Genomic DNA, 57,671 nt, shown 5'->3' with positions numbered 1-57,671 from the left:
GACTCGCGGACCGGGGACCTCTACGACGTCTCGGGCCACATGGTCTGGATCGGTGAGCGGACCCGCCAGCTGGACGGCGCACACATCGAGTTCGCGTCCAAGATCCGCAACCCGATCGGCGTGAAGCTCGGCCCGACCACCACGGTCGAGGACGCGCTCACCCTGATCGAGCGGCTCGACCCGGAGCGCGAGCCCGGCCGGCTCACCTTCATCACCCGGATGGGTGCGGGCAAGGTCCGCGATCACCTCCCGACCCTGGTGGAGAAGGTCACCGCGTCCGGTGCCCAGCCGGTCTGGATCTGCGACCCGATGCACGGCAACACCTTCGAGGCCTCCAGCGGGCACAAGACCCGCAAGTTCGACGACGTGCTCGACGAGGTCAAGGGCTTCTTCGAGGTGCACCGCGCCCTGGGCACCCACCCGGGCGGCATCCACGTGGAGTTGACCGGTGACGACGTCACCGAGTGCGTCGGCGGCGGCGACGAGGTGCTGGTCGACGACCTGCACCAGCGCTACGAGACGGCCTGCGACCCGCGGCTCAACCGCAGCCAGTCGCTGGACCTGGCGTTCCTGGTGGCGGAGATGTACAGCGGGCACTGAGCCTTGGACACTGCTTGATCGCAGTGCTTGATCGCCCCGCCCCGAGTCGAAGGGCGCGCCGGTGCCGAAAGCGACGAGCGACCAGCGACGAAGGAGCGCCGGAGCGAGGAGTGTCGGCACTGGGTCAGAGCGTCCGGAGGCGAGCGGGCGACAACACTGTGACGAAGGCCCCTCCGATCTCGGGATTCCCGAGGCCGGAGGGGCTTTGTCGTGTGGTCGTCATTCAGTAAGGTAAGGCTTAGCTACCGAACGAGCCCTGGGAGATTCCGCGATGTACGTGTGCATGTGCCATGCGGTCACCGAGGCTCAGGTCAAGGAACAGATAGACGGCGGCGCCGAGACCCCGCGCCAGATCGCCAAGGGCTGCAAGGCCGGTACCGACTGCGGTTCGTGCGTCCGTCGCATCCAGGCGCTGCTGGGTGAGCACGGGGCCCGCCCGTGCCCTACAGCCCGGCTCGCCGCCCGGCTCGGGCTGGCGGAGCCGCAGACGGGCCTGATTGAGCCCCTCGCGGCGTAGCGGAGTCCTCAGGACTCCGGCTGCTCGATCAGCTGGGCGAGGTAGAGCGGTTCGCCGAGCTTCTCCAGGAGTTCCAGCTGGGTGTCCAGGTAGTCGATGTGGTGTTCCTCGTCCGCCAGGATCGCCTCGAAGAGGTTGGCCGAGGTGACGTCGTTCTTGGCCCGCATCACCACGATCCCGCGCCGCAGCCGGTCGATGGCCTCCACCTCGACCTGGCGGTCGGCTTCGAACATCTCCTTGACGGTCTGGCCGATCCGGACGTGGAAGAGCCGCTGGTAGTTGGGCAGGCCGTCGAGGAAGAGGATCCGGTCGGTCAGGATTTCGGCGTGCTTCATCTCGTCGAAGGACTCGTGCCGGGTGTACTTGGCGAGCTTCGTCCAGCCGAAGTTCTCCTGCATCTTGGCGTGCAGGAAGTACTGGTTGATCGCCGTCAGCTCTGCGGTGAGCTGCTCGTTGAGGAATTCGATGACCTCGGGGTCGCCCTTCATGGCGGTGCCTTCCTGACTCATGCGTCACACGCGTAACCACGGCTGAGCGCATCGTGGCACTCCTGGGGGTGCGAATTCCAGTAAGTCAACACTTAGTGGAACATGTGTCGGAATATCCGATTTGCGAGATTTGATGCGTGGTGAAGGGGGGTGCGGCGGGGGCGCGGGCGGCGTGATGTCCGCCGTCTGTCACCATGGAGCCATGGGTCGGTCCGAACAAGAACAGCTTCAGCCGCCTGACCCGAGACTCCCCCCGGGCCAGCGCCCGCAGCGCGGCTGGCCGGTGCTGCACTACGGCCCCGTGCCCCGCTTCAAGCCGCTGACCTGGGATTTCCAGGTCTTCGGGGCGACCGCCTCGGCGGAGAAGCACAGCTGGAACTTCGACGAGTTCCACGCCCTGCCGACGATCGCCGTACGAGGCGACTTCCACTGCGTCACCCGGTTCTCGATGCTCGGCAACGAGTGGAGCGGCGTGTCGGCCGTGACCATCCTCGACCGCGTGCCGCCCGCCGCCGACGTCACCCATGTGATGGTCTGGGCCGAGTACGGCTACAGCTCCAACCTGAGCCTCGCCGACTTCGCCGCCGCCGGGTCGGTCTTCGCCACCCACCACAACGACGAGCCGCTCACCGTCGAGCACGGCTTCCCCGTCCGGCTGGTCGTCCCGCACCTGTACGCGTGGAAGGGCCCCAAGTGGGTCCGCGCGGTCGAGTACATGCGGGCCGACCGCCGGGGCTTCTGGGAGGAGCGCGGCTACCACAACCTCGCCGACCCGTGGTCCGAGCAGCGGTACTCCTACCAGGAGGAGCCCGGGGACGGGCCGCTCCGGTAGGACCTCGGTGCCTACTGCCTAGAACAGGCCGAAGTTGATGGTCACCGACGTGCCCTGCGGGCGCGGCTGACCGGCCGTCGGGTTCTGGCTCGTCACCTTGCCGATGGCGAAGAGATTGAGCCCGTTGCTCTGCACCTTGAAACCGGCATCGGTGAGCGCCTTGGTGGCGTCGTCCTTGCTCAGACCCACCACGTTCGGTACCGGGACCATGCCCTTGCTGACCACCAGGGCCACCGGTGCGTTCGGCGCGAGCTGCTGGCCCACGTCCGGCGTGACGCCGACCACCGAACCGGCGGGGACGGTGTCGCTGTACTCCTCCGTCGTCGTACCCGGCGTCAGCCGGGCGCCGGTGAGTGCCCGCTGCGCCTGGGCGAGCGGCTGCCCGACGACGTTCGGTACCGCGATCCGCTCCGGGCCCTTGGAGAGGGTGACCCGCACCGGGTCGCTCTTGCGCATCCGCTGCCCCACGCCGGGGTCGGTCGCCAGCACCTGCCCGCTCGGCACGCTCTCGCTGAACTGCTGGCTGAACACCCCCTGCAGCCCCGCGCCGTCCAAGGTGCTGACCGCCTGCGCCTGGGACTGCCCGAGCACACTCGGCACCGTCGTGTAGAGCGCGCCGGACAGGAAGTACGTCGCCCCGCCGACCACCACCAGCAGTGCGGCGAGCACCGACCCCCAGATCAGCGGCCGGCGCGAGCGGCGCGGCCCGCGCAGCCGTACGGGCGCGGGTTCGTCGACCGGCCGGGGACGGTCGAGCAGCAGCTCGGGGACCTGCATGACGCTGGTCCGCTCCATCTGCCGGGCCGGGCTCAGTGCGGAGGTCACCTCGCCGGTCGGGTACTGCGGGGTCGGCCGGGCGGAGGCGGGCGGCTCGGCGTCCAGCTGGGCCGGGGTGAGACCGCGCCGGGCCCGCTGGAGGGCCGCCAGCAGCTCGACCGCGTCGTACGGGCGGGCCTGCGGGTCGCGGGCGGTCGCGGCGGCCACTATCGCGTCCAGCTCCGGGCCGACGCCGGGGGCGGCCAGCGAGGGCGGCGGGACGTCCACGTGCAGGTGCTGGTAGAGCACCTGCATCGGGTTGTCCCCGGTGTGCGGCTTCGCGCCGGTGAGCATCTCGTACAGCAGGATGCCGGCCGCGTACACGTCCACCCGCTGGTCGGTCGGGCCGTCCTGGCGGATCTGCTCGGGCGCGAGGTACGAGACCGTGCCGAGCACGGTGCCCGCCGAGGTGGTGGTGGTCGCGGCGCCGTCCGCGCCCGAGAGCAGCCGGACCAGGCCGAAGTCCGCGACCTTGACCAGGCCGTTGTCGGTGATCAGCACGTTCTCCGGCTTGACGTCCCGGTGTACCAGCCCGGCGCGGTGGGCCGCGCCCAGCGCGGCCAGCACCGGCTCCATGATGTCCAGCGCGGCCCGGACGCTCAGCGCGCCCCGGTCCAGCAGGACGTCCCGCAGGGTGCGGCCGGGGACGTACTCCATCGCCAGGAACACGGTCCGGCCGTCGGCGCCCTGGTCGAAGACGTTGACCACGTTCGGGTGGGCGAGGCGGGCGACGGCCTTGGCCTCCCGGATGAACCGCTCGGTGAACTCGCGGTCGCCGGCCAGCGCGGGATGCATCACCTTCAGCGCGAGCACCCGGTCGAGCCGGGTGTCGGTGCCCCGGTAGACCGTCGCCATCCCGCCGGTCGCCACGCGCTGCTCCACCCGGTACCGGCCGTCCAGCAGGGTACCGATCAGCGGGTCGTGCAGCGTCATGTCCACCGGACGATTCTAGGGGTCACCCTCAGAGGCTTTCAGAACGCGGGCCGCTCCCGGTGGTCGAGGTCGGCGCGGCCGGCCATCGCGGAGGAGGCCTCGGCGTGGAAGCGGCGCGGGATGCGTCCGGCGCGGTAGGCGAGGCGGCCCGCCTCGGCGGCGTGCCGCATGGCCTCGGCCATCAGGACCGGGTCCTGCGCGCGGGTGACGGCGGAGGCCAGCATCACGGCGGAGCAGCCGAGTTCCATCGCGAGCGCCACGTCGGAGGCGGTGCCCGCGCCGGCGTCCAGGATCACCGGGACACCCGCGCTCTCCACGATCAGCTGGAAGTTGTGCGGGTTGCGGATGCCGAGCCCCGAGCCGATCGGCGAGCCGAGCGGCATGATCGCCGCGCAGCCGACGTCCTCCAGCTTCCGGGCCAGCACCGGGTCGTCGTTGGTGTACGGGAGGACGGTGAAACCGTCGTCCACCAGCGTCTCGGCGGCGTCCAGCAGTTCGATCGGGTCGGGCAGCAGGGTCCGCTCGTCCGCGATGACCTCCAGCTTCACCCAGTCGGTGCCGAGCGCCTCGCGGGCCAGCCGGGCCGTCAGCACGGCCTCGCCGGCGGTGAAACACCCGGCGGTGTTCGGCAGGACCCGGATGCCGTTGCGGGTCAGCACGTCCAGTACGGACCCCTGGGTGGCCGTGTTGACCCTGCGCATCGCGACGGTGGTCAGCTCGGTGCCGGACACCAGCAGCGCCTGCTCCAGGATCTCCAGGCTCGGCGCGCCGCCGGTGCCCATGATCAGGCGGGAGCCGAAGGTGGTACCGGCGATGGTCAGCAGGTCGTCGTCGGCCATGCCGCTCAGCCTCCCTGGACGGCGGTGAGGATCTCGATCCGGTCGCCCGCGCGCAGCCCGGTCGCGGACCACGCGCTGCGCGGTACCACGGCCTCGTTCAGTGCCGCCGCCACACCGGTCGGTGCGGCGCTGGTGGCGGTCACCACCTCGGCGAGCGTGGTCTCGGCGGCCACCTCGCGGGGCTCGCCGTTGACGGTGAGCGAGATGACGGCGGGTGAGATGGCAGCGGGTGAGACGGTGGTGAGTGAGATCTCGTTCATGCGGCGGCCTTCGTCGTGAAGCGGCTGGGGGTGAAGGGGGCGGCGAGCGCGGGTACCTCGCCGGTCGCCAGGTACTCGGCGAGCAGATCCGCCGTCACCGGCGTGAGCAGCACGCCGTTGCGGTAGTGGCCGGTCGCGGCGACCAGGCCGGGGAGCGCGGTCGGGCCGAGCAGCGGGGCGTTGTCCGGCGAACCCGGTCGTAGCCCGGCGCTGGTCTCGACCAGCGGGAGTTCGGTCAGGCCCGGCACCAACTCGTGGGCGTCGCGCAGCAGTTCGTACACCCCGCCGGCCGTCACGGTGGTGTCGTACCCCTGCTCCTCACTGGTGGCTCCGATCACCAACTCGCCGTTGGCGCGCGGCACCAGGTAGATGTGCTGCCCGCGCACCACCGCGCGGACGTTGCGGGAGAGGAACGGCCGGTACGGCTCCGGGATCCGCAGCCGCAGGATCTGGCCCTTGACCGGACGGATCGCGGGCAGTACGCCCTCGGGCAGGCCGGGCAGCCGGTGGCTGTGCGGTCCGGCGGCGAGCACGATCTTGTCGGCGGCCAGCTCGGAGCCGTCGGCCAGCCGGACGCCGCTCGCCCGCCCGCCGGTGACCAGCAGTTCGGCGACGGAGGCCCGGACCAGCCGCACCCCGGCGCGGGGGCAGCCCTCGACCAGCGCGGCGGCCAGCCGGCGGCCGTCCACCTGGTGATCGTCCGTCACGTGCAGCCCGCCGCGCACGCCGGGCGCGAGCATCGGCTCGAGCTTGCGGCACTCCCGGCCGGTCAGCCAGTGCGAGTCCAGCCCGAGCCGCTGGTGGAAGCCGTGCAGCTCGCGCAGCTCCTCCCGGTCGTCGGAGTCGAGCGCGACGGCGAGGGTGCCGGTCTGGCGGTAGCCGGTGTCCAGGCCGGTGAAGGCGGACAGTTCGGCGGTGAAGGCGGAGTACCGCTCGTTCGAGGCCATCCCGAGCCGCAGCAGCGGCTCCTCGCCGTACTGGAGCTCGGTCACCGGCGCCAGCATCCCGGCCGCGACCTGGACGGCGCCGCCGCCGTGGGCCGGGTCCACCACGGTGACGCTCAGGCCGCGCTGGGCGGTGCGCCAGGCGACGCCGAGGCCGATGATGCCGCCGCCGATCACCAGGACCTCGGATGCCGGGGCCGTTTCGGTGCGTGCCACAGTCTGGATTCTCCCTTCGCCGGAATGACCCGGATCAGGTTCGGACGGTCGCAGGCCGTGTCAGCCCGCCTCTCAGCCCGGTACGCCGGGCTCCCGTGATGCGGATGCCCCCACCATAACGCCGGGTGTCCGTTCCACCGAAGAGACGTACGAGGGGTGGACGGCGGTCGATAGGGTGGCGGGCGTGGCTGAGCTGACAGGTGCGGATCGGGTGGTAGTCGTCGGGGCCGGTATGGCGGGTGCGCAGTGCGCGCTCTCGCTGCGGCAAGGGGGGTGGCAGGGCCGGATCGCGCTGGTCGGTGAGGAGCCGCACCCGCCGTACGACCGGCCGCCGCTCTCCAAGGACGTGCTGCTCGGCAAGCGCGACTCGACCGCCCTCGACATCGACTGGGACGACTACGGCGTCGAGCTGCTCCCCGGCCGCCGCGCCACCGGCGTCGAGCCCGGCGTCCTGCACACCGACGCGGGCGAACTCCCGTACGGCAGGCTGGTGATCGCCACCGGAGCGGCGGCCGTGCCGCTGCCGGGAGCCCTGGGTACGCACGTCCTGCGTACGGTCGACGACGCGCTCGCGCTGCGCGCCCGGCTGGTGCCCGGTGCCCGGATCGCGCTGGTCGGGGCGGGCTGGATCGGCGCCGAGACGGCGACGGTGGCCCGGCAGCTGGGCTGCGAGGTGACGGTCATAGAGGCTGGGCCCGGCCCGCTGGCGGGCGCGCTGCCCGCCGACATCGGCCTGCTGATGGCCGACTGGTATGCGGAGGCCGGCGCCGAGCTGCGCTGCGGGGTCGCGGTGGCGGCCGTCGAGCCGGACTCGGTGCTGCTCGCCGACGGCACCCGGGTGCCCGCCGACGAGGTGGTCGTCGGCATCGGCGCCCGCCCCGCCACCGGCTGGCTGGCCGGCAGCGCCGTCGCGCTCGACGCGGGCGGCGCGATCCTGGTCGACGAGCAGCTGCGGACGAGTGCGGACGGCGTCTGGGCGGTCGGCGACTGCGTCTCCTACCCCTCGGCCCGCTCGGGCCTGCGGCTGACCGTCCAGCACTGGGACCACGCGCTGCAGTCCGGCCGGGCGGCGGCGGCCTCGCTGCTCGGCACGGGCGAGCCCTACGACCCGGTGCCGTACTTCTGGTCGGAGCAGTTCGGCCGCATGGTCCAGTACGCGGGACGGCACGCCGGGGCGGACGAGGTGATCCGGCGCGGCTCGGCCGCCGACCCGTCCTGGGGGGTGCTCTGGCTCCGCGCGGGACGGCTCGTCGGAATGCTGACGGTGGACCGCCCGCGCGACCTCAACCAGGGCCGCAAGCTGATCGACCGGGGCGCGGTTCTCGACCGCGCGCTCGCGGCCGATCCCGACGTCCAGCTCAAGGCGGCGGTGGCGTCCTAGGCCCGGCCCAGGCGGCTCGGCGAGCCGCGTAGGTGCGCCGAGGTGCCGGGAGGTGGCAGTCTGGTGCATGTGAGCGAGATCGATTTGAAGAAGATTGAAGCCCTTGTCCCGGCATGGATGTACCTGCCCGACATCTCCGAACAGTGGGGTGTCCCCGTCACCGAAGTCCGCGACATGGTCAAGTCCGGCAAGCTGATCGCCGTCCGGCGCGGCCCGAACAAGTCCCTCCAGGTCCCGGCCGCCTTCATCGACGGCCCCGGCCTGGTGAAGCACCTGTCCGGCACCCTGACGCTGCTGCGGGACTGCAAGTTCAGCGACCAGGAGATCCTGGAGTGGCTCTTCACCGAGCAGTCGTCGCTGCCCGGCAGCCCGATTCAGGCCCTGGTCGAGAACCGGGGCACCGAGGTGAAGCGCCGGGCCCAGGCGGAGCTGATCTGATGGCACCCGACGCCCGCGCGCAGCTGGCCGACGCCGTGCTCTACCTCTGCACGGACGCCCGGCGCGAGCAGGGTGACCTGCCGGAGTTCCTGGACGCCGTGCTCGCGGGCGGCGTGGACATCGTTCAGCTGCGGGACAAGGGGCTGGAGGCCAGGCAGGAGCTGGAGTACCTGGAGATCTTTGCTGACGCCGCCCGCCGGCACGGCAAACTCTTCTCGGTCAACGACCGCGCCGACGTCGCCCACGCGGCCCGGCCCCAGGTGCTGCACCTGGGCCAGGACGACCTGCCCGTCCCGGCCGCCCGCGCGATCCTCGGCGCGGACGTCGTCATCGGCCGCTCCTGTCACGCCGAGTCCGAGGTCGACACCGCGATCACCGAGCCCGGCGTGGACTACTTCTGCACCGGCCCGGTCTGGCCCACCCCGACCAAGCCCGGCCGCTACGCACCGGGCCTCGGGCTCGTCTCGTACGCGGCGAAGCAGGCCACCGACCGCCCCTGGTTCGCCATCGGCGGCATCGACCTGACCAACCTGGACGAGGTCCTCGCAGCCGGCGCCCGCCGGGTGGTCGTCGTCCGCGCCATCACCGCCGCGGACGATCCTGGCGCGGCGGCGGCGGAGCTGGCCCGTCGGCTCCGCGAAGTCTGACCCGACGTACACGAGTAACCACAGCAGGGGCGCGGGGAACTGCGCGATCAACCGTGCACCTTCGTTGTGCCCTGGTCGCGCACGCAGTTGATCAAGCAGGGCCCCGCGCCCCTGGGGGTGCCCCGTTGCGTTCGTGAACGTCTCAGTACTTCCGGACGGTCGCGGCCTCGGCCAGTGCCAGCAGGACCGTGCGGGCCGCGCCGTCCACCAGTGGTGCCGAGTCCAGCGCGGTCAGCGCCTCCCGCATCAGTTCGTCGATCCGGTGCTCGACCAGTTCGGCCGCGCCGCTGCGCTCGACCAGCGTGCGCAGGACGGGGATCTCGTCGGCCGTCAGGTCGGGTGCGCCGAGGCGTTCGTCCAGGTGGCGGGCGTCGGCCTTGGCGAGGCCCCGCATCGCGTGGGCGACCAGCAGGGTGCGCTTGCCCTCGCGGAGGTCGTCCCCGGCGGGCTTGCCCGTGACGGCCGGGTCTCCGAAGACGCCCAGCAGGTCGTCGCGGAGCTGGAACGCCTCGCCCAGCGGCAGTCCGAACGCCGAGTAGGCCGCCACCAGTTCGGGGTCGGCCCCGGCCAGCAGGGCACCGACCTGCAGTGGGCGTTCGATGGTGTACTTCGCCGACTTGTAGTGCAGCACCGTCCGGGCCCGCTCCAGCGCGCCCTCGTCGGCGGAGTCCCCGGCGACGGGCTCCAGGACGTCCAGGTACTGGCCGACCATCACCTCGGTCCGCATCAGGTCGAAGGCGGGCTTCGCGGCCAGCACCTGCGCGGAGGGCAGGCCGGAGCGGATGAACAGCTCGTCGCACCAGATCAGCAGCAGGTCGCCGAGCAGTACCGCCGCCGAGGCGCCGTACTGCTCGCGGTCACCGCGCCAGCCGCTGTCGCGGTGCAGCGCCTCGAACCGGCGGTGCACCGAGGGCAGGCCGCGCCGGGTGTCGCTGCGGTCCATCAGGTCGTCGTGGACGAGGGCGCTGGCCTGCAGCAGCTCCAGGGCCGCCGCCGCGTGGGCGATGCCCTCACTGCCGGCACTGCCGCCCGCTCCGCGCCAGCCCCAGTAGCAGAACGCCGGGCGCAGCCGCTTGCCACCGTCGAGCAGGAACTCGCGGAGCGCGTCGACGGTGGGTACCAGCTGCGGCGAGATCTTGGCGAGCAGTACGGACTGCCCGTCCATGAACTCCGCGAGGGCCGCGTTGACGCGCTCGCGGACGGCCTCCACGTCTATGGGGCCGGCCTGCCGGCCGGTGGGCGTGGGCACGATGGGACTCCGGATCGCTGGGGTGTGAAACCAGCGTAACGGGACGGTCGTCAGTGCCTGTACCAGGCACCAGTGCCAAGGGATTCGCCCGAACGAGCCGTACTGTCTCAGTAGGTGGACCTCGACTGCCTGGCTTTTCGCCGATCCGGCTAATCTGCCAGCATGGCACTCGGCATCCCCTCCACCAGAACCGACCACGCGCAGACTGTGCGCGACCTGCTGGCGGCCGGGAACCGCTCGTTCTCCTTCGAGTTCATGCCCCCGCGCACCGAGGCCGGCGAGACCAAACTCTGGGACGCGATCCGCCGGGTCGAGTCGCTCGACCCCAACTTCGTCTGCATGACGTACGGCGCGGGCGGCTCCTCGCGCGGCCGTACCGTCGACCTGGTCGGCCGGATCGCCACCGAGACCACGTTGACCCCCGTCGCGCACCTGACCGCCGTCGACCACTCGATCGCCGAGCTGCGCAACATCATCGGCCAGTACGCGGACCAGGGCGTGCGCAACGTCCTCGCCGTCCGGGGTGACCCGCCCGGCGACCCGAGCGGTGAGTGGGTCCGCCACCCGCAGGGCGTCACGTACGCGTACGAGCTGGTCGAACTCATCCGTGGCATCGGGGACTTCTGCGTCGGCGTGGCCGCCTTCCCGCAGATGCACCCGCGCTCGGAGAACTGGGACGACGACGTGCGGCACTTCGTCGCCAAGTGCCGGGCGGGTGCGGACTACGCGATCACCCAGATGTTCTTCGAGGTCGAGGACTACCTCCGGCTCCGCGACCGCGTCGCGGCGGCCGGCTGCGAGGTCCCGATCATCCCGGAGATCATGCCGGTCACCAATGCCAAGCAGCTGGAGCGCTTCCCGCAGCTCAGCGGCTCGCCGTTCCCGGTCGAGCTGGAGCGCCGGCTGCACGCCGTCGCCGACGACTCGCAGGCGCTGCGGGCGGTGGGCATCGAACACGCCACCGCGATGTCGGAGCGGCTGCTCGCCGAGGGCGCCCCCGGGCTGCACTTCATCACCCTCAACCACTCCACCGCGACGCTGGAGATCTACCAGAACCTGGGCCTGCACCAGCGCTGACCCGGGCCCGCACGGATGTGGGTACCCGGGGGCCGAGCCTGTACAGTCGCCGCACACGCGCGGGTACGTGACTGGAGGCTTCAGGATGGGCATCGGGTACCTGCTGCTGTACGCCGCACTGGCGGTGGTCGCGGTCTGGCTGACTGCCGAGCTGCTCCTCCAGCATCGGGCCCCGCTGCACTGGCGGGCCCTTGCGCTGGTGGGTTTCCTGTGCGTGGTCGCCGGGATGGGGATCGGCTCGGTGCCGGTGATCGGGGCGGGCGCCGCCGCGTTCGCCGCCGGACAGGTCTTCGTCACGCTCGCCGTCAAGAAGGGCCGGACCGGTAGCTGGTCCCTGCGCCGCCCGGACGGCAGCCTCCCCGGCCCGCTCGCCAAGGTGCCGCTGCTCGCGGCCGCCACGGGCGGTGCGGCGGTGGTCGTCGCGGCAGCGGTCGAGCCGGTCGGCGAGGTCGGCCCGGTCGAGCCCGAGGAAGCCCCGGTCGACTTCGACCAGATGCAGGAGCTGGCCCCCGAGGACGGTGTCTACACCGACGACCCGGCCCCCTCGTACTCGTCGTATTACCAGCCGCAGCCGCCGCCGGAGCAGCAGCAGTATTACCAGCCCGGCTACGAGCCCGTGGCCGCCCAGTACCAGTACCCGGACCCGTACGCCGATCAGCAGTGGCAGCAACAGCCACAGCAGCAGCCGGTGTACGGGTACGACCAGTCCTACGCCGCGCAGCCGCAGTACCAGGATCCTTACGCGCAGCAGCAGCAAGCACAGCAGCAGCCCCAGTACCAGGACCCCTACGGCCAGCCGCAGCAGCACCATGACCCGTACGGGCAGCCCGTCCCCCAGCAGCAGCCCGCCTACGGCTACCAGTCCTGGGGCTACCAGCAGCAGTGAGCCCGGGTGGCGGTCAGGACTCGTAGCCCTCGACCTGTGCGGCCGGGCGGACTCTGGCCTCGTCGGGGTTCTCGCCGTACTCGGTGCGGGCCCGGCGCTGGCGCAGCAGGTCCCAGCACTGGTCGAGCCGGACCTCCAGGGCCGCCAGGTCCTGCTGGGCCTGGCCGGACTCCGCCTGGCCCGAGGCGATCCGGTCCCGCAGGTGTTTCTCCGCCTCGACCATGCTGTTGATCTCCGACAGGATGTCGGAGTCGGTGCTCTGCCGGCTGCGTTGCTGGAACTCGGACATTCCGTCCTCCCACGCAGTGGATGAAACTACCGATCACCGCTCATCCTCGTTCCCGCGCGGGCCCGGCGCATGCGGGGGCTTGGAGCGACCGGCAGATGGTGGGCGGCGTCGCGACGCCATCTGCCGGCCGCTCTTTGACCGACCGGTCTACGCCGGGCCGATCACGGTGGCGGTGATGGAGGCCGACATGCCCGCGCGGGCGAGGCCGCCGCCTGGGTGGACGGTGGCGCCGATCAGGTGCAGGCCGGGGAGCGGGGACCGGCCGGCCGGGGCGAGGAAACGTCCGCCCGCCCCGGCGAGGGACGGCGGGGTGTGCGGGCCGAGGACGTCCGGGGTCAGCAGCTCGCGCCACTCGACCCGCTCCCGCAGGTCGAGGCCCGCGCCCGCGAGGTGCTCCAGGAGATGGTCGGCGTAGGTGTCGAAGTCGGGTGCGAGCTCCGCGAGTTCGTCGGCTTCCGGGACGGTGACGGTGAGGGTGACCGCCTCGTGGTCGGCGTCCGGGACGAGCGACGGGTCGTCGGGGCGGTGGACCTGGACGGTCGGGTGGCGGGGCAGGTCGGGGTGGTCGGTGAGGGCGTCCAGTTCGAGCGCGTTGTCACGGGCGTGCACCACCGTGCGGAACGGCGTACCGGCGGGCCGGGGGCCGCGCAGCGCCAGCAGGACGCTGAACCGGCCCCAGGCGGGTTCGCGAGTCGTGGTCGGCGGGGGCCCCGGGGCGATCCCGCGCTCGTACAGTTCCCGGTGGTCCATCGAGGAGAGCACCAGGTCGGCCGGCAGGCGTTCGCCGCCCGCGACGACCCCGCAGGCCCGCCCGTTCTCGGTCAGTACCTCGGTGACGGAGGTGTCGAAGCGGAACTCCACCCCGCGCTGCTCGCACCGCAGATGGATCGCGTCCGCCAGCGCCCGCAGGCCGCCCTGGACGTACCAGACGCCGAACGACTGCTCCATGTACGGCAGCACGGTGGCCCCGGCCGGGGCCTCGCGCGGGTCGAGGCCGAAGCGGAGCGCGTGCTCCTGGAGCAGGGCGGTGAGCCCCGGGTGCCCGCCGAGTTCGCGCTCGGCCACGTCGGCGAGGGTGCGGGTGGGGCGGGCCAGCCGGGCCAGCCCCCGGCGCGGCGGGGCCGGGTAGGGGTCGGTGTGCAGCGGCGTCGGGTCGTCCGGGAGGGGTTCCTCCAGCAGCGGGCGCCGGGTGGCCTCCCAGACCGCGCGGCCCCGGTTGGTGACCGCCCCCCAGCGCTCGCCCGACCCCGCGCCGAAGGCAGCGTCCAGCGCCTGCGCGACCCCGCCCCGGGAGGCGTTGGCCAGCACCAGGTCCGTCCCGTCCGGGAACAGGTGCCGGCTCTCCGGCTCGACCGGGCCGAGCCGGACCAGCTCCTCCAGCGGCTCCCGGCCGGACTTCAGCGCGAGATCGCGGTAGACGGCGGGCAGCGTGAGCAGGGTCGGCCCGGTGTCGAAGGCGAAGCCGTCCCGCTCGTACCGGCCGACCATCCCGCCGTACGTGCCGCTCGCCTCGCACACCGTCACCCGGTGCCCGAGGGTGGCCAGCCGGGCGGCGGCGGCCAGGCCGCTCATTCCCGCTCCGATGATCACGATCTGCGCCATGGGAGGAAATCTTAGGCGCTCGCCGGGCGGCGCCCGGCTCGCGGGCCCGGCCGGTCAGGGCGGTCGGTGTGCTCGTTCGGCCGGCGGTCGGTCAGGACGGTATTCCGGCGGTCGGTCAGGACGGCATCCCGACGGCCTGCGGCCCGCGCGCCGCCTTGCGGGCTTCCCTGCGGGTGCGGCGGTTCCGCAGGAAGCGGCGGATCCGGGTGACCGCGAACCAGACCAGCACGGCCCCGATCACCAGCAGCGTGGCGGAGACCGACGCGGCGGCCCAGGGATGGAAGATCGCCAACGTCACCAGGGCGGCGACGGAGAGGTCCTCGGCGAGGCTGAGCAGGATGTTCGAGGCCGGCTCGGGTGAGGTGTTGACCGCCATCCGCAGCGAGGCCTTGATGCAGTGGCTCAGCAGGGCCGTCGTCCCGCCCAGTGCTCCGGCCGCGAGCTGGCCGAGCGAGCCGGGGTGCTGACTGGCCAGCAGCGCGGCCACGGTCGCGCCCGCGATCGGGCGGATCACGGTGTGGATCGCGTCCCAGACGGTGTCCACGTACGGGATCTTGTCGGCGACCGCCTCGCACAGGAACAGGACGCCCGCCACGATCAGCACGTCGGTCCGCTCCAGGGCCGGGGGCACCGCGTCGGCTCCGCCGAACCGACCCATCAGGCCCAGCAACAGCACCACCGCGTAGGCGTTGATGCCGCTCGCCCAGCCGCTGGTGAAGATCAACGGGACGATGCCCACGTTCCTGCTCCCCTCCGAAACCCGCCGCCCGAACCCCGGACGGTCGGGCCACACCGTACCCGGCTCGCCGATCGGGAGTTTCAGACGCCCACGGGCAGCCGCCGGTTGCGCCCTGCCACCGGGCACGGATCGTCAACGGATTGTCAGTGGGGCGGTTCACCATGGAGGGGTACGGGTCGCCTGGCTCGTGCTGCCCGCTTCGGACCGGGGGATTTCATGACCATCAGTCACCCTGAGACCGTCACCCGCCGCCCAGCCGTGCCCCCAGCCGTGCCCGCCCCGAGCCGGGGCGCCGACGTCCACCCGGTGCTGCTCCGGGCCTCCGCCCCGCCCGCCGCGCTCGACCTGCTGCGGCACGCGCAGACCACGCTCGTCCAGGCCCGCCACTACGACGACCCGCTCCAGCGGTACGCCACCGCGCACCTGGCCGCGCTGCGGACCACGGCCGCCGTGCTGGCCGTCCGGGGCCGCCCGGAGAAGAACCCGCGCCGGCGCCACGCCATCCGCAGCGCCTGGGACCTGCTGCCGGAGGTGGCCCCCGAACTCTCCGAGTGGGCGATCTACTTCGCGGCCGGCGCCCGCGCCCGCGCCGCCGCCGAGGCCGGCATCCGCAGCGCGGCGAGCGCACGGGACGCGGACGACCTGATCCGCAACGCGGCCCTGTACCTGCGCATCGTCCAGCGCCTCCTTGCCCTCTACCCGGAACAGCCGTTACCCCTGGAGGGGGCGACTGACAGCGGTGCCTAGCTGCGGGTCCAGGCTCTAAGGTGGTGACGATCGTTCCAGCGCCCCCTGTGCCGAGGAGTTCCCGCCTTGTACCCGACGCGTCCCCGCAGTGCCCTGCGTACCGCCGTGGTCTGGGAGGTGGTGCGGACGGCCCTGGAGAAGCGGGCCGCCGAGCTGGACCAGCCGGTGCTGGACGTGCTGGACACGGGCGGCGGCACCGGTAACTTCGCCGTGCCGGTGGCCCGGCTGGGCCACCGGGTGACGGTGGTCGACCCGAGCCCCGACGCGCTGTTCGCGCTGGAGCGCCGGGCCGCCGAGGCCGGGGTCACCGACCTGGTCCGGGCCGTCCAGGGCGACACCCAGACCCTCCCCGACGTGGTGCGGCCCGCCACCGTCGACGCCGTGCTCTGCCACGGGGTGCTGGAGATGGTGGACGACCCGGCGGACGCGCTCGGCAGCCTCACCGGGACCCTGCGCAAGGGCGGCCTGGTCAGCCTGCTCGCCGCCAACCGCAACGGCGCCGTACTGGCCCGCGCACTGGCCGGCCACTTCAACGAGGCCCGCGCCGTCCTCGACGCCCCCGACGGGCGCTGGGGCGGTAACGACCCGATGCCCCGGCGGTTCACCGCCGAGGAGCTCGGCGGTCTGGCCCGGGCGGCCGGGCTGCGGGTCGAGTCGGTGCACGGGGTCCGGGTCTTCGCCGACCTCGTCCCGGGCGTCCTGGTGGACACCGAGCCCGGTGCGGTGGAGGCCCTGCTGAAGCTGGAACAGGCCGCCGCCGAGCAGCCCGCGTTCCACGCTGTCGCGACCCAGCTGCACCTGCTCGCCTCACTCACGTAGGACTCCGCCAGGACTCAGGTGGGCCTGAGCCCGGAGATTCCGCCCACCCGGGCACTTGTGCCGGTCCTGCGGCGTTGGGCACCGTACGGGAACACCGCGCGGGCGTGGCCGGAGCCACGTGCGCCCGACCACCCCCAACCGCGCCGGAGGACCGTATGATCTGGGTAAAGCCGGAAAGCATGACAGCCAGGCGCATGGGGCATATGGACCACACAAGGCCGGGCCAGGGGTGGCGGACCGGTCGCCCCGCGACCGACGAGTAGGAGGATTCCGTGCCGCTCTCGGAGCACGAGCAGCGACTGCTCGAGCAGATGGAGCGAGCGCTGTACGCCGAAGATCCCAAGTTCGCGTCAGCGCTTGAGGGAACCGGGCTGCGCACCTACACCCGTCGGAGGGTCTACCAGGCCGCCGCCGGGTTCGTGGTGGGCATTGCCCTCCTGATGGGGGGCATGGTCGCTCAGCAAATCTGGGTGAGTGTCGTCGGGTTCCTGGTGATGCTGGGCTGCGCGGTCCTCGCCGTAACCGGCTGGAGGCGCGGCCCGGTCGGGCATGGAGCGGGTCCCAAGCCGACCCCGCCTCCTCGCCGAAAGGCCGGTGTGATGGACCGGATGGAGCAACGCTGGCAGCGCCGTCGCGACGAGCAGGACGGCATCTAGCCGGGCAACCGGCGCGGAGACCACTGCTCGGACCGCCGCTGACTCCTGATTCCACTGCTGAGTTCACTACCAGGTTCGCCACCGGGTTCACTGCGAGAAAGTCGTCGGAGCACCAACGGGTGAGGGCGGACAGTCAACGACTGTCCGCCCTCACCCGTCAGCGTTTCCGGCAGCGGTTCAGGGCTGCTCGGGCTTGGACCGGCCGGCCGGCCGCCGCAGCTTCGCCCGCAGCGCGCCACCCGCCCGGGCGGCCCGGGTGCGGAGGTTCTCGCGGAAGGTCATCACCCGGTCGGTGAGCCGCCACCACACCCGGGCCGAGGAGGCCGGGAGCAGCACCGCGCGGGCCCGGCCGCGCAGGCCGGCGGCGGCGCGCAGGCCGGCGGTGGTGGTCCGGACGTCCGGGCCGAGCGGCGGGTGCGGGAGCGGCCCGCGCGCGTACAGCACCTGTTCGGTGGCCAGCGCGACCCGGCCGGCCGCCGCCGTGGCGGTGGCGTCCAGCCGGCCGTTCTCGGCGATCCGCCGGGCGGTGAGGCGCGGGGTGCCGGCCTCGTCCGGGGGGATGCCCAGGTCCCAGGCGCTGTCGATCAGCTCGTCCCAGGCGGCCAGCACCTGTGCGTCGGTGAGTTCGGAGGACCCACCGCCGGGCGGTGCGCCCGGCAGGTGCCGGCCGACGCCGAGCCTGCGGCGGCGCAACCGTACCCGCCAGAGCATCGGCGCGGCGAGCAGGGCGAGCAGCAGCAGGACGGTGCCGAACGAGGCCAGCGCCGCCCAGGACAGCCACCACGGGGTCCGGTGCGGCACGGTGACCGCCACCGGCGCGTCGGTGCCGCAGTCGCCGATCCGGTGCCCCGGGCCGACGCAGGCGCTACTGGCGCTGGGGCCGGCCGAGGCGCCCGTGCTGGGCTCGCTGGTGGGCCGGCTGGCGCCGGCGCTGGGTGTGGGGGCGATGTCCCCACGGGTGTAGGAGGGCTCGGAGCCGCGCAGGGGCGTCGGCTCGAAGCGCAGCCAGCCCGTGCCGGGGAAGAACAGTTCGGGCCACGCGTGGTAGTCCTCGCTGCGCTCGATGAACTGGCCGCCGCCCTTGTCCGCGCCGGGCGCGAAGCCGATCGCGACCCGGGCGGGGATGCCCAGGGTGCGGGCCATCGCGGCCATGGTGGCCGCGAAGTGCACGCAGAAGCCGGTCTTGTCCCGCAGGAACTTCACGATCGCGTCGTTGCCGGTACCGGCGTCCACCTTGAGGCTGTACGTGAACGAGCCGCCGGTGAACCAGTTCTGCAGCGCGACCGCCTGGTCGTACGGAGTGTCCTTGCCCGCTGTGACCTGCTTGGCGGTCTCCGCGACCACCTTGGGCAGGTCGCCGGGGAGCTTGGTGTACTTCTGCAGGATGTCGGGGGGCGGGGTGGTGGCGAGCCGGAGCTGATCCGCCGTCGGCTGCAGGTTCCGGCTGTCGACGTGGTAGCTCAGACCGTTGGTCTTCTGGCCGTTGTCGCCGATCAGCGCCCGGGACTCGGCCTCGAACCGCCAGTCGCCCGGTACCTGCACACGGTCGGCGGGGTAGGGCAGCGGGAGCCACTCGGAGCTGAGGTCGTCGGAGATCCGGACGTCGGTGTTGACCGTGGTGGAGGGGACGGTGGCGCTGAGCCCCTCGGGGGTGGGCAACTGCTTGGGGACGTTCTGCAGGTGCTGCTCGGAGGCCTTCCACTGGACGCCGTCGAAACTGTCGAGCGCGGCGATCCGCAGGTACATCTGACTTGGGTCGGCCGAGTCGGTGGTGTAGCTGAACAGATCGACGGCGTTCGGCCGGTTGAGGTTGGCCGTCAGCGCGACCACCGGGTTGAGCGAGGTGACGCTGCCGCCGCGCCCGCCGGTGCCGTCGCCGTTTCCGCCGCTGCTCAGCAGGCCGAGATCGCCCTGCGGGACGAAGACCGGCACGATCAGCGCGCAGACCAGGGCGACCAGGCCGATCCGGTGGCCGCTGTGCGAGAGGGCGTTCGGTGTGCCCTGGGTGCCCGCGCCGTGGAAGACCCGGCCCCAGCGGGAGAGCCGGTCCTGCCCCTCGGCGAAGAGCAGCAGCAGGAAGCCCGAGGCCGCGAGGAGGAACCAGAGCCACGCCTCGCTGCCGCCGGACAGGCCGGTGCCCACCGAGTACATCGCGAGCAGCGGCAGCCCGGCGGCCGCCGCCTGCCGGAAGGTCACCGCGAGCGCGTCGACCAGCACCGCGACCAGCGCGACCGAGGAGATCAGGATCAGCTGGATCCCGGGGTGCGCGGGCGCCGGGCTGGCGTACTGCTGGATGTCGCTGCCCCCGGCGGTCAGCAGGTTGTTGACCTCGTCGAGCGCCCGCGCGCCCGGGACCAGCCCGAACGGCATCGCGTCGCCGACCGAGGTCAGCAGCAGCGTGTAGCAGACCACCACCAGCTGGAGCGGCACCACCAGCAGGCGGGGCAGCGCGAGGCGGCGCAGCCCGGCGCCGGCGCCGGCAGCCACGAAGATCTGGACGATGGCCAGGAAGACCCAGTAGTTCGGGGTGACCAGCGGGGTCAGGCCGAGGGCGCCGAGCGCCGTCGCGAGCGCCGAGTAGAGCGTCAACTTCGCGCGGGTGGTCACTGGCCGGCCTCGTTCCGGTAGGGGGCGGCCTCGGCGGAGCGGTTGGCGAGGCGCCACAGCGCGGGCACCGAATCGCCGGCCTTGGCGGGCAGGACCGTCCAGCCCGACTCGCGGAGTTGCCGCACCTGCCGGACGGCCGGGTCGTCGGGGAGTACGTCGCGCAGCCCGGACCAGGTGGCGGTGTCCAGCAGGAAGGCCACCGCGCTGCCCGCCCGGCGGCGCAGCCGTCCGATCCGGGCCAGCTGCTCGTCGTCCAGTGAGCCGAGGACGGCGACCAGCAGCCCTTCGCCGCCGAGCCGCAGCACCTCCTCGGCGCGGCCGAGGCCGCCGCCGTCGGAGTACTCGACCACGGCGAGCGCGTCCAGCAGCAGGCCGGCGGCCTCGGCGACGGTGCCGACGCCGCCGCCGTCCGGGCTCGGCACGGCGAGCCCGGTGTCGGTGAGCAGCTGGGTCTGGTAGCCGCGTTCCATCAGGTGCACGCCGACGGAGGCGGCGCAGCTGACGGCCCACTCGAAGGAGGAGGCGGGGCCGCTGCCCCGGTGCCCGACCTCGCGGGTGTCCAGCAGGACGGTCGCGCGGGCCTTGAGCGGCTGCTCCTCCCGGCGGACCATCAGCTCGCCGTACCGGGCGGTGGACTTCCAGTGCACCCGTCGCAGGTCGTCGCCGTGGCGGTACTCGCGCGGGATCACGTCGTCGTCACCGGCCAGCGCCAGCGCGCGGGTGTGGCTGTCGCCGTGCCCGGCCCACTCGCCGGCCAGCCGTACGCCCGGCAGTTTCTGCACCTGCGGGACCACCGTCAGCACGTCCGAGGCGGTGAACGCCCTGGTCAGCTCGCACATCCCGAACGGGTCGGCGACCCGCAGCCGGAGCGGGCCGAGCGGGTAGCGGCCGCGCAGGTCGGAGCGGACCCGGTAGGAGACCTCGCGGAAGCCGCGCGGCTCGACCCGGTCCAGCACGAAGCGCGGGCGCGGCCCGAGCACGTACGGGACCTTGTCCTCCAGCAGCAGCAGGCCGGTGGGGACGCGGGAGACGTTGTCCAGCCGCAGGTGCACCCGGGCCTCCTGGCCGGCGGCCGCGCGGTGCGGGGTCAGCCGCCGCCCGCCGGCCACCCGGTACCGGGTGCGCAGCAGCAGGGCGGCGGCGGCCAGCGGGAGGGCGGTGAGCAGCACGCCGACCTGGAGCAGCGCGTCCTGCCCGAGGACGTACGCGCAGAGCGTCGCGGTGATCCCGGCGGCCAGGAAGGACCGGCCCCGGGTGGTCAGCCCGCGCAGGCCCGTGCGCAGCCCGGTCGGCGAGGCTGGCGGCTTGGTGGCCTGCGGCACCTCAGATCCGCCCCTGCGGACGGGGGATCGGCAGCCGGGCGACCAGGTCGAGGACGACCTGCTCGGCGCTGCGGCGGCTCAGCTGGGTCTCGGCCGTGGGCAGCAGCCGGTGCGCCAGCACGGGGACGGCGAGCGCCTGGATGTCGTCCGGCACCACGTACTCGCGGCCCGCCAGCGCGGCGGCGGCGCGGGCAGCGCGGATCAGGTGCAGGGTGGCGCGGGGCGAGGCGCCGAGGCGCAGCTCCGGGGAGGTGCGGGTGGCGCCGACCAGGTCGACGGCGTACCGGCGGACGGCGTCGGCGACGTGCACCGTGCGGACGACGTCGATCAGCTTGAGGATGTCGTGGGCGTGCGCGACCGGCTGGAGGTCGTCCAGCGGGTTGGCACCGCCGTGCAGGTCGAGCATCTGGAACTCGGCCTCGGGGCTGGGGTAGCCGATCGAGATCCGGGCCATGAAGCGGTCGCGCTGGGCCTCGGGGAGCGGGTAGGTGCCCTCCATCTCCACCGGGTTCTGGGTGGCGATCACCATGAACGGGGAGGGGAGCGGGTGGGTGGTGCCGTCGATGGTGACCTGGCGTTCCTCCATCGACTCCAGCAGCGCGGACTGGGTCTTCGGCGAGGCGCGGTTGATCTCGTCGCCGACCACGATCTGCGCGAAGATCGCGCCCGGACGGAACTCGAAGTCCCGGCGGTTCTGGTCGAAGACGCTGGTGCCCGTGACGTCCGAGGGCAGTAGGTCGGGGGTGAACTGGATCCGGCGCACCGTGCAGTCGACCGACCTGGCGAGCGCCTTGGCCAGCATGGTCTTGCCGACGCCCGGCACGTCCTCGAGCAGCAGGTGGCCCTCGGCGAGCATCACCGTGAGCGCGATTCTGACGGCCTCCGGCTTGCCCTCGATGACACTCTCGACCGAGTCGCGGACGCGCTCGACCACCGCGCTGAGCTCGTGCAGTCCGGCCGGGCGCGGCGCGCCCGCTCCGACTGCGGCGGTCTGTCCGTTGTAGGTCGTCACCCGATAGCTCCCATGGCCCGTTTCCTGCCGGACCTCGTCGCGAGCCCGGCCCCACCCCGATCACGCGGCCGTCCGCCGTACGGTTCCAGCCTTGGGGGGACGGAGATTCGTCAGCGGACGGTGTCGTGCGGCCAGGCGGTCCCAGGTGGTGCGGGGACCGGCCTGCAGCCGCATTCTTCCCTGTCGGGTGGCCAGAAGTCACCCGGACGGGTCCGCTGCTGTCGGCCCGGGCAACGTCCTGGGGCGTGCCGAACTGCGCTGAACCGGGAGTGACGGCGGCGCACGCTCCGCTTCGCGCCCTTGCCGCCTCGCTAGAGGACTTCGCGGAGCAGGCCGGTGTGGACGTCGAAGACGAAGCCCCGGACGTCGTCGGTGTGCAGCAGGAACGGGGAGGTGCGGACGCGCTGCATCGACTGCCGGACGTCGCCGTCCAGGTCCACGAAGGACTCGACGGCCCACTGCGGGCGCTGGCCGACCTCCAGCTCCAGTTCGCGGCGGAAGTCCTCGGTCAGGCCGAGCAGGCCGCAGCCGGTGTGGTGGATCAGGGCGATCGAGCTGGTGCCCAGGGCGCGCTGGCTGATGGTGAGCGAGCGGATGGTGTCGTCGGTGACCACACCGCCGGCGTTGCGGATCACGTGCGCGTCGCCCAGTTCGAGACCGAGTGCGGCGAACAGGTCGAGCCGGGCGTCCATGCAGGCGACCACGGTGACGTGCTGGACGGGGCGGGCGTCCATCCCGCCGTCGCGGAACTCGACCGCGTACGCGCGGTTCGCGTCGACGAACCGGTCGATGATGCTCGGCGGCTGGGAATCGGCAGCGGCGGTCGGCGTGGGCCGCTCGGGGGTCACTGTCATACCGATGACGCTAATAGGATTTCGGTCGCCGTGGTGAGGGTGGGGGTGCCTAATCTGCCGGTGTGATGGAGCACATAGCGGGGCGTGAGCGGCGCATTGGGCCTGTCGTCCCTTCTGTCCCGGTTTGCCCGGCGCGCGCGAGGGTGGACGCGCGTGTGCCCGACCAGGGGACGAGGACTGGGCCGACTGCTCCGGCCTGCGGAGATCGGTACCTCCGCCCGGGTGGTGCGCCGTCGCGGACGATTGACTGCGGACCTGGTCGCGATAGAGTTGCGGCGCAGTGGAGCACACCCGCCGCAGGTCGTCAACTGGGCCTTCCCGGTTGACCGGTGCGGCCGGTACGCCGCCTGCGGCCTCCTCCCGCTCCGTGCCTCCTGGCGCACCTTCCCCGGTGCCGGGCGGCCACTCCTTCCCCAGGCGAGCGGGCGGGGACCACGGGCGGCGTACGGCTTCGCTCCGCGGGTGGTCCAAAATGGACCTGAGACCCATCAGCCACCTCAGGGGCGCGAGGCTCGGTTTAACAAACCGCGTGCGCGAGGCGGGAGGCTGCGGACCGTTGCCTTCCGAATTTCGCGCACGCGGTTCGTCAAGCCGAGCCCCGCGCCCCTGGAGAGTGCAACTGGACCTGGTGGGGCAACCATCCGCACCAATGAAGGGCGCCCAGCGCAATGAGCACCGCACCCAAGCACGTCCCGGTGATGCTCCAGCGGTGCGTCGACGCGCTCGCGCCGGCGATCTCCGCGCCCGGCGCGGTGGTGGTGGACGCCACGCTCGGGCTCGGCGGCCACAGTGAGGCACTGCTCACCCAGTTCCCCGAGGTCCGGCTGATCGCCGTCGACCGCGACCCGGTCGCGCTCAGGCTCTCCGGTGAGCGGCTGGCCCGCTTCGGCGAGCGGGCCACCCTGGTGCACGCCGTCTACGACGAGATCCCCGAGGTGCTGGCCGACCTCGGCATCCCGAAGGTCCAGGGCATCCTGTTCGACCTCGGCGTCTCCTCGATGCAGCTGGACGAGGCCGAGCGGGGCTTCGCGTACGCCCAGGACGCGCCGCTCGACATGCGGATGGACCAGACCCGGGGTCTGAGCGCCGCCGAGGTGCTGAACACCTACACGCACGGCCAGCTGGCCCGGATTCTCAAGGTCTACGGCGAGGAGCGGTTCGCCGGGAAGATCGCCTCGGTGATCCTGCGCGAGCGGGAGAAGGAACCGTTCACCAACAGCGCGCGTCTCGTGGAGTTGGTACGCAACGCCATCCCGGCCGCCACCCGCCGCACCGGCGGCAACCCGGCCAAGCGGACCTTCCAGGCGCTGCGGATCGAGGTCAACGGCGAGCTGGAGGTGCTGGACCGGGCGATCCCGGCGGCGCTGGACTCGATCGCGATCGGCGGCCGGGTCGTGGTGATGTCCTACCAGTCGCTGGAGGACCGGCTGGTCAAGCAGTACTTCGCGGCCGGTGCCACCAACACCGCCCCGCCCGGCCTGCCGATCATCCCGGAGGAGCACCAGCCCTGGCTGAAGCTGCTCACCCGGGGGGCCGAGCTGGCCACCGAGGCGGAGATCGAGGAGAACCGGCGCGCCGCGCCCGTGCGGCTGCGCGTGGCGGAGAGGATCAGGGACCGAAGCACCTCCCGGGGCTGATCAGGTCGGCGGGGGACGAACGGGCGAGGGAGAGCGCAGTGCCGGTGGCGGGAGGGGTCCGACGGAGCAAGGTGCTCCCCGGGCAGGGTGGTAGGGTCAGGATCAGTGTGCGACCGGCGGCCCGGTACCGCCGGGGTCGGGCGCCGTTCGTGGTGCTGGTGGTGGCGCTGCTCTCGGGCGGGCTGCTCGGCCTGCTGATGCTCAACACCGCGCTGAACGAGGGCACCTTCGAACTCTCCCGGCTGCAGAAGCAGACCACCGAGCTGACCGACCAGCAGCAGACCCTCCAGCAGCAGATCAGCCAGGGTTCGGCCCCCGACGCGCTGGAGCGGCGGGCCCGCGACCTGGGCATGGTGCCCGGTGGTGACCCGGCCTTCCTCCAGGACGACGGCAAGGTGCTGGGCAAGCCGGGCCAGGCGCAGGACGACTCGCCGGTGAAGCGGTCCGGCACCGACCTCTGGCAGCAGGCGAAGCCCAGCGGCGGGACACCTGCCGCAGCGGGCGCCCAGCCCTCGGCAGCCCCGTCGGGCGGGGACGGCACCGTGCAGATCGACCCGGCGCCGCCGGTCAGCCCGTCAGCCCCGGCCGGAGGTACGCCGCGATGAGCACCCCACGTCAGCCGCCACGTCAGCCGCCACGCAGACCGGCGGCCGGAGCGGCGCGCAAACCGGGCGAGCGCCCGCGTACGCCGCAGCAGCGCGGCGCGGAACCTCGCCGCGGGCCTGCGCGGGGGCCCCGCCCCCCGGCGCCCCGGGCTGCTCCCCGGCCGCAGCCCCGCGCGATCAGACTGGCCGATCCGCGCCGCCGCCTGCGGGTGGTCACCGGCGCGCTCGCCCTGGTCCTGTCGCTGTTCGGCGCGCGCCTGGTCCAGCTCCAGCTGATCGACTCCGACTCGCTGGCCGCCGAGGCGGGCGCCAACAAGTACGTGGAGCAGAAGCTCCCGGCCGAACGCGGCTCGATAACGTCCTCCGACGGTGTCGTACTGGCGACCACGGTGGACGCCTACGACATCACCGCCGACCCCACGGCCTACACCCCCGACAAGACGCACCTCCCGGACGCGCCCGAACAGGCCGCCGCGCTGCTCGCCCCGATCCTGGGGCGGACCAAGGAGCAGCTGGCCGCCGCGCTGCACACCCCGAGGACCAGGTGGGCGATGCTGGCGCCCAGGCAGACCCCGGAGGCCAAGAAGCAGATCAACGACCTGCGGACGGCGCTCAGCAAGCAGGTCGACAGCCAGACCTGCCGCACCGAGAAGGCCCTGCTCGGCAAGCCCGCCGACCGGGGCGGTCGGCAGTACCTGGACACCGCGTGCGTCAACCCGCTGTTGGCGATCACGGCCGAGGGCAGCACCCGCCGGGTCTACCCGGCCGACGGGCTGGCCGCCAACCTGGTCGGTTTCGTCAACGCGGACGGCGCCGGCAGCGGCGGCCTGGAGCTGCAGTACGACCACGAGCTGGCGGGCACGGCCGGCAAGGCCACCTACGCCTCGGCGGGCGGCCGGACGGTGGACGCCGGCGGCGGCAGCCAGCTGGCCCCCGTCCCCGGCTCCGACCTGCGGCTGACCATCAACCGGGACATCCAGTGGGCCGCCCAGCGGGCCATCACCGACCAGGTGGCCAACGCCGGGGCGGAGAAGGGCTACGTGATAGTCCAGGACGTGAAGACCGGCCAGGTGCTGGCGATGGCCACCTCGCCGGGCTTCAACCCGAACGACCTGTCGAGCGCGAAGTCCTCCCAGCTCGGCAACGCCGCCGTCCAGGACGCGTACGAGCCGGGTTCCACCGCGAAGCTGATGACGATGGCCGCCGTGCTGGACACCGGCAAGGCCGCCTGGGACACCCACGTCACCGTCCCGAACACGCTGCAGCGCTCGGACCGGGTGTTCCACGACGACGTCGACCACGGGACCTGGTACCTGACGCTGGCCGGGGTGCTCGCCAAGTCCTCCAACATCGGCACCATCGAGGCTGCCGAGCACCTGGGCAACACCCAGCCGGAGGCCAACCAGGTGCTCGGCGACTACCTGCACAGGTTCGGCATCGGCCAGCTCAGCGGGATCGGCTTCCCCGGCGAGACCAGGGGCATCCTGGCCAAGCCGGAGGACTGGAAGGGCTCGCAGCAGTTCACCATCCCGTTCGGCCAGGGCCTGTCGGTCAACGCGCTGCAGGCGACCTCGGTGTTCTCCACCATCGCCAACGGCGGCGTCCGGGTGGCGCCCAGCCTGCTGGCGGGCATCACCGGGCCGGACGGTCGGTACGTGCCCCAACCGGCCGGCGCCCAGACCCGGGTGGTCAAGCCGGAGACCGCGAAGATCCTCGGCGAGATGCTGGAGTCCGTCGTCACCGACGAGCAGGGCACCGGCGGAACGGCCCAGATCCCGGGCTACCGGGTGGCCGGGAAGACCGGCACTGCCAACCGGGTGGACCCGAAGACCGGCAAGTACTCGGGCTACACCGCCTCGTTCATCGGCTTCGCCCCGGCCGAGGCGCCCCGGGTGACGGTCTCCTGCGTGATCCAGGACCCGGTCAACGGCCACTTCGGCGGCCAGCTCTGCGGTCCGGTGTTCAAGCAGGTGATGGAGTTCGCACTGAAGACCCTCCAGGTCGCGCCCAGCGGCAGCGAGGCGCCGAATCTGCCCGTGGACTGGAAGCCCTGATGAGCGACGCCGCCCGCCCTGTGAACCCTGTCACCTTGGCCCGGTTTGGCCCTGGGACCCCTTCGGCCGATAGCCTGCCCGCCGTGCCGAAACCCGATCAAATCTCCGCGACTCCGCCCCGACCGAGCAGCCCGGCTGTGACGCCGCTGGCCGAGGTGGCCCGACTGCTGGGCCTCGAGCCCGTCCCCCCTCGCGAGCCAAAGGGCGCGCCGGTGTCGAAAGCGACGAGCGACGAGCGACGTAGGAGCGTTGGAGCGAGGAGTGCCGACACCGGGTCAAAGCGCCCGGCGGCGAGCGAGGACAGCACGAGCGGGCAGGTCACCGGCATCACCCATGACTCCCGGGCCGTGCGCCCCGGCGACGTGTACGTGGCGTTCGGTGGTGCCAACGTCCACGGCGCGCGCTTCGCCGCGCAGGCCGTCGCGCAGGGTGCCGTCGCGGTGCTCACCGACCCGGTGGGGGCCGAGACCGCCGCCGACTGCGGTGCGCCGCTGCTGGTGGTGGAGAGCCCGCGTGCCGAGATGGGCCGGCTGGCCGCCGTCCTCTACGGCCGTCCCAGCGAGCAGCTGCTCACCATCGGGCTGACCGGCACCAACGGCAAGACCACCACCGCGTACCTGGTCGAGGGCGGCCTGCGCGCCGCCGGCCTGCTGCCCGGGGTGATCGGCACCGTCGAGATGCGGGTCGGCGAGGAGCGGATCAAGAGCGAGCGGACCACCCCCGAGGCCACCGACCTGCACGCCGTCCTCGCGGTGATGCGCGAGCGCGGCGCGGACGCGGTGGTGATGGAGGTCTCCAGCCACGCGCTGGTCTTCGGCCGGGTCGACGGGGTCGAGTACGACGTCGCGCTGTTCAACAACCTCACGCCGGAGCACCTCGACTTCCACCCGGACATGGAGGACTACTACCTGGCGAAGGCCAAGCTCTTCCAGCCCGACCGGGCGAAGCGCGGGGTCGCCAACCTGGACGACGCGTACGGCCGCAGGCTGGCCGCCGAGGCGCCGATCGCCATCACCACCTTCTCCGCCAAGGGCGACCCGGCGGCCGACTGGCGGGCCACCGACGTCCAGCTCGGCCCGACCGGCTCGACCTTCCGCGTCAACGGCCCGGCCGGCCTCGCCGCCTACGCCTCGGTGCCGCTGCCGGGCCCGTTCAACGTCTCCAACGCGCTCGGCGCGATCACCGCCCTGGTCAGCGCCGGGGTGCCGCTGGAGGCTGCCGTCGCCGGGGTCGCCTCGGTGCCGGGCGTGCCCGGGCGGCTGGAGCGGGTGGACGCCGGGCAGTCGTACGTGGCCGTGGTCGACTACGCGCACAAGCCGGACGCGCTGAAGGCCGTCCTGGAGTCGCTCCGCGAGGTCACCAAGGGCCGGCTGCACGTGGTGGTCGGCTGCGGCGGCGACCGGGACCCGTTCAAGCGCGGCCCGATGGGTGCCATCGCCGCCCGGCTCGCCGACACCGCCCTGCTGACCAGCGACAACCCGCGCTCCGAGGACGCCCTGGCGATCCTCGCCACCATGCTGACGGGCGCCGCCGAGGTGCCCGAGGCAGAGCGCGGCGAGGTCCTGGCCGTCCCGGACCGCGCCGAGGCGATCGCCCTCGCCGTCGCCCGCGCGCACGCCGGGGACACCGTGCTGGTCGCGGGCAAGGGCCACGAGCTGGGCCAGTACGTACGAGACGAGATCCGCCCCTTCGACGACCGCGAGGTGCTGCGCGAGGCCATCGCGCACGCCTCGGTCCCGCGAGGAACCCGAGGAGTACAGCACCCGTGATCGCACTGACCCTTGCCGAAATCGCCGCAGCCGTCGGCGGCACCCTGGACAGCGCCGACCCCGCCGCCGTCGTCACCGGCCCGGTGGACCGGGACTCCCGGCTGATGGGCCCCGGCGGGCTGTTCGCCGCCGTGGTCGGTGAGCACGTGGACGGGCACGACTTCGCCGGCCGCGCGGTCGCGGCCGGGGCCGTCGCCGTGCTGGCCAGCCGCCCGGTGGGCGTGCCCGCCGTCCTGGTGGACGACGTGGTCGTCGCGCTCGGCAGGCTGGCCCGCGCGGTCGTCGACCGGGCGCCGGACACCGCCGTGGTCGCGCTGACCGGCTCGGCCGGCAAGACCAGCACCAAGGACCTGATCGCCCAGCTGCTCAAGCGGCGTGGCGAGACGGTCTACACGCTGGGCAACAACAACAACGAGATCGGCCTGCCGCTGACCGCGCTGCGGGCCGATGAGGCCACCCAGCACCTGGTGGTGGAGATGGGCGCCCGCTACAAGGGCGACATCGCCTACCTGACCACGATCGCCCCGCCCACCGTCGGCCTGGTGCTCAACATCGGCACCGCGCACGTCGGCGAGTTCGGCTCCAAGGCCGCCATCGCCGAGGCCAAGGGCGAGCTGGTCGAGGCCCTGACCAGCGACGGAGTCGCGGTGCTGAACGCCGACGACCCGCTGGTGCGGGCGATGGCCGAGCGCACCAAGGCCAAGGTGGTGCTCTTCGGCGAGCACCCGGGAGCCGACGTCCGGGCCACCGGCGTTCGCCTGGACGACGCCGGACGGCCATCGTTCACGCTCGTCACCCCGGCCGGTTCCGCACCGGTACAGCTGCGCCTGTACGGTGAGCACCACGTCTCGAACGCTCTCGCCGCCGCTGCGGTGGCGGTGGCGCTCGGTATGTCCGTCGACGACACCGCCACCGCCCTGGGCGAGGCGGGTGCGCTGTCCCGCTGGCGCATGGAGGTCGTCGACCGGGCCGACGGTCTCACCGTCGTCAACGACGCCTACAACGCGAACCCCGAGTCCATGAGGGCCGCGCTGCGAGCGCTCGTGTCGATGGGCGGCCGGGGCCCGGGGCGCCGCCGTACCTGGGCGGTGCTCGGCGAGATGCGGGAGCTCGGCGAGGACAGCCTCACCGAGCACGACGCCATCGGGCGGCTCGCGGTCCGACTGGACGTCACCAAGCTGGTGGCGGTCGGCGGGCGGGACGCGGCCTGTATGGAACTGGGCGCGAGGAACGAAGGTTCGTGGGGTGAGGAGTCGGTGCTGGTGTCCGACGCGGACGCGGCGATCGAGCTGCTGCGGGGTCAGCTGCTGCCAGGGGACGTGGTCCTGGTGAAGGCATCCCGTTCGGTGGGCCTTGAGCGGGTCGCCGAAGCACTGCTGGCTGATGGCAGCCCGCTGACCGATGGAGCTGCCAAATGATGAAGCAGATCCTCTACGCGGGCATGATCGGCCTGGTGCTGTCCCTGCTCGGCACCCCGGCGCTGATCCGGCTGCTGGCCAAGCACGGCTACGGCCAGATGATCCGCGACGACGGCCCCAAGGCGCACCACAGCAAGCGCGGTACGCCGACCATGGGTGGTATCGCCTTCATCCTGGCCACGCTGGTCGCCTACTTCGCGACCAAGGCCATAGTGGGCCAGGAGCCCACCGCCTCCGGGCTGCTGGTGCTCTTCCTGACGGTGGGTCTGGGCCTGGTCGGCTTCCTGGACGACTACATCAAGGTCGTCAAGCAGCGTTCGCTCGGCCTGCGGGCCAAGGCGAAGCTGTTCGGGCAGTCGTTCGTGGGTCTGGCCTTCGCCATTCTGGCGCTGCAGTTCCACGACGCGGCGGGCCGGACCCCGGCCTCCACGCACCTGTCCTTCGTACGGGACTTCGGCTGGTCGATCGGCCCGGTGCTGTTCGTCATCTGGGCCTATTTCATGATCGCCGCGATGTCGAACGGCGTGAACCTGACGGACGGTCTGGACGGCCTGGCCACCGGCGCCTCCGTGATGGTCTTCGGCGCCTACACCTTCATCGGCGTCTGGCAGTACGGCCAGACCTGCACCCAGATGCTCAAGGCCACCGCCACCTGCTACGACGTCCGCGACCCGCTGGACCTCGCCGTGGTGGCCGCCGCCCTGATGGGCTCCTGCTTCGGCTTCCTCTGGTGGAACACCTCACCGGCCAAGATCTTCATGGGTGACACCGGCTCGCTCGCCCTCGGCGGCGCGCTGGCGGGTCTGGCGATCTGCTCGCGCACCGAGCTGCTGCTCGCCCTGCTCGGCGGCCTCTTCGTGATCATCACCCTCTCGGTGATCATCCAGGTCGGCTCGTTCCGGATGACCGGCAAGCGCGTCTTCAAGATGGCACCACTACAGCACCACTTCGAGCTCAAGGGCTGGAGCGAAGTGCTGATCGTGGTCCGGTTCTGGATCATCCAGGGCCTCTGCGTGGCCGTCGGCCTCGGCCTCTTCTACGCGGGCTGGGTGACCGGATGACCTCGCTCGACTGGGACGGTCTGCCGGTCGTCGTCGCGGGCCTCGGGCTCTCCGGCGTCAGCGCCGCGCGGGTCCTGCGCGAGCTGGGCGCCGTCGTCACCGTCGTGGACGGCGGGGACTCTCCCGCGCTGCGGGAGAAGGCCGCCGAGCTGGGCGTCACCGCGCGGCTCGGCGACGCCGAGACGCTGCCCGACGGCACCCGCCTGATCGTCACCTCGCCCGGCTGGCCGCCGAGCAGCCCGCTGTTCGCGGCGGCTCTTGCGGCGGATGTCCCGGTCTGGGGCGATGTCGAGCTGGCCTGGCACCTGCGCAGGCCGCTGACCGCCACCGGTGAGCCCGCCCCTTGGCTGGCCGTCACCGGCACCAACGGCAAGACCACCACCGTGCAGATGCTCGCCTCGATCCTCACGGCGGCGGGTCGGCGCACGGCCGCCGTCGGCAACGTGGGCGTGTCGGTACTGGACGCGGTGCTGGCGGCGGAGCCGTACGACGTGCTCGCCGTCGAGCTCTCCAGCTACCAGCTGCACTGGGCGCCCTCGCTGCGCCCGCACTCGGCCGCCGTGCTCAACCTGGCGGCCGACCACCTGGACTGGCACGGCTCGATGGAGGCGTACGCCGCCGACAAGGGCCGGATCTACCAGGGCAACCAGGTCGCCTGCGTCTACAACCTGGCCGACCCCGCCACCGAGGCGCTGGTCCGCGAGGCCGACGTCGAGGAGGGCTGCCGGGCCATCGGCTTCGGCCTGGAGGCACCCGGCCTCTCCCAGTTCGGCGTGGTCGACGGGCTGCTGGTGGACCGGGCGTTCGTGCCGGACCGGCACAAGAACGCCGCCGAGCTCGGGTCCGTCGAGGACGTCAAGCCCCCCGCGCCGCACAACATCGCCAACGCCCTCGCCGCCGCCGCCCTGGCCCGCGCGTACGGGGTGGACGCGAAGGCCGTCCGCGAGGGCCTGCGGGCCTTCCGCCCGGACGCGCACCGGATCGCCGAGGTCGGGGTGGTCGACGGGGTCACGTACATCGACGACTCCAAGGCCACCAACCCGCACGCGGCGGCCGCCTCGCTGGCGGCCTACCCGTCGACCGTCTGGATCGCCGGGGGACTCGCCAAGGGCGCGACCTTCGACGAGCTGGCGCGGGGCGCGGCGAGCCATCTGCGGGCGGCGGTGCTGATCGGCGCGGACCGCGAGCTGATCCGGGAGGCGCTGGCGCGACACGCGCCGGATGTCCCGGTGATCGAGGCGGCCGCGGGCCAGACTGGCGCGGTGGCGATGGCCGAGGCGGTCCGTGCGGCCGCGGGGCTCGCCCAGGCGGGCGACACCGTCCTGCTGGCGCCGGCCTGTGCCTCGATGGACATGTTCACCAACTACGGCGAGCGCGGGGACCTCTTCGCGGCGGCCGTACGGGAACTGGGGCGCTGAGTTTTTCAAGGGGCGCGGGGACCAGCTGACGTAGTGCCCTTCCGCTGCGCGCACGCTGTTCATTGAGCAGAGCCTCGCGCCCCTGGCGCGAGGTGACCGATCTCCGAGGGGAAATTCGTGGCGGGTGACGGCTCCTCCAGTGGGCTCAAGTTCATCTCGGCGACCACCACCACGTTCAAGTCGGCGGGCCCGATGGCCCGCCTCGCCGCGCTGCGGGCCCGGATCGGGTACCTGTTGGAGCGTCCGCTGACGCCGTACTACCTGATCCTCGGCTCGACCATGCTGCTGGTGGTGCTCGGCCTGGTGATGGTCTTCTCGGCCTCCCAGATCCTGGTGATGCAGCGTCACCTGTCGATCGCGTTCTTCTTCCGCAAGCAGCTGGTCGCCGCGCTGCTGGGTGGCGCGATGATGCTGGTGATCTCCCGGATGCCGACCCGGATCCTGCGGGCGCTGGTGTATCCGCTGCTCTGCGTGGTGATCGGGGCGCTCGTGCTGGTCGCCATCCCGGGCATCGGGCAGCAGGTCAACGGCAACCGGAACTGGATCAACCTGGGCTTCTTCCAGATCCAGCCGTCCGAGTTCGCCAAGCTCGGGCTGGTGCTCTGGGGCGCGGACCTGTTGGCCCGTAAGCAGAAGACCCACATGCTGGACCAGTGGAAGCACCTGCTGGTGCCGCTGGTCCCCGGGACGCTGCTGATGCTGATGTTGATCATGCTCGGTGGTGACATGGGCACCACGATGATCCTGATCGCGATGCTGTTCGGCCTGCTCTGGATGGTGGGCGCGCCGCTGCGGCTGTTCGGTGCGACCCTCGGCATCGCCGTGGTGGCCTGCACCGCGCTGATCATCACCGTGCCGCACCGGCTGGACCGGCTGGCCTGCATCGGCGTCACCAAGCCCGATCCGAACCTCAACTGCTTCCAGGCGCTGCACGGCCTGTACGCCTTCGCGGCGGGTGGGCCGTTCGGCTCGGGGCTCGGCGCGGGGACGGAGAAGTGGGGTCAGTTGCCGGAGGCGCACACCGACTTCATCTTCGCCGCCACGGGTGAGGAGCTCGGGCTGGTGGGGACGCTGTCGGTTCTCGGACTCTTCGCGGCACTAGGCTACGCGGGTATCCGAGTGGCCATCGGCACGAAGGACCCCTTCGTCAGGTATGCCGCGGGAGCCGCCACCACGTGGATCATGGCGCAGGCCATGATCAACCTGGGATCGGCGCTGGGACTGCTGCCCATCGCGGGCGTTCCGCTCCCGCTGTTCTCCTACGGTGGGTCCGCCATGCTGTCGGCCCTCTGCGCCATCGGGGTGCTGCTCTGCTTCGCACGCAGCACCCCGGGAGCGAAGAAGGCGCTGGCCGCTCGGAGCAAGAACTCCCGGTTCAGGACTCGCCTGTCCCGGGTGCTGCCACGACGACGAACCACAGCGCGCCCTGCTCCCCGGCCGGCGCGCAGGGAGCGGTGAATTTCGGTGCATGTCGTACTCGCCGGCGGCGGGACCGCCGGTCACATCGAGCCGGCCCTCGCCCTCGCGGACGCCCTCCGCAGGCACGACCCGTCCATCGGGATCACCGCCCTCGGCACCGAACGCGGTCTGGAGACCCGGCTGGTGCCCGAGCGTGGCTACCAGCTGGAGCTGATCCCGGCCGTACCGCTGCCGCGCAGGCCCACCCCCGAGCTGATCACCGTCCCGGGCCGCCTGCGCGGCACCGTCCGGGCCGCCCAGGAGATCATCGAGCGGGTCAAGGCGGACTGCGTGGTCGGCTTCGGCGGCTACGTGGCGATGCCCGCCTACCTGGCCGCCAAGCGGGCCGGGGTGCCGATCGTGGTGCACGAGGCCAACGCGCGCCCCGGGCTGGCCAACAAGATCGGCGCCCGCTACTCCGACTTCGTCGCCGTCTCCACCCCGGACAGCAAGCTGCGCGACTCCCGCTACATCGGCATCCCGCTGCGGCGCACCATCGCCACGCTGGACCGTAACGCGGTGCGCCCGGAGGCCCGGAACTACTTCGGCCTGGACCAGCGGCTGCCCACACTGCTGGTCTCCGGCGGCTCGCAGGGCGCCCGGCGCCTGAACGAGACCATCCAGGCGATCGCGCCCCGGCTGCAGCAGTACGGGGTGCAGATCCTGCACGCCGTCGGCCCGAAGAACGAGCTGCCGCACATCGACGACATCCCCGGGATGCCGCCGTACCGCGCGGTGCCGTACGTGGACCGGATGGATCTCGCGTACGCCGCCGCTGACCTGATGCTCTGCCGGGCCGGTGCGATGACCGTCGCCGAGCTGGCCGCCGTCGGCCTGCCGGCCGCGTTCGTACCGCTGCCGATCGGCAACGGCGAGCAGCGGCTGAACGCCCAGCCGATGGTCAAGGCCGGTGGTGGTCTGCTGGTGGACGACGCCGAGCTGACCCCGGACTGGGTGCTCTCGAACGTCCTCCCGGTGCTGACGAACCCGCAGAAGCTGTGGGAGATGAGCCGCGCGGCCTCCGAGTTCGGCCGCCGGGACGCCGACGATCTGCTGGTCGGGATGGTCTACGAGGCGATCGACGCCGCTAGGGGCGGCCGTCGTCGTGGCTGACGCCTCGGTTCTTGACGACCCCCTGGAGGACGAGGAGTACGGGCCGCAGGCCGCCCGGCTCCGGCTCTCCCGGCGTGGGGTCGTGGTGCTGAGTGCGGCGGGGGCGCTGCTGGTGGGCCTGGTCTGCTGGCTGGTCTTCTTCTCCTCGGTCCTGGACGTGCGCAGTGTCGCCGTCCAGGGCCTGGAGGGCGACCAGCTGACGGCGGACCAGGTCCGCGCGGCGCTCGGCGGCCTGCGCAGCGGGCCGCTGGCCCGGGTCGACCTGACCGAGGCACAGCACCGGGTCTCGGCCATCCCCCGGGTGGCCCGGGCGGAGGTGTGGCGCGGCTGGCCGCACACCCTTCGGGTGAAGCTGGTCGAGCGCAAGGCGGTGGCCGTGGTGAAGACCGACGACGGCAGATTCAATCAGGTTGACGCCGGTGGGGTGAGTTTCGCCACCGAGGCGAGCGCCCCCACCGGGGTCCCGGTGGTCGAACTGGCGCTCAGTCAGCAGGCGAACGACTCCATTGGGGTGATCACCAGGCCCGAGTTGGTCCGGGCCGCGATCACCGTGGCCGCAGGGCTCCCGCAGGACGTCTCGAAGCGGGCAGGAGCGGTTCGGGTGTACTCGTACGACGACATCCGACTGCAGCTCAGCGGGGGTGCGACGGTGTACTGGGGGAGCGCGGAGGAGACGGATCGCAAGGCCAAGGTGCTGACCGCGCTGCTGGGGCAGAAGGGCGCGAATTATGACGTGAGTGCGCCGGACGCGCCTGCGGTGTCGGGATGATCCGGTAAGTTCTAGGTCCGAGGGCGGTATTGACGGAGCCCCGGCTCCTGGCCGACCCTCGGTGGTCACCCCGGTTTCACCGGGCGGTTGATGATCACATAGGCTCAAAAGAAAAAAGGGAAGCTCGGCGTGTTCGTTGAACACCGGCCCGTCGCGACCTAGTGTCCTGTGTCACCAGGCAGTTCCTGGCAGCAGCCTTGCCGGAACGATGATCTGACGTAGGCACACCAGTGACTCTAAACGTCAAGTTTAGGGTTCGGGTCGGTGGTCGGAATTTCGGACATACAGTCACGAATCCGTGCTCCCAACCCATCGACATCCGTCGGTTTCCACGCCCGTGGGGGATCGACCCGGAAATTCGAGGCGAGAGGCCTTCGACGTGGCAGCACCGCAGAACTACCTCGCAGTCATCAAGGTCGTCGGTATCGGCGGCGGTGGTGTCAACGCCATCAACCGGATGATCGAGGTCGGTCTCAAGGGCGTCGAGTTCATCGCGATCAACACCGATGCGCAGGCCCTCCTGATGAGCGACGCCGACGTCAAGCTCGACGTGGGCCGTGAACTCACCCGGGGCCTCGGCGCCGGCGCCAACCCCGAGGTCGGCCGCAAGGCCGCCGAGGACCACCGCGACGAGATCGAGGAGGTCCTCAAGGGGGCCGACATGGTCTTCGTCACCGCCGGCGAGGGCGGCGGCACCGGCACCGGTGGCGCGCCCGTCGTGGCCAACATCGCCCGCTCGCTCGGCGCGCTCACCATCGGCGTGGTCACCCGCCCCTTCACCTTCGAGGGCCGCCGCCGCGCCAACCAGGCCGAGGACGGCATCGCCGGCCTGCGCGAAGAGGTCGACACCCTCATCGTGATCCCCAACGACCGGCTGCTGTCCATCTCGGACCGCCAGGTCAGCGTGCTGGACGCGTTCCGCTCCGCCGACCAGGTGCTGCTGTCGGGCGTCCAGGGCATCACCGATCTGATCACCACCCCGGGTCTGATCAACCTCGACTTCGCCGACGTCAAGTCGGTCATGTCGGACGCCGGTTCGGCGCTGATGGGCATCGGCTCGGCCAGGGGCGAGGACCGCGCCAAGGCGGCCGCCGTGATGGCGATCTCCTCGCCGCTGCTCGAAGCCTCGATCGACGGCGCGCGCGGCGTGCTGCTCTCCATCTCCGGCGGCTCCGACCTCGGTCTCTTCGAGATCAACGAGTCGGCCCAGCTGGTCGCCGAGGCGGCGCACCCCGAGGCCAACATCATCTTCGGTGCGGTCATCGACGACGCGCTCGGCGACGAGGTCCGCGTCACCGTGATCGCGGCGGGCTTCGACGGCGGTCAGCCGCCGGCCATCGTCCGCGACCCGGTGGTCAAGGCGACCACCCCGGCCACCCCGCCCGCCGCCCCCGAGCGTCCGGCCACCCGGCCCTCGTACGGGATCGGTTCGGTGACGTCCCGTTCGGAGGAGTCCCGCTCCGAGGCGCCGGTCACCACGGCCGCTCCGGTGCCCCCGCAGGTGCAGCCGGCCCGGCAGCCCTACGTGGAGAGCCCGGCCGAGGAACTCGACGTGCCCGACTTCCTGAAGTGACCTCCAGAACTGACAGACACGGTGCTCACTTCGCCTTCACCGACCGGTGGGGCGGGGTGAGCACTGTGCCGTACGGGGAGCTGAACCTCGGCGGCGCGGTCGGGGACGACCCGGCGGCCGTACGGCGGAACCGCGTCATCGCCGCCGAGTCGCTCGGGCTGGACCCGGCCGACGTGGTCTGGATGAACCAGGTGCACGGGGCCGACGTCGCCGTGGTGACGGAGCGCCAGCCGGCGGGGGAGGCCCCGACGGTGGACGCCGTGGTCACCGACCGGCCGCTCGCGCTCGCGGTGCTCACCGCCGACTGCACGCCCGTCCTGCTCGCCGACCCGGTGGCCGGTGTCATCGCCGCAGCTCACGCGGGTCGTCCCGGCCTGGCGGCCGGGGTCGTCCCGGCGGCCGTCCGGGCGATGACCGCGCAGGGCGCCTCGGTGGAGCGGATCGTCGCCGCCATCGGGCCCGCCGTCTGCGGGCGCTGCTACGAAGTCCCGGCGGCGCTGCGCGCGGAAGTCGCCGCCCTGGTGCCCGCCGCGTACGCCGAGACCTCCTGGGGCACGCCCGCGCTGGACATCCCGGCCGGGGTCGCGGCCCAGCTGGCCGAGGCCGGGGTCACCGAGGTGGTGCCGTCCGCCGTCTGCACCCTCGAGTCGGCCGATCACTACTCCTATCGCCGCGAGCATCGCACGGGCCGGCTCGCGAGCTACGTCTGGTTGGACAGCTGACACTCATGACGAACGACATCTACGGGCCGTTCCCGGGGAGGCCGGACTTCTCGGCCGGGCTGACACCGCAGCAGCTGGACCGGTACGAACAACTCGGCACCAACCTCGACGTCGTGGAACGCCGGATCGCGGACGCCTGCGCGGCCGCCGGCCGCTCGCGCGATGAGGTCACCCTGGTCGTGGTCACCAAGACCTACCCGGCCGAGGACACCGCGCTCCTGGCCGGTCTCGGCGTCACCCAGGTGGCGGAGAACCGCGACCAGGACGCGGCGCCCAAGGCGGAGCTGTGCGTCAAGTTGCCGCTCACCTGGCACTTCGTCGGTCAGTTGCAGACGAACAAGGTCCGCTCGGTGGTCCGCTACGCGGATCTGGTGCACTCGGTGGACCGTCCGAGGCTGGTCGGGTCGCTCTCCGCCGCCGTACTCAAGTCGGAGCGCTCCCCGCTGGGTTGCCTGGTCCAGGTCGCGCTGGACAAGGAGGCGGGCGAGGGTGAGGGGCGTGCCGGGGTGGCGCCTTCGGAGGTGCTCGCGCTGGCGGACCGGATCGCCGACACGCCCGGGCTCTACCTGGCCGGTGTGATGACCGTCGCCCCGCTCGCCGGACCACTGGCCGGGGACCCGGCCAGGAGCTTCGATCGGCTGGCGGAAATCGCAACAGCCGTACGGGCGGCCCATCCTGCTGCCACCATGGTTTCCGCAGGAATGAGCGGTGACCTGGAGCAGGCCGTGGCAGCCGGAGCGACACATGTACGCGTCGGTACTGCGGTGCTCGGAGTGCGGTCACCGCTCGGGTAACGTCACCGGGTAGTAGATCAGACTGCAGGACAAAACAGGACAGAACCTAGCAGCTATCCACAGCGCTAGCGAACCGTGGATCGCATCTCCGCAGCCTCCTCCCCACCGACCTGACGGGTCGTCGCCCTGACGGGGTGTGGGGAGGCTGCGCAGAGTCAATGGCAGATGGGCCGCAGGCGAAGGCCGCCGGTGACGGAGCCGATCCACCACAGAGCGGAGGAGACAGGAGTATGGCCGGCGCAATGCGCAAGATGGCGGTCTACCTCGGCCTCGTGGAGGACGAGACGTACGACGGCCAGGGGTACGACCCCGACGACGACTACGACACGGACCCCGAGCCGATTCGTACCGGGCGGACGGAGGACCTCCAGCGGCCCGCCCCCGCACCGGCCCCGGTCGCCCATATCGCTCCGCAGCCCGTCCCGGCTGCCGTGCCGATCCGGCAGGAGGCGCCGCGGATGGCGCCAGTGTCATCCATCACACCCGACCGCCGCCACAACCTGGAGAAGAGCGCCCCGGTGATCATGCCCAAGGTCGTGAACGAACGAGAGCCGTACCGCATCACCACGCTGCACCCTCGCACCTACAACGAGGCCCGTACCATCGGGGAGCAGTTCCGCGGCGGTACCCCCGTGATCATGAATCTCACCGAGATGGACGACACGGACGCGAAGCGACTCGTAGACTTCGCCGCTGGACTCGTCTTCGGTCTTCACGGCAGTATCGAGCGAGTGACGCAGAAGGTGTTCCTCCTGTCGCCTGCTAACGTCGATGTAACGGCGGAGGACAAGGCTCGGATCGCCGAGGGTGGGTTCTTCAACCAGAGCTGACCCGGCCACGACTTTATGTGTGGATCAAGAAACAGTGAGTGACTGCCAGGAAGTGGCTGACGGTTCGTCGGCCAGGGAGAGGGAAACGGGATGGGGATCGTGCGGGCAGTGCTCTACTGGGCACTCAACGTCTTCCTGCTCATCCTGCTCTTCCGGCTGGTCATGGACTGGGTCTTCCAGTTCGCCCGTTCGTGGCGTCCCGGGAAGGCCATGGTCATGGTCCTGGAGGCCACGTACACTGTCACGGATCCGCCACTCAAGCTTCTTCGGCGATTCATCCCGCCGTTGCGTCTCGGGGGCGTGGCGCTCGACCTGTCCTTCTTCGTACTGATGATCATTGTGTTTGTCCTGAGATCGCTCGTGCTGACTCTGCCGTCTTGAGCGCTGCGACAGGATGCCGGTGTGCCGACGATCACGTTGAGGTGAAGAGATGCCATTGTCCCCCGAGGACGTTCGGAACAAGCAGTTCACGACCGTCCGCCTGCGTGAAGGCTACGACGAGGATGAGGTCGATGCCTTCCTCGACGAGGTCGAGGCCGAGCTGACCCGGCTGCTCCGCGAGAACGAGGACCTGCGCGCCAAGCTGGCCGCGGCGACTCGGGCCGCGGCGCAGAACCAGGCCAACATGCGCAAGGAGCAGCAGCCGCAGGACGCCCGCCCGGGTGCCCCTGTCCCGGCTGCCATATCCGGCCCGCCGGTCCCGGGCCAGCAGGGCCCCGGACAGCAGATGGGCCAGCAGCAGATGGGCGGCCAGCAGCACGGCGGCCCGCAGCAGATGGGCCAGCAGCAGATGGGCAACCAGCCGCTGGGTCTGCCCTCCGGCGCCCCGCAGCTCCCGTCCGGGCAGGGTGGCCCGATGGGCCAGCAGCTCGGCGGCCCGCAGCAGATGGGTCAGCAGCAGCTCGGCGGCCAGCAGCTCGGTGGGCCCCAGCAGATGGGCCAGGGCCAGCAGATGGGCACCATGGGCGGCCAGCAGCAGCTGGTGCAGCCGATGGGTGGTCAGATGCTGCAGCCGATGGGCGGCCAGATGGGCCAGCAGCAGATGGGCCAGCAGCAGCAGATGGGCACCATGGGCGGCCAGCAGCAGCTGGTCCAGCCGATGGGCGGCCCGATGGGCCAGCAGCTCGGCGGCCCGCTCGGCGCTCCGATGCAGCAGCAGCAGAACCCCGGCGGCGACAGCGCGGCCCGGGTGCTGGCGCTCGCTCAGCAGACCGCCGACCAGGCGATCTCCGAGGCCCGTTCCGAGGCCAACAAGATCGTCGGCGAGGCCCGCAGCCGCGCCGAGGGCCTGGAGCGGGACGCCCGTGCCAAGGCCGACGCCCTGGAGCGGGACGCGCAGGAGAAGCACCGCGTGGCGATGGGCTCCCTGGAGTCCGCCCGCGCGACGCTGGAGCGCAAGGTCGAGGACCTGCGCGCCTTCGAGCGCGAGTACCGCACCCGCCTGAAGTCCTACCTGGAGACCCAGCTGCGCCAGCTGGAGTCGCAGGCGGACGACTCGCTCGCTCCGCCGCGCCTCCCCGCCACCGCGTCGCTGCCGCCGGCCGCGTCGTCGATGGCACCGGCCGGGTCGTCCGCGATGAGCGGCCAGCCCTCCTTCGCCACCCAGCAGTCGTTCGGTGGCAACGGGCAGTCGTTCGGCGGCCAGAGCGCGTTCGGCGGCGGCAACGGTCAGCCCAGCTTCGGTGGTCAGCAGAACGGCGCCAACGGCGCCGCGCAGATGGCTCCCGCCGGGATGACCCAGCCGATGGCCGCGGTCCGCCCGCAGCCGCCGCAGCCGATGCAGCAGGCGCCCGCGCCGATGCGGGGCTTCCTCATCGACGAGGACGGCGACAACTAAGCAGCACCCACGAGGGCGCCCCTACCGCAGCACCACGCGGTGGGGGCGCCCTCGTTTTTCTGCTCAACGGGCACGTGGCGCAACTGTCGCTCCGAGCCCGGGTGACGGAGGGCGCCTTCCGGTTTCGCGCAGTTCCCCGCGCCCCTGAAGAACGAAAAGCAAAAACGGCCGCCACCCCGGTGAGGGGGCGGCGGCCGTCGGGGGTCGGTCAGGCCTTGCGGAGTTGGAAGGTGAGGCCGAGGGAGTCGTCGGCGAAGCTCTCCGACTCCCAGTCCGCCGCGCCGGCGGCGAAGTCGATGGCGAGGACCTCGTCGGCGACGAGTTGGCCGTGTTCGGCGATGGCCTCGGCGGTCTCCTCGTTGGCGGCGCGCCAGCGGAGGACGATGCGGTCGGCGACGTCGAGGCCGGAGTTCTTGCGGGCCTCCTGGATCTGGCGGATGGCGTCGCGGGCGACGCCGAGCCGCTTGAGCTCCGGGGTGATGAAGAGGTCGAGCGCGACGGTCGCGCCCTGCTCGTTGGCCACTGCCCAGCCCTCGCGCGGGGTCTCGGTGATCACGACCTCGTCGGGGGAGAGGGCGATCATCTCGCCGTTCAGCTCCACGGAGGCGCTGCCGTTCGCCCGCAGGTCGGCGGCGAGCGTGGCGGCGTCGGCGGCGGCGACCGCCTTCGCGACGTCCTGGACGCCCTTGCCGAAGCGCTTGCCGAGCGCCCGGAAGTTGGCCTTGGCCGTGGTGTCGACCAGCGAACCGCCGACCTCGGCCAGCGACTCCAGGGTGGTGACGTTGAGCTCCTCGGTGATCTGCGCCCGCAGGTCGGCGGGCAGCTCGTCCCAGCCCTGGGCGGCGATCAGCGCGCGGGAGAGCGGCTGACGGGTCTTCACGCCCGACTCGGCGCGGGTGGCCCGGCCGAGCTCGACCAGGCGGCGGACCAGCGACATGTGCCGGGACAGCTCGGTGTCGATCAGCGTCTCGTCCGCGACCGGCCAGGTCGCCAGGTGCACCGAGGCCGGAGCCTCCGGCAGCACCGGGACGACCAGGTCCTGCCAGACCCGCTCGGTGATGAACGGCGTCAGCGGGGCCATCAGCCGGGTGACGGTCTCCAGCGCCTCGTGCAGCGTGGCGAGCGCGGCCGCGTCGCCCTGCCAGAAGCGGCGGCGGCCGCGACGGACGTACCAGTTGGAGAGGTCGTCGACGAAGCCGGAGAGCAGCTTCCCGGCCCGCTGGGTGTCGTACGCCTCCAGGGCGGAGTCCACCTCGCGGACCAGCGTGTTCAGCTCGGAGAGCACCCAGCGGTCCAGCTGCGGACGGTCGGCGGGCGCCGGGTCGGAGGCGGACGGGGACCAGCCGGCCGTACGGGCGTAGAGCGCCTGGAAGGCGACGGTGTTCCAGTACGTGAGCAGGGTCTTGCGGACGACCTCCTGGATCGTCCCGTGCCCGACCCGGCGGGCCGACCAGGGCGAGCCGCCGGCCGCCATGAACCAGCGGACGGCGTCCGCGCCGTGCTGGTCCATCAGCGGGATGGGCTGCAGGATGTTGCCCAGGTGCTTGGACATCTTCCGGCCGTCCTCGGCCAGGATGTGGCCGAGGCAGACCACGTTCTCGTACGCGTTCTTGTCGAAGACCAGCGTGCCGACGGCCATCAGCGTGTAGAACCAGCCGCGCGTCTGGTCGATCGCCTCGGAGATGAACTGCGCCGGGTAGCGGCTCTCGAACAGCTCCTTGTTCTGGTACGGGTAGCCGTACTGCGCGAACGGCATCGAGCCCGAGTCGTACCAGGCGTCGATCACCTCGGGCACCCGGGTCGAGAGGCCGCCGCACTCGCGGCAGTCGAAGGTCACGTCGTCGATGAACGGGCGGTGCGGGTCGAGTCCGCTCTGGTCGGTGCCGGTGAGCTCGGTCAGCTCGGCCAGCGAGCCGACGCAGGTGAGGTGGTTCTCCTCACAGCGCCAGATCGGCAGCGGGGTGCCCCAGTAGCGGTTGCGGGAGAGCGCCCAGTCGATGTTGTTGTTCAGCCAGTCGCCGAAGCGGCCGTGCTTGACGTTCTCGGGGAACCAGTTGGTGGCTTCGTTCTCCCGGATCAGCGCGTCCTTGACGGCGGTGGTCCGGATGTACCAGGACGGCTGCGCGTAGTAGAGCAGCGCGGTGTGGCAGCGCCAGCAGTGCGGGTAGCTGTGCTCGTACGGGACGTGCTTGAAGAGCAGGCCGCGCGCCTGGAGGTCGGCGACCAGCGCCTCGTCGGCCTTCTTGAAGAAGACGCCGCCGACCAGCGGGACGTCGACCGCGAAGGTGCCGTCCGCCTCGACCGGGTTGACCACCGGCAGGCCGTACTTGCGGCAGGTCGCGAGGTCGTCCGCGCCGAAGGCGGGGGACTGGTGGACGATGCCGGTGCCGTCCTCCGTCGTGACGTAGTCGGCGTTCAGGACGTAGTGCGCGTTCTCGATCTCCACCAGGTCGAACGGACGCCGGTACGCCCAGCGCTCCATCTCGGCGCCGGTGAAGGACTGGCCGGTGGCCTCCCAGCCCTCGCCCAGCGACTTGGCGAGCAGCGGCTCGGCGACGACCAGCTTCTCGGCGCCGTCGGTGGCGACCACGTAGGTGACGTCCGGGTGGACGGCGGCGGCGGTGTTGGAGACCAGGGTCCACGGGGTGGTCGTCCAGACCAGCAGCGCGGCCTCGCCCGCGAGCGGGCCGGAGGTGAGCGGGAAGCGGACGAAGACCGAGGGGTCGACCACGGTCTCGTAGCCCTGGGCCAGCTCGTGGTCGGAGAGGCCGGTGCCGCAGCGCGGGCACCAGGGGGCGACGCGGTGGTCCTGGACCAGCAGGCCCTTGTCGAAGATCTGCTTGAGCGACCACCAGACCGACTGGACGTAGGACGGGTCCATCGTCCGGTACGCCTCGTCGAGGTCGACCCAGTACCCCATGCGGGTGGTCAGCTCGGTGAAGGCGTCGGTGTGCCGGGTGACGCTCTCGCGGCACTTGGCGTTGAACTCGGCGATGCCGTACTTCTCGATGTCCTGCTTGCCGGAGAAGCCGAGCTCCTTCTCGACGGCCAGCTCGACCGGGAGGCCGTGGCAGTCCCAGCCGGCCTTGCGGGCGACGTGGTACCCCTTCATCGTCCGGTAGCGCGGGAAGACGTCCTTGAAGACGCGCGCCTCGATGTGGTGGGCGCCGGGCATGCCGTTCGCGGTCGGCGGGCCCTCGTAGAAGACCCACTCCGGGCGGCCCTCGGACTGCTCCAGGCTGGCCTGGAAGACCTTGTTGTCCTGCCAGAAGGCCAGGATCTGGTGCTCGACGGCGGGCAGGTCCACCTGTGCGGGGACGGGGCGATAAAGGGGCGCACGGAGTGCGTCGTCAGAAGGGTGGCGGTGGGTGGCGGGTTGGGGGCTCATCGCGGTTGTCTACCTCCGGCGGATGCGTGGACTGGCTTCCGACGGAGGGACGAGACGGCATGCCGCCCCGCGGTACCACCCTCCTTGGCCGCGTACTGCACTGCTGCGGCCCTCTTGTTTTGGGCTTGCTGCCGGCTCTACGGGCCCGTGGGCCTTTCTTCCGGCGGCTCCGGGGTGATCTTCCCGCCGCGCACACCCCCGGGCTCACACCGCCCCCGGGTCGCTCATGGCTGCGTACGTCGGTACTCGTCCCATCTGCGCCTTGCATGCCCAGTGTATCCGGCCCGACAAGCCGGTTTACCGGCAACGCGCCCGCTGGTCGCGGGGCGGTTAGCCGATGACGTTCTGGGCACAACTTGGTCAGCACTCGGGCTGAGGTCGGTGACGGGCGGCTGCCCGGGTGGGATCGGCAAGAGGTATCGGTATGTCCCGTTGTGACCGGATTCGATGGGGATTATCGTTCCGGCACTGGAGGCCGCCGGGAACCGGCGGTTCGATTCGTTCGTGAATGAGGTCGAAAGCCATGACTGAGAAGGCATCCGGCGCGGGTACAGCCACCCAGCCGGCACGCAAGGTCGTGGCGGGCGACTCTGGGGAGGGGACCGTGAGCACTACACGGCGTAAGACCGGCACCACCGGGCGGGTCGCGGCGACCAGCCGCACCCACACACCAGCGGCGACCGGTGCGAGGGGCGGCGGCGCCGAGTCGGTGGACCCGGCCGAGCTGCCCGTACGCGCCGGCGAGGACCCCTGGACGGCCGCCGAGGTGGCCGAGCTGCACACCGAGCTGAACAGCGAGCTGGAGCGGCTGCGGGCCGAGATCGACGCCTCCGAGGCGGCGATCACCGGTCTCATGCGGGACTCCAACGACGGCGCGGGCGACGACCAGGTCGACGCCGGCACCAAGAACATCAACCGGGAGAGCGAGGTCGCCCTCGCCAACAACGCCCGGGACAGCCTCGCCCAGACCGAACGCGCGCTCGCCCGCCTGGAGGGGGTCGGCTTCGGCCTCTGCGAGTCCTGCGGCCAGGCCGTCGGGAAGGCGCGGCTGCAGGCGTTCCCCCGGGCGACGCTCTGCGTCCAGTGCAAGGCGAAGCAGGAACGCAGGTAAGCAGGCGCTCAGCCATGGACAGGGGCACGGGGAACCGCGCGACGCGGAAGGCTGCGGACCGTTGCCTTCCGGTTTCGCGCAGTTCCTCGCGCCCCTTGGTGGTGGCTGAGCGATTGCCCAGGAGTGAAGGGCCGACCGCGTGGCGTACGCTCGACCCCGTAACGTCGGCCCCCTTTGTCACGGCAGCGGAGCGGATCATCAGTACCCCAGGTTCCCCCCAGACCCAGGACGACTCCGTCCCGACCGCGCCCGTGGAGGACGCCGTGGACGAGCCCTCGGGCACCCCCTCAGAAGCCGCCGGGAGCGGCCCGGCCGTGCTGCGGCGCCGCCGGATCGGCGTGCTGCTGGTGATCGCCGCGCTGGCCTACCTGATCGACCTGGGCAGCAAGCTGCTGGTGGTGGCCAGACTGGAGGGGCACCAGCCGATCGGCGTGGCCGGTGACATCGTCACCCTCCAGGTGATCCGTAACGCCGGTGCCGCCTTCGGGATGGGCCAGGCGATGACGGTGGTCTTCACGATGATCGCGGCGGCCGTGATCATCGTGATCTGGCGGATCGCCCGCAAGCTCTACAGCCTGCCCTGGGCGATCGCGCTCGGCCTGCTGCTGGGTGGTGCCTTCGGCAACCTCACCGACCGGCTGTTCCGGGCGCCCGGGGTCTTCCGGGGGCATGTGGTGGACTTCATCTCCGTCCAGCACTTCGCGGTCTTCAACCTCGCCGACTCGGCGATCGTCTGCGGCGGAATCCTGGTGGTCCTGCTCTCCTTCCGGGGCAGCAACCCCGACGGTTCCACCCACCAGGTGACCAAGGACGAGCAGGAACAGTGAGCCCGGCGGGCCCGAGAAGTAAGCCGGACCCGCGCGGTCCGGCATACTCGTACGGGTGAGTACCGCAGCGCAGACCCGCAGCCTCCCCGTTCCCGACGGCCTGGAGGGCGAGCGACTCGATGCCGCCCTCGCCCGGATGTTCGGCTTCTCCCGGACGAAGGCCGCCGAGTTGGCCGCCGAGGGCAAGGTGACCATCGACGGCACGACGGCAGGCAAGTCGGACCGGGTGATGGCCGGATCCTGGCTCGAGGTCGAGATCCCGGCCCCCGCCGCGCCCGTCCGGATCGTGGCCGAGCACGTCGAAGGCATGCGGATCGTCCATGACGACGACGACATCGTCGTGGTCGACAAGCCGGTCGGCGTCGCCGCCCACCCCAGCCCCGGCTGGACCGGCACCACCGTGATCGGCGGCCTGGCCGCCGCCGGCTACCGGATCTCCACCTCGGGTGCTGCCGAGCGCCAGGGTGTCGTGCACCGGCTGGACGTCGGCACCTCCGGCCTGATGGTGGTCGCCAAGTCCGAGCGCGCGTACACCGACCTCAAGCGGCAGTTCCACGACCGCGTGGTGGAGAAGAAGTACAACACCCTTGTCCAGGGCCACCCGGACCCGATGAGCGGCACCGTCGACGCGCCGATCGGCCGCCACCCCAGCTCCGACTGGAAGTGGGCCGTCACCAAGGACGGCAAGCCCTCCGTCACCCACTACGACCTGATCGAGGCGTACCGGGCGGCCTCGCTGCTGGACATCAAGCTGGAGACCGGGCGTACCCACCAGATCCGGGTGCACATGTCCGCGCTGCGCCACCCCTGTGTCGGAGACCTCACCTACGGCGCCGACCCGACGCTCGCCAAGCGGCTCGGGCTGACCCGGCAGTGGCTGCACGCCGTCTCGCTGAGCTTCGAGCACCCGTCCGACGGCGAGTGGGTCCGCTTCGACAGCGAGTACCCGGAGGACCTGCGGCGGGCGCTCGACATCATCTCCTCGGAGAGCTGACATGCCGGTCATCAGGGTGGCTGAGGGCGCGTCCGATCTGGAGCTGGTGCGCGCCGTCCGGCGCGAGGTCTTCGTGGTCGAGCAGAACGTGCCCGAGGGGCTGGAGTACGACGAGCTGGACGCCACCTCGCTGCACGTGCTCGCGGTCGCCGAGGACGGTACGCCGCTCGGTACCGGTCGGCTGATCCACGGCGCCGAGGCGCTGGGGCTCACCGGTGTCGTGGGCCGGGTGCTGCTCGGGCGGCTCGCGGTGGTCAAGGCGGCCCGGAGGACCGGGCTCGGCGTGGAGCTGGTCCGGGCGATCGAACAGGCCGGGCGGGAGCGCGGCGCGGTGGAGCTCGAACTGCACGCGCAGGTCCAGGCGCTGGGCTTCTACGAGCGCCTCGGTTACGCCGCCGAGGGCCCGGTCTATCCGGATGCCGGAATTCCGCACCGGACAATGACCCGGGTGCTCTGACACCTGCTGCTCCGTCATGGCCGCCCACGACCTTGCTGGTCGTGGGCGGCCTGTGACATTTGTGGGGGTTGATCCGGGGACCTCCAGGTGATCTGATGGGCCGCACATGGGGGGTGGTTAAGGTTGTTTCCAGTTGGCCCGAGTGCGCTGGGGGATGTTCCGCCGCTGGTCGACGGGGACGTCCTGATCCGTCGTCCGACGGCGGAGGACGCCGACACGGTGCTGGCAGGCAGCCATGACCCGCTGGTCCGCGAGTTCATGCAGGGCGTCTTCCCGCACACCGACCGCGAGGCGGCGGTGCGCTGGATCGAGGACGTGGTGCCCCGGCTCTGGGACCAGGACCGTGCGGCCTACTTCGCGGTGACGGTCGGTGACGGACCGTCGGTCGGCTGGGCCGAACTCGTCGACTTCCGGCCGGACGAGGGCGTCGCCGAGGCGGCGATCTGGCTGCTGCCAGGGGCGCGCAGAATGCGGGTCGCCGCGGCCGCGCTGCGCCTGGTGTGCCGGTTCGGCTTCGAACAGCTGGGCCTGCGCCGTATCGACGCGTATGCGGCAGCGGATAACATGCCGGTTCAAGTGGTCGGTGCGTATATCGGATTCCGCCGGGCGGGGTTTCGTCCTGATCTCTTCCGCAGTTCCCGTACGCACACGCTGCATGACGCTGTGTACGCCACGCTCGTCCCGGAGGACCTGTGCTGACGCTGGGTCCGCTCCACTCTCACGGCGGATACTTTCGGTAACCGCAGTTCTCGTACTTGGTCTCTGTAGCCGCGCTCCGGCGCACGCACGCTCGCTCACGCAATCCTGGGGAGGACCCGCATGCCGGGGACAGTCGGACAGTCGATGGCCGATATCGGAGGGGGCCGGGCCGGGGAGCCCGGTATCCGGTTGAGCTCCGGTGCGGAGCACCTGCCCGGGGGCAGGACCGACCTGTGGCTCGGCGTCGACGGCGCGCTGCTGGTCGAGCGGGTCACCGAGGCGGGGAGCGACCTGCGGCAGGGTCGGCTGGACGCCGCCGGTGTGCTGCGCGTCCTCAACTCCGTACGGTCGGCGGCTCCGGGGCTCAACCCCGCCGACGCCCCCGCCCCACCGGTCCGGACCCTGCTCGCCTCGGGCCTGCTCCCGGGTGGTGACACCTTGTGGGCGGACGGCACGTCAGCCCCCCTGCCCGAGGTGGCCGAACTGCTGGCGGCGGTCGCCGCGCAGGCGCTCCGGCCCACCGACGGCGGACGGCTGCCGAGCACGCTGCTGCGCCTCGACGGCCGGGGCCCCGACCTCGCCGACGGCGCCCCGCAGGCCCGGGCGGTGATCGGTACCGTCCAGGGCCGGGCGGCGTACGCGCTCGCCGACGCTGCCAAGGGCTTCGGGCTGGCCGATCTGGAGACCCAGGGCTCGCTCGGCAGCTCGGGCACCGAATCGGGGCTGCTGCCGACCGCCGTCGCCCTCGGCGTGGTGGGTGGCCGGGAGTTGTTCGCCGTCGGCGGTGACGACGGCGCGGTGCAGGTCTGGGACTCCGTCAGCGGGGCGCTGCTGCACGGCACCTCCGGTGGCGAGGGCGCGCAGGTGGTGGCGGCCGGTGCCGTCCAGGGCGTGGCGCTCGCCTTCTCCGGCGGCCGGGAGGGCGAGGTCCGCGCCTGGCGCGCCGACGACGGACGCCCGCTCGGGCTGCTGTCGGTGGCGCGCGGGGGAGCTGCGGCGCTCTGCTACGCGCGTTGCAACGATCTGCACCTGGTCGCGGCCGCCGGGGACGACGCGGTCGTCCGGGTCTGGGACGTGAACTCCGGCGAGCGGCTGCACCTGCTGGTCGGCCACAGCGACCGGGTCACCTCGCTCGCGGTGCTCAGCCTGGGCGACCAGGCCGTGCTGGCCTCCGCCGGGCTGGACGGCGAGATCCGCCTCTGGGACCTGGCCACCGGTCAGCCGGTCTTCGTCCTCACCGGACACTCCGCCACCGTCACCGGCCTGGCCTTCCTCACCATCGACGAACGCCCGGTGCTGGCCTCCTGCTCGCTGGACGGCACCATCCGCACCTGGGACGTCTACGACGGCGTCGCCCTGCACGGCTGGCCGGCCGGCGGCGGCTGGCTGACCTCGGCCGCCACCGTCACCCTGGCCGGCATCCCGGCCGTCCTGACCGGTGACGAGACCGGCCGGGTCGCCTTCTGGAACCCGGCCGACGGCAGCCTGCTCGGCAGTTGCGAGGCGCCCACCGCCGTCAACTCCGTCGCGGTCGCGCAGCTCGACGGCAGGCCGGTCCTGGTGGTCGGCCACGCGGACGGCGCGATCCGGGTCCGGGACGCGGCCACCCGCGCCGAGCTGTACTCCCTCGCCCCGGACGGCGGCCCGGTCACCTCGGTGGCGGTCGCCGCCGCCGAGGAGGGACCCGTGCTGGTGGTCGGCACGGCGGCGGGCGCCGTACGCTGCCACGCCCTGCGGGACGGCGTCCAACTCTCCGTCCCCACCCCGCACACCGGCCCGGTGAGCCGGCTCGGCTTCGCCGACAGCCTCGGAACCGAGACCCCGGCGGCGCTCGTCTCCGCCGGTGCGGACGGCACAGTACGCGTCCGCAACGCGCTCGACGGCACGCCGCTGTTCCAGCTGATGGCCCATCAGGATGGCGTGACGGCAATGGCGTTGGGCGAGGCGGACGGCCACCGGCTGCTCGCCACGGCCGGCGCCGAGCGCACCGTACGGCTCTGGGACGGCACCCGTGGCCAGGCCGGACCGGTGCTCGGCGGTCTCCCGCAGCCCGCCGAGGCGCTGGCCTTCGGCAAGCTGGCCGGCCGTCCCGTGGTGATCGCGGGCAGCGCGGAGGGCACCGTGCTGGTCTGGGACGTGATCGACGGCCGGCAGGTCGCGACGCTCACCGGCGGCGGGGTCGCCGTGCGCTCGCTGGTCTGCCAGGACCTGGACGGTGAGGTGCTGTTGGCGGCCGGTGACGAGGGCTCGACCCTGCGGCTCTGGCACCTGGCGAGCGGCACGCTGCTCAACGAGGCGGCGCTCGACCGGGTCCCGCTCGCCATCGCGTTCGGGGACGCCGGGCTGCACGTGGTCGGCGCGGACGGCGCGACCCTGCTGTAGCGGGCGCGACCCTGCCGTAGGGGTGGCCGGCTGCGGTTGTGGGTGGTCGGCTGCGCTTGTGGGTGATCGGGACTAATCCGGTAGTTGTCGTAGTTTTTCAGATGTTCATCCGGATCGGCCACAGTGGTCGGGACGTCAGTAGTACAGGCGGGTCGGACCGGTGGGACCGGTCCGACCAGGGGTGAAGGGGGCAGGACAAGTGGCTGACGCATCGTTCAGGATCGACCTCGGGGAGGTCGAGGCGGCCGCGAAGCTGATCCGTGGCATGGTCGACGACCTGCAGGGGCCCACCAACGACCTCGAAGCGGTGGTCAAGCAGGTCAAAGCCACCGTGTACGGCACCGACACGCTCGGCAAGGCCCTGCAGGGCGGGGGCTCCTCGGTCGGCGGACTGGCGGACCACCAGCAGCAGGTGTTGACGGGCATTCAGGACTACCTGAAGAACTCGGCGGCGATGGCCCAGAACCTGCTGACCATGGTCGAGCAGCACCGCGCCACCGACGATCTGCAGGCTTCGGACCTGAAGCGGCTCATGGACGGCGCCGACTCGTCGACGCCGGCCGTACCGGCGGGCACCGCCGCGCCCAACTCCGTACCTGGGACTCCCGCGACCGCACCCGGGCCGGACCCCGCACCGGCTCCCGCGCCCGCTCCGGCGCCTGCTCCCGCTCCGGATCCGGTGCCGTCCGTCGTCCCCACGACGGACCCCGGCTACAAGGACCCGAACGCGCCGACGCTGAACTACAACCAGCCGATCAACAGGCCGGACCCCCCGCCGCACCCGGGCGGTGGCGGCGGGCACCTGCTGATCTGACCCGCTGTCCGTTGATCCGTAGGACCGGATCCCGCGCAACGGGTTCCCCTGCTCACCGGATCGTCAGATTCTGGTAGTGACCGAACCGCCACCTCAGACGGCCCCGATCGGCCGTCGACTGCTGCCGTTTCCCGCCCGGCCGGGCAGTCCGTCCAAGAAAGTGACTCGTCATGATCGAGCTGCCGTCCGACCTCGCAGACGTGCTGAAGACCGTTCAGAGCAACCCGAACGGTGCCGATATCGCCTTCCCCAGCGGCGATGAGGACCTGCTGGCGAGCCTCGCCCAGGCCTGGGACAAGTGGAACACCGTCGCGGACACCCACGTCCAGGGCATCGTGACGAACGCCCAACGGGCCATGGCGAACATGTCCGGCCCCGCCGCCGACACCTTCCAGCAGTACCTCGACAAGTACGCGGGCCGACCCGACTCGCACGCGCAGACGACACTTCAGGCGACTGCGGGGATAGCTCAGTCGCTGCACGGGGCGACCCAGGCGGTGACGCAGACCAAGACGGAGATGGTCCGGGAGCTGAAGTACGCCAAGGACTACATCGCCAGCCACCCGCAGGGTAAGCACGACGACGTCGCCCAGTCCGAGGGGGTCAAGCAGGCCGCCGAGACGTACCACACGTATGTCGGCCAGGTGGGCTCCAGCGTCGACTCGATGCTGCGTCAGAGTGCCGGGCACATCGAGGCGATGACCGGCGCGGGCCGGACCGCCGCGCTGACCGGCGCGGGCGGCAGCGGTGGCGGCGCCGGTGGCTCCGGCACTGGTGGGCCGGGCTTCAACCCGGGCGCGGGCCCCGGGACCGGACTTGACAGTGCGACGGTTCCGCCGCCGCCGGGCACGCTCGACGGTAGCGGGGCCGGTGGTCCCGGCGGTGGTCCCGACGCCGGCGGTGGTGCGGGCGGTGGCGCCGACGGTGCTGGTGCTGGTGCTGGTGGTGGTGCCGGCGGTGGCGGTGGCCACATGCCGAAGATGCCGGGCGCGGGGATGCCCGGTGGTATGCCCGGTATGCCGGGTGGGGCGGGTGGCGGCTCGGGCGGGAAGAGCAGCCCGAACCTGCAGCCGTTCCGGCCGCTGACTCCGAGCATGCCGTCCTTCGGGGGACTGGGCGGTGGCGGTGGCGGTATTGGCGGCGGCGGTATTGGCGGCGGCGGTGCCGGCGGTGGCGGTGGCGCCGGTATGCCGCCCTTCACGCCCGCTCCGTTCGGCAGCACCCCGGGCCTCAGCCTGGCCGGCCTGCCCGGCTTCGACCCCAGCGCGGGCGGCGGTGGCGGTGGCGGGCTGAGCCCGTTCGGCGGCGGTGCGGGCGGGCCCTCCATGAGCCTCGGCGGCCTGGGCGGTGGCGGTCTTGGCGGCGGGCTGGGTGGCGGCGGCGGAATGGGCGGCGGGGGGATGGGCAGCCTCGGCGGCGCGCTCGGTGGACTCGGTAGTGCCCTCGGCGGTGCTGGTGGGGCCATGGGTGGCGGCAGTGGCGGCCTGGGTGGCGGCCTCGGTGGCGGCGGTCTTGGCGGTGGTCTCGGAGGCGCCGGCGGTTCGCTCGCCGGTGGCGCCGGCCGGGCCGCCGGCGCGCTGGGTGGTGCCGGTGGGTCCGGTGCCCGCTCGCTCAGCGGGAGCGGCCTCGCGGGTGGTGCAGCCGGCAAGGCGTCCGGCGCTGCGGGGGCGGCAGGCCGCCCCGGAGCGGGGAGCATGCCCCACATGCCCGGCGGCATGGGCGGCAAGGGCGGCAAGGAGGGCAAGGGCGCAAACCGGTTCGCCCGGCCCACCCGGTTCGGCCTGCAGGAGGGCGAGGAGGAGCCGGAGGCAGTGCGCGGCGACCGTGGCGTGCTCGGCCAGGCCACGGAACTCCAGCCCCGCGACAAGCAGTGGCAGAAGATGCGCCAGCGCTGGATGGACGAGGCTCGTACGGAGGGCCACGGCCACGCTCAGGGCGGGCCGGAGGAGACCGTGGCGGCCGAGCAGCCGACCGCCGGGGACAACCTGCTGACGCAGCTGGTCGGTGCGATCAACGGGACCGACGCCGCGACGGGTGCCGCTGATGCGTCCGATCCGGCGAGCCCCGGGACGGCGTCGGACGGTGCGGCCCCGGCGGATTCCGGTAGCGGCTCCGACAACGACGCCTATCTCGACCGGGCCCGCTCGGTGGCGTCCCGGCGCGGCCGGCCGGACTCGGAGGAGACCGAGCCCGCCCGGGCGGAGCGCACTGAGAGTCCGTCCACGCCTGCGGCCGCTCCGGCGGCTCCGGCGGGTCCCGCGCCGATCCGGGAGGAGGGCGGGTACCAGGTGCCCAGCCCGTTCCTGCGTGCGGCGCTCGCCAAGCTCGCCGCCGCCCCGACGGCCTGACGGTGAACCGCCGTCCCACACTCCTTGCCCGAACGGACGGTCTGCGGACCGGTCGGCCCACCCTGTTGATGAGGAAGCGTCATGGATGACCAACAAGACACGGAATTCCGTGCGGCCGAACGGATCGACCCCGCGTACATCCCGGCCCATGAGCAGGTGATCGCCGCCCAGCCGATGCAGACGCCCGAGGGGATGCTGCTGGGTGATACCCCGGCGATGGTGCGCGAGATGCCGGTGACGGAGACGCCGCGTGAGATGGTGCGCGAGATGCCCATGACGGAGGGCGTCCCGGCGCAGGAGATGACGCGCGAGATGCCGATGGAGGGTTTTACGCCGCGGATCGGGACGGTGGTGGGTGACACCACCCCTGCGATGACGAGTGAGGTGCCCGCGTCGGAGGGTTTTACGCCGCGGATCGGGACGGTGGTGGGTGACACCACCCCCGCGATGACGAGTGAGGTGCCTGCGGAGCGCGGTTTCACGCCGCGGATCGGGACGATGGTGGAGCCGGCGATTCCGGCGGAGCAGGGTGTCCCGGCGCAGCCGGATCTGCTCGGCGCGACTCCCGCGCTGAAGGTGGGGGACGCTCCGCTCTCCGTCGCGAAGGTGCCCACCGCGATGATGACGCCCGCGCTGCAGAGTGAGAGCCCGTCGTCCGTCGCGAAGGTGCCCACCGCGATGAAGACGCTCGCGCAGCCGAGCGCGAGCCCGTCGTCCGGCAGCGGCAGTGGCGGTGCCGGTGGTGCCGGTCAGGGGTTCCAGGTGAACCCCGGGCAGTACAGTGCGGCGGTTTCGCCGATGATGGCCGCGTCGGAGCAGGTTTCGGCGTTGTACACGAGCCTCAGCTCCTTCCTGCCGGGTTTGGAGTCGCAGGCGCCGTGGGGCAAGGACGAGTCGGGGAAGCAGTTCGCGGAGGGTGACAAGGGTTACCTGAAGTACAGCGCCGACACCCTGAAGACGCTGAAGGGCCTGCCGGACGGGTTGAAGTACATCGCCGACGGTCTGAAGGCGATGGCTGACGGCTACGAGAGTGCGGACAGTTCCGCCAGCGCCGATCTCACTGGTCAGGACGGCCAGTTGAGCGCGTCCCCACCACTGGCCTGGTCGCCGTCGGTCCATACGCCGATCACCGGGCAGAACACGTACGAGCACCTGAACCAGAGCGGAAGGCACTGACCCCATGGCTGTCGAACTCCCCGAGCCTTTGCAGTGGGTCCTGCTGCTTCTCGCCGGTACGCGTTGGCCCGAGGCTGACGAGGGCCAGTTGCGTGACATGGCCGACCACTGGCGGAAGGCCGCCACTCAGCTCCAGGATGCCTCGCACGCGGCGGACGCGGCGGTGAAGCAGGCCCTGGACGGTCAGCAGGGCGCTGCGGCGGACGCGTTGGCCAAGCACTGGGCCGACTACTCCGTGGGCAAGGGGACCGAGCAGGACCCCGGTTACCTCCCCGGCACGATCGCCGCCTGCAACGGCATGGGCGACATGCTGGAGGGCATGGCGAACTCCGCCGAGACCGCGAAGATCCAGATCATCGCTCAACTCGGCATCCTGGCCTTCGAGTTGGCGACAGCGGAGGCGGAGGCGGTACCGACGCTGGGTGCGTCGATGCTCGAGGTCCCGGTGTTCATCACCGTCTCGCGTGAGACCGTCGTGCAGGTCCTGAAGAGGCTGTTGAAGGAGGCGCTGGAGCACGCGATCAAGCAGGCCGTGCAGATGGCGGCGATCAACCTGATGGCGCAGACCATCGAGCTGGCGCAGGGTCACCGCAAGAGCATCGACATGAAGGAGCTCGGCCAGAACGCGCTGGGCGGTGCGGTGGCCGGTGCGACCGGGCACCTGCTGGGCAAGGGCGTCGGCGCGGCCGGTGAGAAGCTGGGTCTTGGCCACGCCATGGAGACCACGGCCGGCAAGATGGTCACCGGTGCGGGGGTCGGCGTCGGTACGGACGCCGCCACTCAGTTGATCACCACCGGGCACGTGGACAGTGGCAGCCTGCTCGGTTCGGGCCTCAGCGGCGCCGGGGGCGTGGGGCTGCACGCGGGTGCGGCGGCGGCGAAGGCTCACTTCAACGAGGCGCCCAAGATGCCGCCCGAGGGGGCCCTCGGCGGCGGCGGTGCGGGCGGCGACCACAGCGCTCCGCCCACTTTCACCCCCTCGACCTCCACCGACCACGCGTCCGGTGGCTCGGGCGACAGTTACCACGGTCCCGGCACCGATACGGCGTCGCCCGACCACGCCGGCAGCGACAGCCCCACTACCACCGACACCTCTACCCCGACCGGTGGCACCGGCCTGACCCCGTTCGGCTCCAACCGCCCCAGCGCGGGTGGTTCGTCCGGCGGTTCGAGCCACGAGAGTCCCGCGTCTGCGCCCGCTCCTGAGCCGGCGTCGGCGGGGCACGCGCCGGCTGAGGGTTCGTCCGGGGCCGGGGCCGGGGCCGGGGGTGAGGGTCACGGCAGCGGCGAGGAGAAGCTGCAGTACCTGAACACCGGGGACCGGACGGTCTACCCGGACGGCACGACCGGCCTTTCGAGCCACGAGGGTTCCGCGCCCGCTCCCGAGTCGGCGCCGACCCACGAGGGCGAGACGCTGAGGCCTGCCGGAGACGCGCTCCCGCTGCACAATGGCGAGGCGATCCCCGCCCACGAGGTGCCGTTTGGTGAGACGTCGCGGCCGGACTCTTCGGGCCAGGGTGTGCCGTTGCACAATGGTGAGGCGATTCCCGGGCACGAGGTGCCGTTTGGTGAGACGTCGCGGCCGGATTCTTCGGGCCAGGGTGTGCCGTTGCACAATGGTGAGGCGATTCCCGGGCACGAGGTGCC

The 57,671-nt window shown here is 72.0% G+C and carries 51 protein-coding genes and 1 riboswitch (1 of these 52 running past the window's edge); of the genes, 37 read left to right on the top strand and 14 right to left on the bottom strand.

Going from position 1 to position 57,671, the window contains the following annotated elements; translation table 11 throughout:
- On the top strand, positions 1-600 hold the 3' end of the coding sequence (locus P3T29_RS28300) for a 3-deoxy-7-phosphoheptulonate synthase class II (protein WP_280719501.1). It extends 750 nt beyond the left edge of the window; 600 of the gene's 1,350 nt are visible here — the last part of the coding sequence; its start codon lies beyond the left edge, outside the window; the stop codon is at positions 598-600.
- 271 nt (positions 601-871) lie between these two features.
- Entirely contained in the window at positions 872-1,117 is a 246-nt protein-coding gene (locus P3T29_RS28295) for a (2Fe-2S)-binding protein (RefSeq protein ID WP_280719500.1), read from the top strand.
- Positions 1,118-1,125: 8 nt separating this feature from the next.
- Here the strand turns inward: P3T29_RS28295 and bfr are convergent, their stop codons facing one another.
- Entirely contained in the window at positions 1,126-1,605 is a 480-nt protein-coding gene (gene bfr, locus P3T29_RS28290) for a bacterioferritin (protein WP_280719508.1), read from the bottom strand.
- A 202-nt stretch (positions 1,606-1,807) separates the two neighbouring features.
- On the opposite strand from bfr, the gene P3T29_RS28285 reads away from it, so the two are divergent.
- A complete protein-coding gene (locus P3T29_RS28285) occupies positions 1,808-2,437 on the top strand; it encodes a sulfite oxidase-like oxidoreductase (protein WP_280719499.1) in 630 nt (209 codons plus the stop codon).
- Between the two features lie 18 nt (positions 2,438-2,455).
- Here the strand turns inward: P3T29_RS28285 and pknB are convergent, their stop codons facing one another.
- The 4 genes from pknB to thiO form a co-directional block, all read right to left on the bottom strand.
- Entirely contained in the window at positions 2,456-4,186 is a 1,731-nt protein-coding gene (gene pknB / locus P3T29_RS28280; protein WP_280719507.1) for a Stk1 family PASTA domain-containing Ser/Thr kinase, read from the bottom strand.
- A 38-nt stretch (positions 4,187-4,224) separates the two neighbouring features.
- Positions 4,225-5,025: a thiazole synthase gene (locus tag P3T29_RS28275; RefSeq protein WP_280719498.1), complete on the bottom strand. Its 801-nt coding sequence runs from the start codon at positions 5,023-5,025 to the stop codon at positions 4,225-4,227.
- Between the two features lie 5 nt (positions 5,026-5,030).
- The gene (gene thiS, locus P3T29_RS28270; RefSeq protein ID WP_280719506.1) at positions 5,031-5,231 is read right to left on the bottom strand and encodes a sulfur carrier protein ThiS; all 201 of its coding nucleotides are present in this window, start codon (positions 5,229-5,231) and stop codon (positions 5,031-5,033) included.
- 50 nt (positions 5,232-5,281) lie between these two features.
- Positions 5,282-6,445 carry a glycine oxidase ThiO gene (gene thiO / locus P3T29_RS28265; protein WP_280719497.1) on the bottom strand — a complete coding sequence of 388 codons (1,164 nt, stop codon included), beginning with the start codon at positions 6,443-6,445 and terminating at the stop codon, positions 5,282-5,284.
- A riboswitch (TPP riboswitch) is annotated at positions 6,440-6,552 on the bottom strand. It overlaps the preceding gene by 6 nt.
- 68 nt (positions 6,553-6,620) lie before the next feature.
- Between thiO and P3T29_RS28260 the strand changes: the two genes are divergently transcribed.
- The 3 genes from P3T29_RS28260 (at position 6,621) to thiE (ending at position 8,911) form a co-directional block, all read left to right on the top strand.
- The gene (locus P3T29_RS28260; protein ID WP_280719496.1) at positions 6,621-7,826 is read left to right on the top strand and encodes an FAD-dependent oxidoreductase; all 1,206 of its coding nucleotides are present in this window, start codon (positions 6,621-6,623) and stop codon (positions 7,824-7,826) included.
- Positions 7,827-7,895: 69 nt separating this feature from the next.
- Positions 7,896-8,264 (top strand): Rv2175c family DNA-binding protein, encoded by a 369-nt coding sequence (locus P3T29_RS28255; RefSeq protein ID WP_280719495.1) that lies wholly within the window; start codon positions 7,896-7,898, stop codon positions 8,262-8,264.
- Complete coding sequence (gene thiE, locus P3T29_RS28250; protein WP_280719494.1) at positions 8,264-8,911, top strand: thiamine phosphate synthase; 648 nt, start codon at positions 8,264-8,266, stop codon at positions 8,909-8,911. The genes P3T29_RS28255 and thiE overlap by 1 nt, the downstream gene beginning before the upstream one ends.
- Positions 8,912-9,053: 142 nt before the next feature.
- Here thiE and P3T29_RS28245 read toward each other — a convergent pair whose 3' ends face one another.
- The gene (locus P3T29_RS28245; protein ID WP_280719493.1) at positions 9,054-10,160 is read right to left on the bottom strand and encodes a polyprenyl synthetase family protein; all 1,107 of its coding nucleotides are present in this window, start codon (positions 10,158-10,160) and stop codon (positions 9,054-9,056) included.
- A gap of 162 nt (positions 10,161-10,322) precedes the next feature.
- Between P3T29_RS28245 and metF the strand changes: the two genes are divergently transcribed.
- Positions 10,323-11,237, top strand: coding sequence for a methylenetetrahydrofolate reductase [NAD(P)H] (gene metF / locus P3T29_RS28240; RefSeq protein WP_280719492.1), 915 nt, complete (start codon positions 10,323-10,325; stop codon positions 11,235-11,237).
- An 85-nt stretch (positions 11,238-11,322) separates the two neighbouring features.
- Positions 11,323-12,123 carry a hypothetical protein gene (locus tag P3T29_RS28235; RefSeq protein WP_280719491.1) on the top strand — a complete coding sequence of 267 codons (801 nt, stop codon included), beginning with the start codon at positions 11,323-11,325 and terminating at the stop codon, positions 12,121-12,123.
- 13 nt (positions 12,124-12,136) lie between these two features.
- On the opposite strand, the gene P3T29_RS28230 is transcribed toward P3T29_RS28235, so the two are convergent.
- The 3 genes from P3T29_RS28230 to P3T29_RS28220 form a co-directional block, all read right to left on the bottom strand.
- Complete coding sequence (locus tag P3T29_RS28230) at positions 12,137-12,412, bottom strand: DUF2630 family protein (protein ID WP_280719490.1); 276 nt, start codon at positions 12,410-12,412, stop codon at positions 12,137-12,139.
- A 147-nt stretch (positions 12,413-12,559) separates the two neighbouring features.
- The gene (locus tag P3T29_RS28225) at positions 12,560-14,014 is read right to left on the bottom strand and encodes an NAD(P)/FAD-dependent oxidoreductase (protein ID WP_280719489.1); all 1,455 of its coding nucleotides are present in this window, start codon (positions 14,012-14,014) and stop codon (positions 12,560-12,562) included.
- A 115-nt stretch (positions 14,015-14,129) separates the two neighbouring features.
- Positions 14,130-14,753, bottom strand: a complete 624-nt coding sequence (locus P3T29_RS28220) for a DUF4126 domain-containing protein (RefSeq protein ID WP_280719488.1) — start codon at positions 14,751-14,753, stop codon at positions 14,130-14,132.
- A 216-nt stretch (positions 14,754-14,969) separates the two neighbouring features.
- On the opposite strand from P3T29_RS28220, the gene P3T29_RS28215 reads away from it, so the two are divergent.
- From P3T29_RS28215 to P3T29_RS28205, 3 genes are all read left to right on the top strand, one after another.
- Positions 14,970-15,500, top strand: a complete 531-nt coding sequence (locus P3T29_RS28215) for an SAV_6107 family HEPN domain-containing protein (RefSeq protein WP_280719487.1) — start codon at positions 14,970-14,972, stop codon at positions 15,498-15,500.
- 66 nt (positions 15,501-15,566) lie between these two features.
- Entirely contained in the window at positions 15,567-16,319 is a 753-nt protein-coding gene (locus P3T29_RS28210; protein WP_280719486.1) for a methyltransferase domain-containing protein, read from the top strand.
- A gap of 272 nt (positions 16,320-16,591) precedes the next feature.
- Positions 16,592-16,975 carry a DUF3040 domain-containing protein gene (locus P3T29_RS28205; protein ID WP_280719485.1) on the top strand — a complete coding sequence of 128 codons (384 nt, stop codon included), beginning with the start codon at positions 16,592-16,594 and terminating at the stop codon, positions 16,973-16,975.
- A gap of 177 nt (positions 16,976-17,152) precedes the next feature.
- Here P3T29_RS28205 and P3T29_RS28200 read toward each other — a convergent pair whose 3' ends face one another.
- The 4 genes from P3T29_RS28200 to P3T29_RS28185 all read right to left on the bottom strand — a co-directional run bounded on the left by P3T29_RS28200 (position 17,153) and on the right by P3T29_RS28185 (position 22,770).
- A complete protein-coding gene (locus P3T29_RS28200; RefSeq protein ID WP_280719484.1) occupies positions 17,153-19,582 on the bottom strand; it encodes a DUF3488 and transglutaminase-like domain-containing protein in 2,430 nt (809 codons plus the stop codon).
- The gene (locus P3T29_RS28195; RefSeq protein WP_280719483.1) at positions 19,579-20,904 is read right to left on the bottom strand and encodes a DUF58 domain-containing protein; all 1,326 of its coding nucleotides are present in this window, start codon (positions 20,902-20,904) and stop codon (positions 19,579-19,581) included. Before P3T29_RS28195 ends, P3T29_RS28200 begins: the two co-directional genes overlap by 4 nt.
- 1 nt (position 20,905) lies before the next feature.
- Positions 20,906-21,856, bottom strand: coding sequence for an AAA family ATPase (locus P3T29_RS28190; protein ID WP_280719505.1), 951 nt, complete (start codon positions 21,854-21,856; stop codon positions 20,906-20,908).
- A 371-nt stretch (positions 21,857-22,227) separates the two neighbouring features.
- On the bottom strand, positions 22,228-22,770 hold the full coding sequence (locus P3T29_RS28185) for a carbonic anhydrase (RefSeq protein WP_280719482.1): 543 nt from the start codon (positions 22,768-22,770) through the stop codon (positions 22,228-22,230).
- 668 nt (positions 22,771-23,438) lie between these two features.
- On the opposite strand from P3T29_RS28185, the gene rsmH reads away from it, so the two are divergent.
- From rsmH to P3T29_RS28105, 16 genes are all read left to right on the top strand, one after another.
- Positions 23,439-24,407: a 16S rRNA (cytosine(1402)-N(4))-methyltransferase RsmH gene (rsmH, locus tag P3T29_RS28180; RefSeq protein ID WP_280719481.1), complete on the top strand. Its 969-nt coding sequence runs from the start codon at positions 23,439-23,441 to the stop codon at positions 24,405-24,407.
- A gap of 107 nt (positions 24,408-24,514) precedes the next feature.
- A complete protein-coding gene (locus P3T29_RS28175; protein WP_348532872.1) occupies positions 24,515-25,012 on the top strand; it encodes a cell division protein FtsL in 498 nt (165 codons plus the stop codon).
- Complete coding sequence (locus tag P3T29_RS28170) at positions 25,009-27,066, top strand: penicillin-binding protein 2 (RefSeq protein ID WP_280719480.1); 2,058 nt, start codon at positions 25,009-25,011, stop codon at positions 27,064-27,066. The genes P3T29_RS28175 and P3T29_RS28170 overlap by 4 nt, the downstream gene beginning before the upstream one ends.
- Positions 27,066-28,835 carry a UDP-N-acetylmuramoyl-L-alanyl-D-glutamate--2,6-diaminopimelate ligase gene (locus P3T29_RS28165; protein ID WP_280719479.1) on the top strand — a complete coding sequence of 590 codons (1,770 nt, stop codon included), beginning with the start codon at positions 27,066-27,068 and terminating at the stop codon, positions 28,833-28,835. Before P3T29_RS28170 ends, P3T29_RS28165 begins: the two co-directional genes overlap by 1 nt.
- The gene (gene murF, locus P3T29_RS28160) at positions 28,832-30,253 is read left to right on the top strand and encodes a UDP-N-acetylmuramoyl-tripeptide--D-alanyl-D-alanine ligase (RefSeq protein ID WP_280719478.1); all 1,422 of its coding nucleotides are present in this window, start codon (positions 28,832-28,834) and stop codon (positions 30,251-30,253) included. The genes P3T29_RS28165 and murF overlap by 4 nt, the downstream gene beginning before the upstream one ends.
- Positions 30,253-31,314, top strand: a complete 1,062-nt coding sequence (mraY, locus tag P3T29_RS28155) for a phospho-N-acetylmuramoyl-pentapeptide-transferase (protein ID WP_280719503.1) — start codon at positions 30,253-30,255, stop codon at positions 31,312-31,314. Before murF ends, mraY begins: the two co-directional genes overlap by 1 nt.
- Positions 31,311-32,732: a UDP-N-acetylmuramoyl-L-alanine--D-glutamate ligase gene (gene murD, locus P3T29_RS28150; RefSeq protein ID WP_280719477.1), complete on the top strand. Its 1,422-nt coding sequence runs from the start codon at positions 31,311-31,313 to the stop codon at positions 32,730-32,732. Before mraY ends, murD begins: the two co-directional genes overlap by 4 nt.
- 192 nt (positions 32,733-32,924) lie before the next feature.
- Positions 32,925-34,190 carry a putative lipid II flippase FtsW gene (gene ftsW / locus P3T29_RS28145; RefSeq protein ID WP_280719502.1) on the top strand — a complete coding sequence of 422 codons (1,266 nt, stop codon included), beginning with the start codon at positions 32,925-32,927 and terminating at the stop codon, positions 34,188-34,190.
- 6 nt (positions 34,191-34,196) lie between these two features.
- Complete coding sequence (gene murG, locus P3T29_RS28140; RefSeq protein WP_280719476.1) at positions 34,197-35,303, top strand: undecaprenyldiphospho-muramoylpentapeptide beta-N-acetylglucosaminyltransferase; 1,107 nt, start codon at positions 34,197-34,199, stop codon at positions 35,301-35,303.
- Positions 35,296-36,072 carry an FtsQ-type POTRA domain-containing protein gene (locus tag P3T29_RS28135; protein ID WP_280719475.1) on the top strand — a complete coding sequence of 259 codons (777 nt, stop codon included), beginning with the start codon at positions 35,296-35,298 and terminating at the stop codon, positions 36,070-36,072. The genes murG and P3T29_RS28135 overlap by 8 nt, the downstream gene beginning before the upstream one ends.
- 379 nt (positions 36,073-36,451) lie before the next feature.
- A complete protein-coding gene (gene ftsZ, locus P3T29_RS28130) occupies positions 36,452-37,645 on the top strand; it encodes a cell division protein FtsZ (RefSeq protein ID WP_280719474.1) in 1,194 nt (397 codons plus the stop codon).
- Positions 37,642-38,367 carry a peptidoglycan editing factor PgeF gene (pgeF, locus tag P3T29_RS28125; protein ID WP_280719473.1) on the top strand — a complete coding sequence of 242 codons (726 nt, stop codon included), beginning with the start codon at positions 37,642-37,644 and terminating at the stop codon, positions 38,365-38,367. Before ftsZ ends, pgeF begins: the two co-directional genes overlap by 4 nt.
- A 5-nt stretch (positions 38,368-38,372) precedes the next feature.
- Positions 38,373-39,161 (top strand): YggS family pyridoxal phosphate-dependent enzyme, encoded by a 789-nt coding sequence (locus P3T29_RS28120; protein ID WP_280719472.1) that lies wholly within the window; start codon positions 38,373-38,375, stop codon positions 39,159-39,161.
- 230 nt (positions 39,162-39,391) lie between these two features.
- Positions 39,392-39,991, top strand: a complete 600-nt coding sequence (gene sepF / locus P3T29_RS28115; protein ID WP_280719471.1) for a cell division protein SepF — start codon at positions 39,392-39,394, stop codon at positions 39,989-39,991.
- A 90-nt stretch (positions 39,992-40,081) separates the two neighbouring features.
- Positions 40,082-40,372 (top strand): YggT family protein, encoded by a 291-nt coding sequence (locus P3T29_RS28110; RefSeq protein WP_280719470.1) that lies wholly within the window; start codon positions 40,082-40,084, stop codon positions 40,370-40,372.
- Between the two features lie 49 nt (positions 40,373-40,421).
- Entirely contained in the window at positions 40,422-41,828 is a 1,407-nt protein-coding gene (locus tag P3T29_RS28105) for a DivIVA domain-containing protein (protein ID WP_280719469.1), read from the top strand.
- A 208-nt stretch (positions 41,829-42,036) separates the two neighbouring features.
- On the opposite strand, the gene ileS is transcribed toward P3T29_RS28105, so the two are convergent.
- Positions 42,037-45,216, bottom strand: a complete 3,180-nt coding sequence (gene ileS, locus P3T29_RS28100) for an isoleucine--tRNA ligase (protein WP_280719468.1) — start codon at positions 45,214-45,216, stop codon at positions 42,037-42,039.
- 604 nt (positions 45,217-45,820) lie between these two features.
- On the opposite strand from ileS, the gene P3T29_RS28095 reads away from it, so the two are divergent.
- The 10 genes from P3T29_RS28095 to P3T29_RS28050 all read left to right on the top strand — a co-directional run.
- The gene (locus tag P3T29_RS28095; RefSeq protein ID WP_280719467.1) at positions 45,821-46,327 is read left to right on the top strand and encodes a TraR/DksA family transcriptional regulator; all 507 of its coding nucleotides are present in this window, start codon (positions 45,821-45,823) and stop codon (positions 46,325-46,327) included.
- A gap of 263 nt (positions 46,328-46,590) precedes the next feature.
- Entirely contained in the window at positions 46,591-47,154 is a 564-nt protein-coding gene (lspA, locus tag P3T29_RS28090; protein ID WP_280719466.1) for a signal peptidase II, read from the top strand.
- A gap of 55 nt (positions 47,155-47,209) precedes the next feature.
- Positions 47,210-48,148: an RluA family pseudouridine synthase gene (locus P3T29_RS28085; protein ID WP_280719465.1), complete on the top strand. Its 939-nt coding sequence runs from the start codon at positions 47,210-47,212 to the stop codon at positions 48,146-48,148.
- A gap of 1 nt (position 48,149) precedes the next feature.
- A complete protein-coding gene (locus P3T29_RS28080; RefSeq protein ID WP_280719464.1) occupies positions 48,150-48,605 on the top strand; it encodes a GNAT family N-acetyltransferase in 456 nt (151 codons plus the stop codon).
- A gap of 123 nt (positions 48,606-48,728) precedes the next feature.
- Positions 48,729-49,304: a GNAT family N-acetyltransferase gene (locus tag P3T29_RS28075; RefSeq protein WP_280719463.1), complete on the top strand. Its 576-nt coding sequence runs from the start codon at positions 48,729-48,731 to the stop codon at positions 49,302-49,304.
- A 144-nt stretch (positions 49,305-49,448) separates the two neighbouring features.
- The gene (locus tag P3T29_RS28070; protein WP_280719462.1) at positions 49,449-51,686 is read left to right on the top strand and encodes a WD40 repeat domain-containing protein; all 2,238 of its coding nucleotides are present in this window, start codon (positions 49,449-49,451) and stop codon (positions 51,684-51,686) included.
- 199 nt (positions 51,687-51,885) lie between these two features.
- Positions 51,886-52,500: a hypothetical protein gene (locus tag P3T29_RS28065; RefSeq protein WP_280719461.1), complete on the top strand. Its 615-nt coding sequence runs from the start codon at positions 51,886-51,888 to the stop codon at positions 52,498-52,500.
- Positions 52,501-52,670: 170 nt separating this feature from the next.
- Positions 52,671-54,848 carry a hypothetical protein gene (locus P3T29_RS28060; protein ID WP_280719460.1) on the top strand — a complete coding sequence of 726 codons (2,178 nt, stop codon included), beginning with the start codon at positions 52,671-52,673 and terminating at the stop codon, positions 54,846-54,848.
- A gap of 156 nt (positions 54,849-55,004) precedes the next feature.
- A complete protein-coding gene (locus P3T29_RS28055; protein WP_280719459.1) occupies positions 55,005-56,024 on the top strand; it encodes a hypothetical protein in 1,020 nt (339 codons plus the stop codon).
- 4 nt (positions 56,025-56,028) lie between these two features.
- Positions 56,029-57,671, top strand: a 1,643-nt coding sequence (locus tag P3T29_RS28050) for a hypothetical protein (RefSeq protein WP_280719458.1), incomplete at its 3' end; no start/stop codon positions are given.

The organism is Kitasatospora sp. MAP5-34, assembly GCF_029894335.1.
GTDB lineage: Bacteria > Actinomycetota > Actinomycetes > Streptomycetales > Streptomycetaceae > Kitasatospora.
The sequence above is the reverse complement of the archived record's forward strand: the minus strand, read 5'-3'. Positions and strand labels throughout refer to the sequence as shown.

Bases quoted from the DNA above. Each gene is read 5' to 3' on its own strand.
- P3T29_RS28070 (WP_280719462.1), top strand. From the start codon at position 49,449: ATGGCCGATATCGGAGGGGGCCGGGCCGGGGAGCCCGGTATCCGGTTG.
- rsmH (WP_280719481.1), top strand. From the start codon at position 23,439: ATGAGCACCGCACCCAAGCACGTCCCGGTGATGCTCCAGCGGTGCGTC.
- P3T29_RS28120 (WP_280719472.1), top strand. From the start codon at position 38,373: ATGACGAACGACATCTACGGGCCGTTCCCGGGGAGGCCGGACTTCTCG.
- P3T29_RS28295 (WP_280719500.1), top strand. From the start codon at position 872: ATGTACGTGTGCATGTGCCATGCGGTCACCGAGGCTCAGGTCAAGGAA.
- murD (WP_280719477.1), top strand. From the start codon at position 31,311: ATGACCTCGCTCGACTGGGACGGTCTGCCGGTCGTCGTCGCGGGCCTC.
- bfr (WP_280719508.1), bottom strand. From the start codon at position 1,605: ATGAAGGGCGACCCCGAGGTCATCGAATTCCTCAACGAGCAGCTCACC.
- P3T29_RS28225 (WP_280719489.1), bottom strand. From the start codon at position 14,014: ATGGCGCAGATCGTGATCATCGGAGCGGGAATGAGCGGCCTGGCCGCC.
- P3T29_RS28060 (WP_280719460.1), top strand. From the start codon at position 52,671: ATGATCGAGCTGCCGTCCGACCTCGCAGACGTGCTGAAGACCGTTCAG.
- P3T29_RS28080 (WP_280719464.1), top strand. From the start codon at position 48,150: ATGCCGGTCATCAGGGTGGCTGAGGGCGCGTCCGATCTGGAGCTGGTG.
- P3T29_RS28230 (WP_280719490.1), bottom strand. From the start codon at position 12,412: ATGTCCGAGTTCCAGCAACGCAGCCGGCAGAGCACCGACTCCGACATC.
- P3T29_RS28185 (WP_280719482.1), bottom strand. From the start codon at position 22,770: ATGACAGTGACCCCCGAGCGGCCCACGCCGACCGCCGCTGCCGATTCC.
- pknB (WP_280719507.1), bottom strand. From the start codon at position 4,186: ATGACGCTGCACGACCCGCTGATCGGTACCCTGCTGGACGGCCGGTAC.
- P3T29_RS28235 (WP_280719491.1), top strand. From the start codon at position 11,323: ATGGGCATCGGGTACCTGCTGCTGTACGCCGCACTGGCGGTGGTCGCG.
- thiE (WP_280719494.1), top strand. From the start codon at position 8,264: ATGGCACCCGACGCCCGCGCGCAGCTGGCCGACGCCGTGCTCTACCTC.
- metF (WP_280719492.1), top strand. From the start codon at position 10,323: ATGGCACTCGGCATCCCCTCCACCAGAACCGACCACGCGCAGACTGTG.
- P3T29_RS28110 (WP_280719470.1), top strand. From the start codon at position 40,082: ATGGGGATCGTGCGGGCAGTGCTCTACTGGGCACTCAACGTCTTCCTG.
- P3T29_RS28165 (WP_280719479.1), top strand. From the start codon at position 27,066: ATGAGCGACGCCGCCCGCCCTGTGAACCCTGTCACCTTGGCCCGGTTT.
- P3T29_RS28105 (WP_280719469.1), top strand. From the start codon at position 40,422: ATGCCATTGTCCCCCGAGGACGTTCGGAACAAGCAGTTCACGACCGTC.
- P3T29_RS28275 (WP_280719498.1), bottom strand. From the start codon at position 5,025: ATGGCCGACGACGACCTGCTGACCATCGCCGGTACCACCTTCGGCTCC.
- P3T29_RS28170 (WP_280719480.1), top strand. From the start codon at position 25,009: ATGAGCACCCCACGTCAGCCGCCACGTCAGCCGCCACGCAGACCGGCG.
- P3T29_RS28215 (WP_280719487.1), top strand. From the start codon at position 14,970: ATGACCATCAGTCACCCTGAGACCGTCACCCGCCGCCCAGCCGTGCCC.
- ileS (WP_280719468.1), bottom strand. From the start codon at position 45,216: ATGAGCCCCCAACCCGCCACCCACCGCCACCCTTCTGACGACGCACTC.
- ftsW (WP_280719502.1), top strand. From the start codon at position 32,925: ATGGCCCGCCTCGCCGCGCTGCGGGCCCGGATCGGGTACCTGTTGGAG.
- P3T29_RS28285 (WP_280719499.1), top strand. From the start codon at position 1,808: ATGGGTCGGTCCGAACAAGAACAGCTTCAGCCGCCTGACCCGAGACTC.
- mraY (WP_280719503.1), top strand. From the start codon at position 30,253: ATGAAGCAGATCCTCTACGCGGGCATGATCGGCCTGGTGCTGTCCCTG.
- sepF (WP_280719471.1), top strand. From the start codon at position 39,392: ATGGCCGGCGCAATGCGCAAGATGGCGGTCTACCTCGGCCTCGTGGAG.